The 57,671-nt window shown below is 61.3% G+C and carries 40 protein-coding genes, 2 tRNA genes and 3 pseudogenes (2 of these 45 running past the window's edge); 27 read left to right on the top strand and 18 right to left on the bottom strand.

Features of this window, described 5'->3' with window-relative positions:
* The 3 genes in view from tssM to vasI are tightly spaced (each overlapping or abutting the next) and all read right to left on the bottom strand, a layout consistent with a single transcriptional unit that may run on beyond the window.
* A protein-coding gene (gene tssM, locus DM813_RS22410; RefSeq protein WP_128325590.1) for a type VI secretion system membrane subunit TssM crosses the window boundary here: on the bottom strand, positions 1-1,930 show its 5' portion. 1,679 nt of this gene lie to the left of the window's left edge; 1,930 of the gene's 3,609 nt are visible here — the first part of the coding sequence; the start codon lies at positions 1,928-1,930; its stop codon lies off the left edge, out of view.
* The gene (gene tssA / locus DM813_RS22415; protein WP_128325591.1) at positions 1,927-3,393 is read right to left on the bottom strand and encodes a type VI secretion system protein TssA; all 1,467 of its coding nucleotides are present in this window, start codon (positions 3,391-3,393) and stop codon (positions 1,927-1,929) included. Before tssA ends, tssM begins: the two co-directional genes overlap by 4 nt.
* On the bottom strand, positions 3,381-3,950 hold the full coding sequence (vasI, locus tag DM813_RS22420) for a type VI secretion system-associated protein VasI (RefSeq protein WP_241653236.1): 570 nt from the start codon (positions 3,948-3,950) through the stop codon (positions 3,381-3,383). Before vasI ends, tssA begins: the two co-directional genes overlap by 13 nt.
* A 433-nt stretch (positions 3,951-4,383) precedes the next feature.
* On the opposite strand from vasI, the gene tssB reads away from it, so the two are divergent.
* From tssB to DM813_RS22495, 15 genes and pseudogenes are all read left to right on the top strand, one after another.
* Entirely contained in the window at positions 4,384-4,887 is a 504-nt protein-coding gene (gene tssB, locus DM813_RS22425) for a type VI secretion system contractile sheath small subunit (protein WP_128325593.1), read from the top strand.
* Between the two features lie 17 nt (positions 4,888-4,904).
* Positions 4,905-6,395 (top strand): type VI secretion system contractile sheath large subunit, encoded by a 1,491-nt coding sequence (gene tssC / locus DM813_RS22430; protein WP_128325594.1) that lies wholly within the window; start codon positions 4,905-4,907, stop codon positions 6,393-6,395.
* The gene (tssE, locus tag DM813_RS22435; protein WP_128325595.1) at positions 6,392-6,802 is read left to right on the top strand and encodes a type VI secretion system baseplate subunit TssE; all 411 of its coding nucleotides are present in this window, start codon (positions 6,392-6,394) and stop codon (positions 6,800-6,802) included. The genes tssC and tssE overlap by 4 nt, the downstream gene beginning before the upstream one ends.
* A 2-nt stretch (positions 6,803-6,804) precedes the next feature.
* Positions 6,805-8,571 carry a type VI secretion system baseplate subunit TssF gene (gene tssF, locus DM813_RS22440; protein WP_128325596.1) on the top strand — a complete coding sequence of 589 codons (1,767 nt, stop codon included), beginning with the start codon at positions 6,805-6,807 and terminating at the stop codon, positions 8,569-8,571.
* Complete coding sequence (gene tssG / locus DM813_RS22445; protein WP_128325597.1) at positions 8,535-9,551, top strand: type VI secretion system baseplate subunit TssG; 1,017 nt, start codon at positions 8,535-8,537, stop codon at positions 9,549-9,551. The genes tssF and tssG overlap by 37 nt, the downstream gene beginning before the upstream one ends.
* Positions 9,548-10,123, top strand: a complete 576-nt coding sequence (locus DM813_RS22450) for an FHA domain-containing protein (protein WP_128325598.1) — start codon at positions 9,548-9,550, stop codon at positions 10,121-10,123. Before tssG ends, DM813_RS22450 begins: the two co-directional genes overlap by 4 nt.
* Positions 10,120-10,917, top strand: coding sequence for a type VI secretion system lipoprotein TssJ (gene tssJ / locus DM813_RS22455; protein WP_128325599.1), 798 nt, complete (start codon positions 10,120-10,122; stop codon positions 10,915-10,917). Before DM813_RS22450 ends, tssJ begins: the two co-directional genes overlap by 4 nt.
* A gap of 54 nt (positions 10,918-10,971) precedes the next feature.
* Positions 10,972-12,309, top strand: a complete 1,338-nt coding sequence (gene tssK / locus DM813_RS22460) for a type VI secretion system baseplate subunit TssK (protein WP_128325600.1) — start codon at positions 10,972-10,974, stop codon at positions 12,307-12,309.
* 1 nt (position 12,310) lies between these two features.
* Positions 12,311-13,168: a type IVB secretion system protein IcmH/DotU gene (gene icmH, locus DM813_RS22465; RefSeq protein WP_128325601.1), complete on the top strand. Its 858-nt coding sequence runs from the start codon at positions 12,311-12,313 to the stop codon at positions 13,166-13,168.
* Between the two features lie 133 nt (positions 13,169-13,301).
* A complete protein-coding gene (locus DM813_RS22470) occupies positions 13,302-13,823 on the top strand; it encodes an Hcp family type VI secretion system effector (protein ID WP_128325602.1) in 522 nt (173 codons plus the stop codon).
* A 73-nt stretch (positions 13,824-13,896) separates the two neighbouring features.
* Positions 13,897-16,047: pseudogene (locus DM813_RS22475) on the top strand (type VI secretion system Vgr family protein).
* Complete coding sequence (locus DM813_RS22480) at positions 16,044-16,970, top strand: DUF4123 domain-containing protein (RefSeq protein ID WP_241653224.1); 927 nt, start codon at positions 16,044-16,046, stop codon at positions 16,968-16,970. The pseudogene DM813_RS22475 and the gene DM813_RS22480 overlap by 4 nt, the downstream one beginning before the upstream one ends.
* Entirely contained in the window at positions 16,963-19,953 is a 2,991-nt protein-coding gene (locus tag DM813_RS22485) for a T6SS effector BTH_I2691 family protein (RefSeq protein WP_128325604.1), read from the top strand. The genes DM813_RS22480 and DM813_RS22485 overlap by 8 nt, the downstream gene beginning before the upstream one ends.
* A gap of 2 nt (positions 19,954-19,955) precedes the next feature.
* Complete coding sequence (locus DM813_RS22490) at positions 19,956-20,846, top strand: hypothetical protein (RefSeq protein WP_128325605.1); 891 nt, start codon at positions 19,956-19,958, stop codon at positions 20,844-20,846.
* Positions 20,843-21,100: a PAAR domain-containing protein gene (locus DM813_RS22495; protein WP_128325606.1), complete on the top strand. Its 258-nt coding sequence runs from the start codon at positions 20,843-20,845 to the stop codon at positions 21,098-21,100. The genes DM813_RS22490 and DM813_RS22495 overlap by 4 nt, the downstream gene beginning before the upstream one ends.
* A gap of 118 nt (positions 21,101-21,218) precedes the next feature.
* On the opposite strand, the gene DM813_RS22500 is transcribed toward DM813_RS22495, so the two are convergent.
* From DM813_RS22500 to DM813_RS22540, 10 genes and pseudogenes are all read right to left on the bottom strand, one after another.
* Complete coding sequence (locus DM813_RS22500; protein ID WP_128325607.1) at positions 21,219-26,093, bottom strand: dermonecrotic toxin domain-containing protein; 4,875 nt, start codon at positions 26,091-26,093, stop codon at positions 21,219-21,221.
* A 153-nt stretch (positions 26,094-26,246) separates the two neighbouring features.
* Positions 26,247-26,322, bottom strand: a tRNA-Phe gene (locus tag DM813_RS22505).
* A 177-nt stretch (positions 26,323-26,499) separates the two neighbouring features.
* Entirely contained in the window at positions 26,500-30,939 is a 4,440-nt protein-coding gene (locus DM813_RS22510) for an NEL-type E3 ubiquitin ligase domain-containing protein (protein WP_128325608.1), read from the bottom strand.
* Positions 30,940-31,016: 77 nt separating this feature from the next.
* Positions 31,017-31,139: pseudogene (locus DM813_RS28560) on the bottom strand (hypothetical protein); the annotation flags it as partial.
* A gap of 42 nt (positions 31,140-31,181) precedes the next feature.
* Positions 31,182-31,331 (bottom strand): annotated as a pseudogene (locus DM813_RS22515) (Arm DNA-binding domain-containing protein); the annotation flags it as partial.
* A gap of 81 nt (positions 31,332-31,412) precedes the next feature.
* A tRNA-Gly gene (locus DM813_RS22520) sits at positions 31,413-31,488 on the bottom strand.
* A gap of 62 nt (positions 31,489-31,550) precedes the next feature.
* The gene (gene pgsA / locus DM813_RS22525) at positions 31,551-32,111 is read right to left on the bottom strand and encodes a CDP-diacylglycerol--glycerol-3-phosphate 3-phosphatidyltransferase (RefSeq protein ID WP_128325609.1); all 561 of its coding nucleotides are present in this window, start codon (positions 32,109-32,111) and stop codon (positions 31,551-31,553) included.
* Between the two features lie 32 nt (positions 32,112-32,143).
* Complete coding sequence (gene uvrC / locus DM813_RS22530) at positions 32,144-33,967, bottom strand: excinuclease ABC subunit UvrC (protein ID WP_128325610.1); 1,824 nt, start codon at positions 33,965-33,967, stop codon at positions 32,144-32,146.
* Positions 33,968-33,971: 4 nt separating this feature from the next.
* Positions 33,972-34,610 (bottom strand): response regulator transcription factor GacA, encoded by a 639-nt coding sequence (gacA, locus tag DM813_RS22535; protein ID WP_128325611.1) that lies wholly within the window; start codon positions 34,608-34,610, stop codon positions 33,972-33,974.
* A gap of 81 nt (positions 34,611-34,691) precedes the next feature.
* Complete coding sequence (locus DM813_RS22540) at positions 34,692-35,096, bottom strand: helix-turn-helix domain-containing protein (protein WP_128325612.1); 405 nt, start codon at positions 35,094-35,096, stop codon at positions 34,692-34,694.
* Between the two features lie 625 nt (positions 35,097-35,721).
* On the opposite strand from DM813_RS22540, the gene DM813_RS22545 reads away from it, so the two are divergent.
* The 11 genes from DM813_RS22545 (at position 35,722) to DM813_RS22595 (ending at position 50,056) form a co-directional block, all read left to right on the top strand.
* Complete coding sequence (locus tag DM813_RS22545; RefSeq protein ID WP_128325613.1) at positions 35,722-37,029, top strand: nucleotide sugar dehydrogenase; 1,308 nt, start codon at positions 35,722-35,724, stop codon at positions 37,027-37,029.
* Between the two features lie 156 nt (positions 37,030-37,185).
* Positions 37,186-38,709: a glycosyltransferase gene (locus tag DM813_RS22550; protein ID WP_128325614.1), complete on the top strand. Its 1,524-nt coding sequence runs from the start codon at positions 37,186-37,188 to the stop codon at positions 38,707-38,709.
* Positions 38,710-38,724: 15 nt separating this feature from the next.
* Positions 38,725-39,891 (top strand): PilZ domain-containing protein, encoded by a 1,167-nt coding sequence (locus tag DM813_RS22555; RefSeq protein ID WP_128325615.1) that lies wholly within the window; start codon positions 38,725-38,727, stop codon positions 39,889-39,891.
* 20 nt (positions 39,892-39,911) lie between these two features.
* Entirely contained in the window at positions 39,912-41,363 is a 1,452-nt protein-coding gene (locus DM813_RS22560; RefSeq protein WP_128325616.1) for a tetratricopeptide repeat protein, read from the top strand.
* Entirely contained in the window at positions 41,360-42,817 is a 1,458-nt protein-coding gene (locus DM813_RS22565) for an alginate export family protein (RefSeq protein ID WP_128325617.1), read from the top strand. The genes DM813_RS22560 and DM813_RS22565 overlap by 4 nt, the downstream gene beginning before the upstream one ends.
* Before the next feature lie 14 nt (positions 42,818-42,831).
* Positions 42,832-44,259: an MBOAT family O-acyltransferase gene (locus DM813_RS22570; protein ID WP_128325618.1), complete on the top strand. Its 1,428-nt coding sequence runs from the start codon at positions 42,832-42,834 to the stop codon at positions 44,257-44,259.
* 9 nt (positions 44,260-44,268) lie between these two features.
* Complete coding sequence (locus tag DM813_RS22575) at positions 44,269-45,363, top strand: alginate O-acetyltransferase (RefSeq protein ID WP_128325619.1); 1,095 nt, start codon at positions 44,269-44,271, stop codon at positions 45,361-45,363.
* 19 nt (positions 45,364-45,382) lie between these two features.
* Entirely contained in the window at positions 45,383-46,027 is a 645-nt protein-coding gene (locus DM813_RS22580; RefSeq protein ID WP_128325620.1) for an alginate O-acetyltransferase AlgF, read from the top strand.
* Between the two features lie 8 nt (positions 46,028-46,035).
* Entirely contained in the window at positions 46,036-47,433 is a 1,398-nt protein-coding gene (locus DM813_RS22585; RefSeq protein WP_128325621.1) for an alginate O-acetyltransferase AlgX-related protein, read from the top strand.
* Positions 47,424-48,539 (top strand): polysaccharide lyase, encoded by a 1,116-nt coding sequence (locus DM813_RS22590; protein WP_128325622.1) that lies wholly within the window; start codon positions 47,424-47,426, stop codon positions 48,537-48,539. Before DM813_RS22585 ends, DM813_RS22590 begins: the two co-directional genes overlap by 10 nt.
* Positions 48,540-48,556: 17 nt before the next feature.
* Positions 48,557-50,056 (top strand): right-handed parallel beta-helix repeat-containing protein, encoded by a 1,500-nt coding sequence (locus DM813_RS22595; protein ID WP_241653225.1) that lies wholly within the window; start codon positions 48,557-48,559, stop codon positions 50,054-50,056.
* Here DM813_RS22595 and DM813_RS22600 read toward each other — a convergent pair.
* Together DM813_RS22600 and DM813_RS22605 are read right to left on the bottom strand one after the other, a co-directional pair.
* Positions 49,995-50,471: a GNAT family N-acetyltransferase gene (locus DM813_RS22600; protein ID WP_241653226.1), complete on the bottom strand. Its 477-nt coding sequence runs from the start codon at positions 50,469-50,471 to the stop codon at positions 49,995-49,997. The two genes, DM813_RS22595 and DM813_RS22600, sit on opposite strands and share 62 nt — an antisense overlap.
* Before the next feature lie 39 nt (positions 50,472-50,510).
* Positions 50,511-50,909, bottom strand: coding sequence for a DUF488 domain-containing protein (locus DM813_RS22605; protein ID WP_128325623.1), 399 nt, complete (start codon positions 50,907-50,909; stop codon positions 50,511-50,513).
* A 112-nt stretch (positions 50,910-51,021) separates the two neighbouring features.
* Between DM813_RS22605 and DM813_RS22610 the strand changes: the two genes are divergently transcribed.
* The gene (locus DM813_RS22610; protein ID WP_128325624.1) at positions 51,022-52,638 is read left to right on the top strand and encodes an inorganic phosphate transporter; all 1,617 of its coding nucleotides are present in this window, start codon (positions 51,022-51,024) and stop codon (positions 52,636-52,638) included.
* A gap of 20 nt (positions 52,639-52,658) precedes the next feature.
* On the opposite strand, the gene DM813_RS22615 is transcribed toward DM813_RS22610, so the two are convergent.
* From DM813_RS22615 to bcsZ, 3 genes are all read right to left on the bottom strand, one after another.
* Complete coding sequence (locus DM813_RS22615) at positions 52,659-53,162, bottom strand: GNAT family N-acetyltransferase (protein ID WP_128325625.1); 504 nt, start codon at positions 53,160-53,162, stop codon at positions 52,659-52,661.
* Positions 53,163-53,268: 106 nt separating this feature from the next.
* Complete coding sequence (gene bcsC, locus DM813_RS22620; protein WP_128325626.1) at positions 53,269-56,832, bottom strand: cellulose synthase complex outer membrane protein BcsC; 3,564 nt, start codon at positions 56,830-56,832, stop codon at positions 53,269-53,271.
* Positions 56,820-57,671 carry the 3' portion of a cellulose synthase complex periplasmic endoglucanase BcsZ gene (gene bcsZ, locus DM813_RS22625; protein WP_128325627.1) on the bottom strand. The gene runs 249 nt beyond the window's last position, so the window shows 852 of its 1,101 coding nt (coding positions 250-1,101); its start codon lies off the right edge, out of view — the gene reads right to left on this strand; it ends in the stop codon at positions 56,820-56,822. Before bcsZ ends, bcsC begins: the two co-directional genes overlap by 13 nt.

The following is a 57,671-nucleotide window of genomic DNA, read 5'->3' on the forward strand; positions in this document are numbered from 1 at the left end:
GCATGAGATCACGCTGCAACTGGCTCTGGCCGGGATAGGCCTGTTGCCACTGCTGGGCCATCCAGTCCTCGACCCACTGCGCACGACGGTTCTGGCGATCTTCGAGCATGCGATAAACGCGCAATGCCGCCATCTGCTGCTCACTGCCTTCAGGCGCCGTGTTCATTGCATCGACGACCCCGCTGGCAAGGGCCGGCAGAAACCGTTTTGACAACAGACTCAGGTAGGCCTCATCAACCCTAGGCCCAATGGCACGCCCTTGATAGAGACCAAAATCCGCCACTGCCGGCCATGCCGCGCGATAGTCGCCAAACACTGACACAGCCTCGCGAATCTGCCCCAATGGCCCCAGCAGGTTCCGCCCGGTCGGGTCTAGCCGCTGGTCAACTTCGTGGTGACTGTACTCCTGGCTTTTGGCAAGTACACCGGCGGCCTTGATTTCGTTGATATCGAAGTAGCGATGCCAGGTGGCGAAACCGACGGCGACAGCCAGCACGCCAACCCCTGAACCGACCCACAACAGATGACGTTTGTTGCGCGCCACTTTGACGTTATCACCGGCCAGCCCTGCCTCTTTGTAGATAACCCGCTGGAACACCTGCTGGGCGAAATAGACCAGCGCCTTGCGTTGCGCCTTGCCTTCGCGCAACGGCAGCACTGTTCGGTAAGGCTGGGCCGCCTCGCGGACAAAAGCATTGGTCATATCGCCTTGCTGAAGCACCGAAGACCAGTACAGTCCGCGCACCAGTGCCGGCGTGGTAAAGCGGTCACTCACCAAGGTCTCACGCAGGAAAGCAATCAGCACCGGACGCAAACCAATCAATTGCGCGTGCAACGACACGAGGCGCTCTCGGTGACGAGGGTCACTCAGCACGCGCAGATGTTCCATCATCTGCTCGTACAGCAGCGCTATCAGCTTGTCGTAGTGTTCAGCAAACTCGTCCAGCCAGACGTCGAACGCATTGACGGCATCCAGCTTGAACGTGAACCCCAGCACCTGCTCACGCTGGTCGGCCGAAAGGCGACTGAAGAACGCTTCGAATCCATCCAGCAAATCGAACTTGCTCATCACCACGTAGAGGGGCAAACGCGAGCCCAACTGGTTGCTCAGTTCATACAGGCGGGTACGCAACACATGGGCAAGAGCGCCGCGTGCCTCGGGTGTGGCATGCAGCAAGGCGGGCAGGTCGACAACCAGCAACAAGCCATTCAGGGCCCGTCGGCTACGATTGCGTACCAGCCAGGCCAACAAGTGGTTCCACAGCTTCGCCTGCGCTCCCGCCGGTACTGCCGTCCCCGTAGCAGAGGGTTCGATCTGCAACTCGCTGGTCACCGAGTGCTGGGTGATGAATTCGCCGGGTGGATCGATGATCACGGCATCGTTGCTGATCCACCAGCCCACCGGATGGTCGTGGCCTTGTACCTGGCGACCACGGGCCTGGGCCTTGCTGATGCGGGTCAGGGAAAAGCTTTGGTTCGAACGGTTGATGAAGCTGCTCTTGCCGGCGTGCTCCTGCCCCAGAACCAGGTACCAGGGCAGCCGATACAGCGCTCGCCGTCCACCGGCATTGGCGAGGTAGTTGGCAAGCTCCTGGTTCAATGCCTGCTCCTGGGCGTTTATCCATGACAAGCATGGGTCAGCTGCAACCGCAGCTTCCTGTGCGCGCTCTGATTCAAGCCGCCGGTAGCGACCTCGGAGGACAAGCAGCCAGGCCAGCATTGGCACCAGGACCAACATCAGTGTGGCGACACTGCGATGCGCGACGCTGGCCAGTGGATGTTGCTCACGCCATGTCCACTGCGGGCCAAGCCACCAGATGGCGACCCACGACAGCAACATGCCAACCACCAGCAACACCGGCATTGCCATGCCAACGCGGGTGGCCAACGGCAAGCCCCAACCTTTGAACAGATTCCATAATTGATTCATGAGGGCTCCAAGTCCTTGTTCTGATCCGCCAGCGCCGAGGCGGCAGCAAACTGCTCAAGCCGCTGAAATACTTCTGGCTCCCAGGCATCCGCCGTGGTCTGTCGCATAGTCCGGGCAACGCTGGCGCACAGGTCCTGGGCAAGCCAGGCGACGCCGCGGGACGCCAGCAGATCGGCCGCAATCACCGTGGTGTGGCAGCGCTCGCGGGGTGAGCGGTAGTCCGCCAGCCTGCTCTGCAGTTTCAGCAATACCGGCTCCACTCCCCCCGCCTCCAGCTGGCTGGTCAATTCCTCCCGCAGGCTGCCGAACTCCTGGGCAGCGGCCCCTTGGCCGACCTGACCTTGCGCACCTTTGAGCCAGGCGAGCGTTTGCTCGTCGACGAATGCCGTGCCATTGCTGAAGCACAATTGCTGCAACGCCGGCAAACGCTGAACGAACCGGGCAGTGGTACTGCGAATGGCTTCGGCCACCTCGCCCATCGCCAGCCGTGTGGCGAGGGTGGCTGCCAGGAAGCTGCCACGAATCCAGTAAGGTGAAGCCGTGACGCTCTTCTCGATACGCAATAGCAAAGCCGGGTCAATCGCCGTGCTGGCGACAGCCTCTTCGTAGCCGCCGACGATATCTGCCGGAAAAGCCACCAACTCGGTACGGCGTTCCCGCTTGGCGGTCGGCGGTGCCTGAATGTGGGCCCACAACCCAAAACGGCGCAGTTGGTAGCCGGTGGCGTCGTACAGGTCCTGCTGGTTGATGAACTCGGCCATGCTCAACACCGCACGACGGGTCTCGCGCTCGTTGCCCAGGGCGATACTGGCTTTGGCTGGAACGAAGGCATCGGCCAAGGGCGCCGCTTCAATCCCCGACGAAACTGACCTGTCTGAAGAAGACGCCACCGGCCCATTGGCGCCCTCCACCTGCTTGAGCAGCAAGCGTTCCAGTTCGCTCACCGCAACCGGATCGAGTTGTGCCTGCGCCACCTGCTGTTGCAGGCCTGCCAATGCCGCTTGCGCCGTCAGCGCATGGGCCTGGCTGAAGGTAAAGCGATCAAGACGCGGCAGCGCTTCGGCAAGGCGATTGATGAGCAGGCTGACCAGCTTGCGCTTCCCCAGAAACCCTTTGGCACCTGGCGTGGGGTAGGCCGATTCCCAGTAACGCTCGACCATCCCGGCAACCAGCGCCAGCGTGAGCCCCCAACGCTCCCAGCAACCGCTGCGCAGCCAGGCAACACCCAGGTGCGCAACGATCCGCAAGTGTTTGCAGTGCTGTTGCAAATACTGACCAGACGCCTCTTCGATGTAGGCCCAATCGATCGAGGCTTCCTGAAGGCCGCCCAGCTTGACCATCTCCTGGTCGATCGCCTGGTAGGTCTCGTCTTCGATGTCGAACAAACCGACAGGAGGCCCGCCGGCGATCGGCGCGAGCAACCGGACGACCTCGTGCACCGGCACCTGAGTTACCACCGACATGATTGACGCGCCTGGTCGATCAGCAGGTCCAGGCCCTGCGCGTCAAATGTAAGCCCGTCGACAACCGGATGATCGCTGATCACCTGGATACGGTGGGCACCGATCAGTTTCTTGATCTGCTCGATGGCCGGCAACCCTCTGCCGGCATCAAGCAGTTGCCCGTTCTCCATCACCTGCCAGGGCGTCGCCGATGTCGAGCCCCGCGCCCCTTGCAACTGCACCTTCACCCAGTTGGCATCGATGGGTTGCCCGGTAACCAACTGCAGCCTGGAAATGCTCTGCACACAGCTGATGGCAAGGTACGGCCGGGGCTCGACCGAGGCGATCGCCGGTGCGGTGATGAGCAGTCGCTGCTGCGCCCTCGCCCCTTCGTCCCGGACGCTCAGGTGGAAGGTCAAATCATCCGGCGCCCGTGTGGCCTCGCTCGCCATCACGCTGAACACGCTGGGTATGTCGTACTCCGGCGCTGACCATGCGCGACCGGGCTCTTGCCTTGTCATGCGGGCGGGCGTGCCTGCTGCCTCATCGAAGCAGGCAAGACGTTCGACATTGGACACAATCTGCGGGCAATCCCGAGCAGGCTTCGCTAACGCCAGCTCGGCAACTATCAGCAATGAAAAACCAGCGCCATATACACAACGTGTAATCATCGTAACGCCACTCTCATTAAATACTACAAACTACATACATGGATGCGCACAACATTCGACAATAACGCATCAAAATCCAGCACTACGAAACCCGGAAGGAAATTCACGAACAAGCCTATTACAACAAACCAATTACATACAAATTAATATTTCCTTACACTTCCACTCTCGACCCTAATGCGCTTTTTAATGCATGGTTTTTAAATCTACAACACACACTTAAAAACATTTAGTTCATTACATACAAAGAAACCAAGGAAAGCTCCTACAAATACCCAAGCTCAAGCCTGGCCATCTTGACCTGCACAGTTCAATCAATACACCAGAGGGAGTTACATACATGTCAAAACATAGGGGTTCCGTAGCCCCCAAAGAGCGCATAAATATCAAGTATGTGCCCGCCACAGGTGGCGAACAGGCCGAAATCGAGCTACCTCATAAAATGCTGGTCATGGGGGATTTCGGACTGAATGACAGCCGCGCTCTCGAAGATCGGCCGCTCATGCGCATCGACAAACACAGCTTCAACAGTGTGTTGAAGGACGCTGATGTGAGCCTGAACATATCGGTACCTTCTGCGCTCAGCCCGGTGCCTGACGCCGAACTGGCGGTCAATCTGCAGTTCAAGTCGATCAACGACTTCGGACCGGACCAGATTGCGCGCCAGGTGCCGGAGCTGAACAAGCTGCTGGAACTGCGCGAAGCATTGGTGGCACTGAAGGGGCCGCTGGGCAACGTCCCCGCTTTCCGCAAGCAGTTGCAACAGTTGTTGAATGATGCGCAGGCCCGCAAACAACTCGCGCAAGAACTGAACCTGGTGCTCGAAGCGCCAGTAGCAGATTAAGACAACGGAGCGTCTCCATGCCTAGCCAGAACAGCACCACTCTAACCGCTGACGTGACGACTGACACGCCGGGCAATACTCTATTACTCGACCAGATCATGGCCGAAACAATGTTGGTACCGACCCAGGAAGGCTATCAAGTTGCCAAGCAAGGTGTGGCCGCATTTGTCGGAGAAATCCTCAAAAGTCATGAGCCGGATCAACTAATCAACAAACATCGCGTTGACCAGATGATTGCCGAAGTTGATCGCATACTCAGCAAGCAGATGGATGCCATCCTGCACCAACCTGAGTTCCAGCAACTTGAATCTGCCTGGCGCAGCCTGAGCCTGTTGGTCGACCGTACGGACTTTCGCGAAAACATAAAACTCGAAGTCCTGCATGTCAGCAAAGAAGACTTGCTCGATGATTTCGAAAACGCTGCCGACATCACCTGCAGCGGGCTTTACAAACATGTTTACACCGCAGGCTATGGACAGTTTGGCGGTGAGCCTGTCGCGGCCATGGTCGGTAATTACAGCTTCGGCCCCTCCTCCCCCGACATCAAACTGTTGAGCTACATGGCGTCGGTAGGCGCCATGTCCCATGCCCCGTTTCTTACTGCCCCCGCGCCTGAGTTTTTCAACTTGAGCAGCTTTGAAGGCCTGCCCGACCTGAAAGAAATCAGCGACATCTTCGCCGGCCCACGGCATGCCAAGTGGCGAGCGTTCCGCGAGAGCGAAGATGCCCGCCACACCGCACTGGTAGCCCCGCGTTTCATGCTCCGGTCTGCCTACCATCATCAGGAGCAGCCCATCAGCAGTTTCAACTACGACGAAAACATCGACGGCCAGCACCAGAACTACCTGTGGGGTAACGCTGCCTTCCTCATGGCCAGTTGCATCAACGACAGTTTTGCCCGCTACCGCTGGTGCCCGAACATCATCGGCCCGCAGTCCGGTGGCACCGTCGAAGACCTGCCCGTACACCTTTACGAATCGCTGGGCCAACTGCAGGCAAAGATTCCTACCGAGGTACTGATCTCCGACCGCAAGGAATTCGAGCTGGCCGAAGAAGGGTTCATCGCCCTGACCATGCGCAAGGACAGCGACAACGCTGCATTCTTCTCGGCCAACTCGGTGCAAAAGCCCAAGACCTTCGCCAGAACGCCCGAAGGCTTGCAAGCGCAGACCAACTACAAGCTCGGTACCCAGCTTCCGTACCTGTTCATCGTCAACCGGCTGGCCCACTACATCAAAGTCCTGCAACGCGAACAGATCGGTAGCTGGAAGGAGCGGCACGACCTTGAATCCGAGCTCAACAAGTGGATCAAGCAGTACGTTGCCGACCAGGAAAACCCCTCGGCCGATGTGCGCAGCCGCCGCCCCCTGCGGGCAGCCAAGGTCGAAGTATCGGACGTTGCCGGTGATCCGGGCTGGTATCAGGTTTCGCTCGCAGTTCGTCCGCACTTCAAATACATGGGCGCAAACTTCGAGATCTCGCTGGTTGGCCGGCTCGACACACAATGAGCGGCTTGTTCGACCGCCTGAAAATGGAGCCGACAAGCGCTCGCCCGCTCTCCCGGCGAGAGCGGGCCGGGGAGAAGTTCGACAGCATCAAGCGTCACCTCGAGACCTTGCTCAACACCCGCCAGGGGTGCTCACAGAGCGCCCCCACGCTGGGCCTGCGAGATTTCAACGGGCATGACCTGAGTAGTGGCGACCTGCTCCAGCAGGTCAGCACCGACATCCGTAGCACCGTTGAGCACTTCGAGCCACGAATACGCGTGCACGCCCTGAAGGCCGTGCCGGATACCCATGCGCCATTGGAGCTGCACTTCCATCTGGATTGCCAGGTGCGGGTGAACGACCACACCGAGCAGCTGCAGATCGAACTGCTGGTCAACGGCAACAGCCGTTACACCCGGGTAAGGTAGCCATGTCGTTAAAAGACCGATTCAGCGAAGAACTACGCTACCTGCGCGAACTGGGTAACGACTTCGCCAAGGACAATCCGCAGCTTGCCCACTTTCTCGGCAAGGACAGCAGCGACCCTGATGTCGAGCGCCTGCTGGAAGGCTTTGCATTCCTCACCGCCAAGCTGCGGCACAAGCTCGAAGATGAGCTCCCGGAACTGACCCACGGCATGCTGCAGCTGCTCTGGCCCAACTACCTGCGCCCATTGCCCAGCGCCACGATCATTCAGTTCACCCCGTTGAAGCAGTCGCTCAGCCAGTCGTACAGTGTACCCAAGGGTGCACGGCTGTTTTCCCGCCTGGTGGACGGCATTGCCTGCGAATACCGCACCTGCACCGAGGTGCAGCTTTACCCGTTCGCCATCAGCGAAGTGGAAACGACCCAGACACCCGACAGTTCAATCGTTCGCCTCGACCTTGCAACACTGGTTGAGCGCCCGTTGAATGCGCTGGCCTGCGAACGTCTGGACTTTCACCTGGGTGGTGAAGACCGCTGCGCCCAGACGCTCTACCTGTGGCTGGCGCAATACCTCGAGCACATCACGGTGAGTATCAATGGCGAGGTGCGTCGGCTACCGGCCAGCCATATCGCCTTTCCCGGGTTCAGTCCCGACGAGGCCCTGCTGCCCTACCCACAGAACGTCTTCGACGGTTACCGGATTCTGCAGGAGTATTTTGTTTTTCCGCAGCGCTTCCACTTTTTCAGCCTGACCGGCCTGGACAGGGTTTGGCCCGACCAGAGCAGTGCGACAGTGCGCATCGAGTTCCAGTTCAGCCGACAACTGCCCGATTCGATACGCGTCGGCAAAGACGACTTCGCCCTCTTCTGCACGCCGGCGGTCAACCTGTTCGCGCATGGCGCAGACCCCATCGACCTGTCCGGCCAGGTGCACCAGGTGCAATTGAAACCCAGCGGCCTGCAGCCACACGCCTACGAGATATTCAGCGTCGACAAGGTGATCAGTACACGAACGGCGTCTAGCCGCAGCCCCGATGAGTCGCTACGCGTGTTTCGCCCCTTCGAGTCGTTTGCCCATGAAATCGAACATGTTCAGGGCCGCACCGCGCTGTACTACCGCTGCCGGGTCGAAGAGTCGTTGCGCGGGGATGGCGTCGTTCACCGGATGAGCTTCGTGCGCGCCGATGAAAGTGTCTACATCGGCGAAATGGAGACCGTGTCTGTCGACCTGACCTGCACCAACCGCGACCTGCCACTCGACCTGGGCATCGGTGATATCTGCGTAACGACCGAATTTACCCCGCCGCTGGCCAGCTATCGCAACCTCTGTCGGCCCAGCCGCCCCTGTCGACCGGTACTGGATGGCCAGTTGCAATGGGCGCTGATTTCCAACCTGTCGCTCAACTACCTGTCGCTGTTATCGGCAGAACCCCTCAAGGCCGTCATCGGTGCCTACGACTTCGCCGCATTGCACGACATTCAGCAGGCCCGTGCCACACGCAAGCGCCTCAACGGCATCCGCGAAGCCCATACCGAACCACTGGACTGGTTGATCAAAGGGCTGCCCATCCGTGGGTTGCGCACACAACTGAAACTCGACCAGGGCGCCTTCCTCTGTGAAGGCGACCTGTACCTGTTCAGTTGCGTGCTTTCGCACTTTTTTGCCCTGTACGCCAGCATCAATTCCTTCCATCAGCTGGAAGTGACCAACACCACCAATAACGAGCATTACACATGGCCACTGCTGACCGGCAGACAACCGCTGATCTAGCCGACACGTTGTTCGCCGAAGCGCACCGGCACAACTTCTTCCAGTTGCTGGAGAGGCTATACGGCTTGCACGGTGACAACCTGGAGCCCCGCTGGCCCGACGATGCCACCCGATTACGGGTGCGGCTGACCAGCGATCCACGGCTGACCTTCCCGGTATCGGACGTACTGAGCGCAAAGCGCTTTGGCCATCAGGACGAGCGCTACGGTGTGTGCACCACGTTCCTGGGCCTGCACGGCACCGATTCGCCGCTACCCACTTATTACCTGGAGCAACTTGCCTACGAGCATGCCCAGGGTAGCGGAGTACGCCCGGCATTCTTGGACTTCTTCAACCACTATCTGCATACCTTGCTGCACCGAATCTGGCGCAAATACCGCTATTACGTCCGCTTTCAGGCAGGTGCCAGCGACCACTTCTCCCGATACGTGTTCGCCCTGATCGGCCTCAACAACGAGCAGCTGCGCGGTGACACCGCGCTGCCCTGGAGCCGCCTGCTCAGCTTTGCCGGTGTCATTGCCAGCCGCAGCCGTGCACCGGGTGCAGTGGCCGGAATCATTGCCCATTGCTTTGATCTCAAGCATGTACAAATCCGTGAGTTCGAGACGCGCTCGGTGCCTACGGCGGCCCGGCAGATCGTCAGCCTCGGTCGCGCCAACGGTGTTCTGGGTAGCACCTTCATGGTCGGCAGCCGCACGCGTACCCGTAGCAGCAAGTTCACCCTACTGATCAGCGGCCTGGACCAGACGCAGCTGCGCGAACTGCTACCCAGCGGCGTCAACTTCGGACGGTTACAGGCACTGATCGACTTTTTGCTGCGCGATGGCCAGGCCTACGACCTGGAACTGCGCCTGAAACAGAACGCGCTATCGCCCTTCTGCCTGCACCGCCGCCAGGGCGCTCACCTGGGGTGGACCAGCTTCATCGACGACAAGCACGGCACCGGAAACCCTGTCGTGCGCATCCGGGGGCGCTCATGAACACCTTGACCCTGAACATATGCAACCATGAGCAACTTCAACATGGCCTGATCACTCGCCATCGGTTCGACCGTCGTGGCGGCACCATCGGCAGCCGCGGCGCCGATTGGGTGCTCATCGACCCTGGCCAGGCTATCGAGCCGATTCACTGCGAGATCCGCTGGATCGAAGGCAGTTTCTGCGCCATCGATCGCTGCCACCAGACTTACCTCAACAACACCCTGCACAGCCTTGGCCCGCGCGCGCCCGTACGCCTTCAGGAAGGCGACCAGCTGCGCATCGGCGCGTACCGGTTACGGGTTCACTACCAGAATCATCCCTCCAGCACTGGCTCCCTGGAAACGCTGTTCGTGTCGAATCAACGACTGTTCGATGACTTGCTAGACGATACAGCGACCGGCGCCTGGTCTGAAAATGCCAGTGCGCCCGATGCCCCCACAGCCGGCGACATCTGCGCAGCGTTTGAACCTGGTATCGGCGTTGACCCGCTGGCCGCGCTGGATGCTGCGCCTGATACGGAACATGCGCCAGCAGACGCACTGCACCGCCTCATCACGGGAGCGCCAGCATGAGGCTTCGTACATGGATGACAGCGCCCCTGCTGGTAGCACTGCTCGGCTCGTCCGGGTGCACAAGCCTGAGCAGAATGTACCAGGTGATGATGGACCCTTCGTTGCCGATCGGTGCGCCTGAGGATCACCCCACTGAAATAGCCTTCAGCCTCAACGCCAGCCCCACGCTCAACGGCAACCCCAACAGTCTCGACATTCCGCTGAGGCAGGAAAGTGCCCTGGAGCCCAGCCCTTATGCGGTGAACCTGAGCGCAGGCGATCCCTACACGCTGACGGAAAAGGTCGGGAGCCTGTTCGCATTTCTGCAGGAACAGTTCCCGGCGATGTCGCCGATGGCGCTGGACGAACCCGACGATGAAACCCTGCCGCGCTCGCCCATGGAGGAGAGCACACCCGGCAACTACGACGATCCGACAGTGGTCCTGACCCTGCCATCCCCTGCTCCGGTGGCGGCCGAACAGGTAGCCACCCCCATCGCCATCAAGATTCTGCAACTGCGCGATGACTCCCTGCTGCGCAACAGTGTTTATCAGCTGCTGGAGCAGGACCCGGCCAAGGTGCTGCGCAGCACCTACATCCGTGTCGACGATTACTTGCTGTCCCCTGGCCAATTCAAGTTCGTGCCGTTCGAGCCCATTCACGCCGACACCCGCTTTATTGCGGTGATCGCCGATTACAGCGACCGGGAAAACGCCACCTGGCAGCAGGTGCTGCGCATCTCGCCGCGAGGCCGACACATCGTGCTCTCGGTACTGGTGAACGATTCACAGATCCTGCTCAAGGAGGAAGGCTGATGCTGCTTGCCAGTGCCACCCCTCGCTCAATTCCCGTTCAGACCCGGAGCACCCATGGCCTCACGTAATCCTGTTCTCTGGCCTGAGGGCCTGTTCGTCAAACCGCAGCATTTCCAGCAGTCCGCGCGCGCCGCCGAGGCGGCGCTGCATCAACGCCTGAGCAGCCTGAATGCCGCATTCTACGGTTTCAGCGAATTGCAACTGAACGACGAATACCTGAGCCTCGGCAAAGTCGCCATCACCCGGGCACGAGGCATCATGCCCGATGGCACGGTGTTCGATATCCCCGGTGATCTACCGCCACCGCCACCGCTGGAAATCAACGACGCCGCCGCACACAACAGTGAGGTCTACCTGTGCCTGCCACTGCGCACCGACGGCGGCCGGGAGGTCAGCTGGCCAGACAGTGCCGCCAACTTCCGCTACCTGGCCCAGGCGCAGGAAATCAAGGACACCCACAGTGCCGACGGTGACCTGGTGCAGGTAGACCTGGCGGTACCCAACCTGCAGCTCAGGCGCGACACTGAAGACAGCAGCGCCTACACCCGCCTGGCCCTGGCCCGGATCCTGGAGCGGCGCCCCGACGGCAGCCTGCGCCTGGATGAGGGTTTCTATCCCACCAGCGTTTGCGTCAGGGCGGTGCCAGCACTGCAGCGTTTTCTTGAGGAAATCAGCAATACCCTGCGCGAACGTGCCCGCAACCTGGCAGCGCGCATCGGTTCATCGGGCCAGTCCGGTATCGCCGACATCCGCGATTTCAACCTGCTGCAAGCCATGAACCGCTGGTGGCCGTGCTTCAAACACTTCGCGCGCCAGTCCCAGGCCCATCCCGAGCAGCTGTACCTCGCACTGAGCCAGGCGTGCGGGGAGCTGGTGACATTCACCGATGAAAACAGGTTGCCACAGGAATACCCCGCGTATCACCACACGGCCTTGCGCACCTCCTTCAAACCGCTGGAAGACACGCTACGCCGCGCCCTGAGCACCGTGCTGCAGCCGCGGGCCATTTCACTGCCACTGGAGCCGCAGCAGTATGGCGTGATGACCACGACGCTGGATGACCGGCGCTTGATCGACGAGGCCGAATTCATCCTCGCGGTGCGTGCCAGCCTGCCACCGGACACCTTGCGCCAGCAGTTCCTGCAAAAAGCCAAAGTCACGTCGCTGGCGGCTCTCGATGACCTGGTACTGCTGCAATTGCCCGGTATTCCCATGCTGCCGCTGCCGGTGGCACCACGCGAGCTGCCCTTCCATGCGGGCTTTACCTACTTCGAGCTGGACCGACGCAATCCGGCCTGGGCAGTCATGAAAGACAGCAACGGGTTCGGCTTGCATGTCGCTGGTGAATTCCCGGGCCTTGAACTGCAGTTCTGGGCGATAAGGAGTGAGTGAGATGGGAAACACGCGAAGCCAGGTGAATGAGGCTGTGCAGTCAGCAACAGCGCTACAGAGTGAGCTGATCAAGTCCACCGGTTCAAGCGAGAGGTCCGACGCTGTCTTCACCGAGACGACAGCGAGCAAACAGGAGTATGCAGGCTACCACTCAGACCCGGAGTTTCAATTACGCGGCGGCTACGCCAATCCGATGGTCGATGCGGCAATGCCGTTGTTCGGCCTGGTAATGCGCCTGCGGACACTGGATGCGCTGCCCAACATCAATGACGTGCACATGCAGGTGCGCAACCAGGTCACCACCGTTCTCGACGAAATGCGCCAGCACGCTTATGAACCCGCACAGTTGCTGGCCTACTCCTACGCCCTTTGCCTGTATCTGGATGAAGCGGTGATGAGCCGGCCCTGGGGCAATAATTCCTGTTGGAGCCACGAGCCCCTGCTCAGCGTGTTCCATCACGAAACCTGGGGTGGGGAAAAGTTCTTCACTGTGCTCTCGCGAATGATGCAGGAGCCACAGCGTTACCAGGATGTTCTGGAGTTCATGTACCTGTGCCTGTGCCTCGGCCTGAAAGGCAAGTACGCCATCGCCCCGAAGGGCGACGAAGCGCTGCAGGCCCTGATCGACAGGCTGTACCAGGTCATCCGCGAGCTTCGCGGCCCCGTGCCCGAGCAGATCTGCGACCCCTTGACCAATGTTGCCCCCCGTAACTTCCGCATGAACCGGCAATGGCCCTGGTGGAGCCCGCTGGTAGTTTCTGCGGCGGTCATGGCCACGATTTACGGGGTGTACAGCTACCGCCTGCATCTGGTGACCACTGAGGTTCTGCAGTCGCTCAACGGCATTCTGCAGCAATAGCAGGCAAGCGACCTGACTCGAGCGATTGTGCCGAGTCTGTGAGGCCTATGCCTCAATAAAAAGCCCATCGTTTCCGATGGCCATGCCACCCAGTGGGTGCGCGTGTTTATTTAACTTAACGCAGGAATCTACCATGCCATCACCAGCTTACTTAAAAATCACTGGAGCAAAACAAAAGCTTATCAGCGCGGGTGCAAGTACCGTGGACTCGGTTGGCAATATTTACCAGTCCGAATTCGAAGACGAAATTCTTGTGCAGAAAATTGAGCACGAAATAAATACACCAACAGACCCACAAAGTGGCCAACCCTCGGGAAAGCGGGTTCATGGACCTTATAAAGTTACCTTTACTACAAATAAGTCCAAACCACTGCTGCTCACCGCCATTTGCAAATCCGAGTTACTGGAAGAGGTTGTAATCAAGCAATTTCGTGCAACAAGCGCTCATCCTGCTGAGTTCTACTACAAAACTACGTTAGAGAACGCCACCATCATAAAAATGAGAACTTCACAAACTCATGCACAGGAAGTAGATGAAAGCTTCCGCCAACAAGAAGTAGAGCTTTGGTTTTCTTACAAAAAAATAACTGAAAGCCATGAGATTTGCGGTACTGAAGGTTCCGACGACTGGGAAGAAGGTTGGACTGCCGTTTAACGGGCTTGAATGCCCGGGCAGGTTCCCCGCCTGGGCATTATCAAACCTCTCAGACGACACACAAGGACTTCGCATGCCTAGCCAATCTGATCTGCGATACACCCTCCAGCCCTTGGTCGGCAAGGCCTCGTTCGAGGTGGTGTCGTTCACCCTCACCGAGGCCGTCAGCCAGCCGTTCGCCCTGACCCTGGAACTGGTCAGCTACGACAGCGATATCGACTTCGCCCAGCTGCTCGACCGGCCGGTGCTGTTCACCATCTGGCGCGGCGAGCGGCCGTTACGTTACGTGCACGGCCTGGTCAGCAGCCTCAGCCAGGGCGAAACCGGCTTCCACCGCACCCGCTACAAGGCCCTGGTCGAACCACAACTGGCCCGCGCCAGGCTGCGTTCGAACTGGCGCATCTTCCAGCAGAAAACCGTCCCGCAAATTCTCGAACTGATGCTCAAGCGCCAAGGCATCACGGCATACGAACTGGGCAGCGCTTTCGACCATCAGGTCCGCGAATTCTGCGTGCAGGCCGGCGAAACCGACCTCGATTTCTTCGCCCGCCTCGCCGCAGAAGAAGGTTTCGTCTACAGCTTCGAACACAGTGAAAAGCAGCACAAGCTGCTCATCACCGACCGGTTGCTGTCATTGGGCCTGCTCAGTCGTGGCCACATCAAGGATGAGAACGACGACAACCAGGAAGCATTTCCCGACACCGTGCTGTACCGCGCCAACAGCGGCAGCGATCAAGCCGAGCCGTGCCTGCGCCGCTTCAGCTACCGCGAACAGGTGCGCTCCACGCGCCAGGTGCAGCGCGACTACACCTTCACCCACCCAGCGTACCGCCTGGAGCAGGTCGGCCTGCCGGATCAGGTGGCGGACCAGGCCAATGACTACGAACGCTTCGACTACCCGGGACGCTACAAACGCGAAGCCGTCGCCAAACCCCTTATCCGCACCCGCGCGATGGGCCTGCGCCACGACGCCCGCCTCGCCGAGGTCGAAGGCGACGATGTACGCCTGCAGCCGGGACTGTGCTTTAGCCTCACCGAGCATCCGCGCGAGACCTTCAATGTGCACTGGCGGGTGATCAGCGTTACCCACACCGGCACGCAGTTCACCAGTCTGCAGGAAGAAGCGGCGGGCGCCCAACAGGGTACGCACTACGAGCAGACCGCCGTGGTGGTCCCCGGCCTGACCGAGTGGCGGCCCGAGCCGCTGCCGAAACCGCACGTCGATGGCCCGCACATGGCCACGGTGGTCGGCCCGCCGGGTGAGGAGATCTATTGCGACCAATGGGGTCGGGTCAAGGTCAGCTTCCCCTGGGACCGCGAAAGCCGCGACAACGAATTCAGCTCCTGCTGGGTGCGGGTATCGCAAGGCTGGGCCGGTGGTAGCTGGGGTTCGATGGCCATTCCGCGCATCGGCCAGGACGTGATCATCCAGTACGTCAATGCCGACCCCGACCAGCCGATGATCACCGGGCGCACCTACTGCGGTAACCAGCTGCCGCCGTACGACCTGCCCGAGCATAAGACGCGCATGACCATCAAGAGCCAGACCCACAAGGGCAAGGGCTTCAACGAGCTGCGTTTTGAGGATGAACTGGGGCGGCAGGAGGTGTTCATCCATGCCGAGAAAGACCAGAACAACGTGGTCAAGCACGATGAAACTACGCAAATAGGCCACGACCGCAAGGAAGAGGTCAATAACGACGAGTCAATCCTGATTGGCCACGACCGCAACAAAACGGTTGGCAATGATGAGCGGGTTACTGTTGGGCAAGATACTTATCTGGAAGTTGGTCGAAACCAGACGGTGAAAATTGACAAGGACCAAGTGCAAACCATCGGTAATCATCGCTACGACCAGATCACTGCCAATCACCACGCCCGCATCGGCGGCAACCTGGAACAGCAGGTTGAAGGGCATGCCGAGCTGGAGGCCCGAGCGGAAATCCGCAGGCGGACTCGACGCTATGAGTTACGCGCAACTGACGCGGTGATTATTCAAGGCCCTGGGGGCTCTATCCGGATTGATGAATGAGGCATCACCCTGGACGCTCCGACCCTACGCATCAATGGCGAAATTCTGAAATCGGCAGGAGGCGCTACCCATCCCTTTTCCATCAGCAATGCGCCCGTTGCGGGCAAACCTCTCGAACGCGTATGTGCACGCCGCCCCGATGGGACCTGTCCCTTACCGGATTGCCGCTGCCGCAGAGGGCCGGGCCAATGAATGCACCGTCTACGCATGCCCTTCCCGGCAAAGACTTCGCAGCCGACTGTCGCTTTCTGCTGCTCATGACCAGCGTGCTCGAATACTGGGCATATCGGCCCATACCGCAAGAGGGCGAACTCGTACCTGCTTATGCGCCGTCGGTCCTCGACCTAGTCAACCAAATCAGCCGTAACACTCAACACGCTTGGCTATGGAAGCGCAGCGCTCTGGATGACCGTCATGACTTTGGCCCTTTGTTGGTCGACGTTTCAGACGCGCCCGAACTCCTTGCCCATGCAATCACCGACTGGATGCCCATCGGGGGGGCCATCGCGCTGGATGCGGAGGTTGACCTCGGTGTGCTGGCGGAGCACTTCACCAGCCTTGTGCAAATAACCCTCCCGGATCAGGGAGCAGCCACTTTTCAGTTCAAACCGGACCACCTTACAGCCTGGCTGGAGGCACTGGATGATGACCATCGTGCCACCTGGCTTGGGCCTGTGTCGTCGCTGGCATGGCGAGTGAACTGGGGGCCAGCCTATGAATGGAGGACATTTGCCAACAGCCCGAGCACTGCGCGCTCGCTTTCAGAAGCACCTTTGCCGCTAACCCAAGTTGAACTTGATCGCCTGCACGCAGGCACGCATGAGCATTTCGTCCTTTCCTTGGCCCACGAGGTATTGGCCATGCCACCCCACGCCAACCAGACGTTGGCCGACATCCGCCAGTGGATTGAAGCCCTGTTACCACAACTCAGAGCCCTCAACTTCCGTAGCGAGGAGGTCGCAGGTCAGTTCATTCGGCTGATTGCCGGGCACATGTGGCTGATGAGCGACCACAGGGCCGGAAAAATATACACCGACCTCAACGAGTCGCCAGAAGCTCGCCTTCGTGAACTGCAAGTACTCATCAGCCAAGGCAAGGAGCCCCGCCATGACTAACGCCACCTTCGGCAGCGCCACCGCCGGCCCTGCCTGCAGCCCGCGCGTGCCCATCCTCCCGGTGCGCTACGCCATCGTCCCACGCAGCGCCGGCTCTGCCGTCTGCCGCTACACCGACGCCGGCTTCAACCTCGAGCAAGGCTTCACTCCGCTGCAACACTCAGCCTACACCTTGCGCGCCCTGCGCCCCGGTTACATCTACGTGTTCATGAAAGGCCCGCTGGGTGAAAAACTGGTCATCCATGAGTACCTTGGCGAAGGCCGTTACCGCGAACTGCGCTACCAAGGGCTGGAGCACTACCACCGGCGTGACCGCTACCTGTCCGGCCAGACCATGGGCTGGGTCTGGGCCGAGACCTGCCAGGACACCGCCAAGGAGGTGTGGATCGGCTACAGCCCGCACCTGTGGAGCAACGCCGTTACGGCGCGTATTACCACTTCAGCCACCCAGCGCCAACGGCATATGCGCTTGCTCGACATGGCTGAACTGGTTGCCGGTAACCCGGCGCCCTCAACCCAACCCCACGTACTGCCGGTCAGCGCACTGCAAACCTGGGTCGAAGACTACAAGCCGCTCGAGCGCCGCATGCCCCTGGCCTGGAGCAGCCATGCGCCCAACGACAGCTTGCCCATCGGCAACCTCACCGCCATGGCCAGGCACTACCCCGGTGCCCAGCCGAAAGTGCCGGTGGTGGTGGCCCTCGCCGACGCCGAAGGCATGGCCCTGGACCTGAGCCTGTCCGTGTCGGCCTATCAGCATCAGCTGCGCGACCTGATGCCAAGCGAGCAGTTGCAACACACTCAACCCGCGCAAGGCCCCGAGCACGAACGCGTGCCGGCCTGCTACCGGCTGGATGCCGAACAGCTGAGCCCGCAGAGCCGCGACTTCCACCATCGCAACCTGGTCGCCATGCTGCTGCACAGAACCTTGGAGAGCCTGTACCCGGCGGATGCACCCGCGCCGGGACTGGCAGAATTGAGGCTCAGGGAAACCCACTCCGGCCCCGCCCTCTCGCCCGCCGCCGCACGTTACCAGGCCCTCACCCACGACGACTACTCACCCGGCGGCGCCCGCCTGGGGCTGCGCATCGATACCGACAAGTACCTGCAGTTCCTCGCCGAACGCGATCAGCTGGAACAGCGCATCACGGCCCTGCGCGACCTGGCGCTGCACGCCAGCCATGATCACGACGCCTGGCTGGCCAGCGCAGAAGAACGGCATATCGATAACCCTTACAGCCTGGCCGCCGCCCTCGCCTGTTATGACCGCAACGAACGCTGCTCGGCCCGCGGCCTGGAAATCACCCTGGCCCTGTTGATTCATCCGATGGGCCAACCGACACCGGGCACGGAAGAACACGACCGCCGCTTCAAGCGCCTCGAACAGTGGCTGGATCAGCATGACAGCCCGCTGTACACCGCCCTGGCGCCGTTCAACCCGTTCAGGGACAAGGCTGATGCGATCGGCAATTTGCTGGGCGCTAGCGACAACGTGATCGAAGGCCTGGTCGGCCGCTTTCCCGCCATTGCCGACATCACCGACCTCACCGCCCAATCGGTGCACGCCGTGGTCCTCAAGCGCCTGCGCGGCCAGACCCGCTGGGACGCTAGCCATGGTCTGCGTCAACAGGTACTGCTGGCGGCACGCGAGGCCAACGCCGAGAAAGCGCTGGGGCTGTTGGCCGCGCGCTACCAGATCACTGATCAGGCCATCCGCCAGAACCCGTTCAGCCAGGAAGTCGAGAAGTACCTGAAGAGCGGCATGGCGCAGGTCGAAGAAATGAAGGCGCTGCGCCTCTCGGGCAGTCGCACCGTGTCGATTGAACTGACCACCACCTTGCGGGTGAAACCCAACTTTCTCGGTTTGCTCACCTCGGGCGGTGGCAGTGGTATGAACGCGGGGATGCTGTGGTTCAACGTGATCGCCCTGAAGACGGCTTACAACAGCCTGCAGAAGAGTGAGGCGCCGGAATACACCACCGGTTTTGCTGCGTCGATTTTCGGCGTAATGGGGGCGGCGGCGGCAACATTGGTCAGCGTGCGAGCAACCCAGAAGGCAGTGATGTTGAGGTTGAGTTCGACGGCGCCGGGGATGGCCTTTGGTAACGGAGTTATCAAGTTCTTAAGCAGTAACCTTTTCGCGCGTTTAGCAGGATACCCAGCGATAATATTCGGCCTACTCTCCGACGGCTTCAAAGCGTGGCGCCAGCTCGATAACGGTAATTTAACTGCAGCCAGATATACAATAGCCGGCGGAGTAACCACCGCTGTAGGTTCTGTCATCGTCCTTGAGGCCGGGCTTGCAGTGGCTGGAGTTACGTCGGTTGTGCCGTTTGCCGGATGGGCTGCCGCGGCGCTCGTGCTTGCCGGAGCAGCAGTCGTTTCTGGAGGCCTCTACCTTCATGCCAAGTCACATGAGCGCGTTCACACCCCGATTGAGCTTTGGGCCGCGCGCAGCATTTTCGGCAATCGCATCAACGATGGTGAGGTCCGCTCTAGCATTGCTTTGGACCACGAAAAGAAACTTCCTAAATTTTCTACTCTGCATGCAGAAATCAGAGCCTGGAATAATGAGCATTATGGAGCAAGGCTATTATCAGCTGAGCAAGCCCTATCGCTGGGCGTAAGCAGAGTCGATACCAAGTGGCATCAAAACAATCACTGGGCGCCGCCTAACTGGACATTTATCACACACAACGAAGTAGCCACAGCTCAACCAACCGTAGAGTTCGCAGTACTTCTGCCTGGATTCGCAATAGGGACGAGTGAATGGACAGGTAGTTTGAGCAGCCTTCGTGATGATCGAGGAATTGATGTATTTTCAATTGCCCCCGCCTGCCATGTCGTAAGTGCTGGGCTAATCCTGCACTTCAAGAATGACATACCCAACCAAAGTCACGCGTCACTGCATCTAACCTACAGCCCAAACCTAGGTCTGGACGAAAAAAACGAAGTTAATTCAATCTTCCGTCTCGAGAGCTGAATATGTCAACTATCTGGATATTTAACCTGACATCACGACCCGGGTGTAAACCTGCAATTAGAGGACAGGTCGCGATGTTATCCGAAAATACTTTATGCCTAAGAAACCCATGGGTAACAGACTCTGTTTTCATGGCAAAGCTGTACTGCGCAGCGATTGTCACATTGATGATTGGCTTCTACCCTTTTCTGTTATCCAAACCCTGGACCCCTTTTACGTTTGACCCCATATTAATTACCGGAACGGCACTTGCGCCATTTATTTTCCTTCCATTTCTAATTTATCGAATAATTTTCATAAAAAAACTATCATATTTTTGCTTCAACCGAACAACCAAAAAAATTTTTTACCGCCGCTTGAGTAAAACTATAGTTTTTGAATGGCTTAATACAGGAGGCGGCATTTTCAAACGCACCGAATTCGGTGGCTCATCCTTCAGTACCAGCTACGCACTCGCATTCGCCCCTCGCCGGGAGGACGGCAGTCTTCACCAAAAAGACTGCCTATGGGTCGACAGCAACGAACCCACCGAGTCCGACATCAAGCACGTCGCCGAAGTCTGGGAATACCTCCGTCACTTCATGGACCACGGCCCGGACAAACTGCCCCCTCCCGGCGAACCCAACTGGTGGCATAAGCCTCTCCACGCCATCTGCCTGACCCCGGCAGAAGCCTGGCGCCATTACGCCCCGTGGCGAACCGGCGAGCCCGGTGAAATGCAAGGCAAAAAGAACTGGCAACTGCCGTTCTGGGCCGTGCTGTTCCCCTACAACTTCACCCTCGCCCTCTGCTGGTACGTCGTCTGCCGACTGTTCAATGTCCGAGCCGCCCCTGCGCCGCCCGAGGCGTTCGAGGTAGCACCTGTTCAACCCGGCAAAAGGAAGCGTAAATGAAACCCATCGTACTCGTAGGCCATCGCCACAGCTGCCCGATTCATGGGGAAGGAACAGTAGAGTCCGGCGCAAGCGCAACATTCGTGGACGGCAGGGCTGTCGCCCGCGTGGGCGACCGGATCAGTTGCGGTGCGCTCATCGAAACCGGCGCACCCTGTACCCTCATCGAGGGCCAACCGGCAGCAAGGGAAGGAGACACAACCAGCCATGGGGGTACCTTGATCGAGGGTGACCCGGGCTGGCTAATTGATTGACCGCGGGCACAAGTAACCTGGCCAATGCCAACCGTGGCCTCCACAAAAACAAGGTGACGGCCCGCACGTGAATGGCCGGCAGGCCTTCTTCCAAGACCTGCGCAGCCAGTAGCGTTCCTCAGTTGTTGTAGTCCTGCTCCCCTGTAAGCTTCTCGAACAGCGCCTGCCGTGCCTGATCTCGCCCAGTGTTCAGGGCGCGAACGGCCCGGTCATACGCACCATCGCTGAGTTCCATTCTGCCCACCCGGCCGCCTTCGCCCTGCGGCACGTCGGGTAATACCTCCCTGATTACCCGCAGGACTGCATCATCAAGCGAGTCCACCGCTTCGCTCTCAGGGTTCAAACAGTAGTCCAGATACTCCATACCCTGGTACCAGCGTTCATCCAGTGCTTTGAACTGGCTTGCAAAGTGCTGCGTGAGGTAACGCTGCCAACTGGATTGTCGTGCGACCCAGGCCCTGCGTTCGGCAGCCGTTTGATCGAGCGCGAGCACGGCCTGTTCGACGTTGTTTGCCACACGTGACGAAATCATCGCAGCATCGCGGTAGAGCATGCCTTGGCTGGCTTCTGGGTATTCCAGCGGCACTGCCAGCAATTGGCGCAAGGCCAGGCGTATTTCAATCAGGTCTGTTCCGCCTCGTTGCAGCCGTTCATCATCGAGTATGTCGAGGCTGTCCAGTGCAGGAAGGGCCAGGCTTTCAGGTTGTGTTTCGGCGGGTAATCGCTCCAGCTCGAGCAGCCGTGCCTGCCGTGCCAGGCGGGCGAGCTGGATTCGCTCGCCCAGTGCGTTGACCATTTCACGGCGATAAAGGCCTCTGAAGAAGTTGAACAAGAACGCGGGGCGCTCTGCTTCCTCACTCATTGTCTGGAATGCCAGCGCCTCAAGTTCCAGCGCACTGAAACCATCGGCACCGGCATCACCGCAGGTCGGCGGGTAATCTTGGGCAACAGTGTCCAGGTGCGTGCGCAGTTCCTGATCCTGTCCGGCCTGTTCGAGCAATTGCCAGACCTGACTGGCCAGCCCGTCCGGATTGTTCTCGGCCTGCCGCGAACGCGCCACACGCTCGACGACATCGCGTAAGTAGCGATTGGCATCCCCGTCGAACAGTTCTTGCCAAAGCCGCTGCTGGGCCTCACCTGCGTCCTGCAGCCAGTAGTCATCATCAGCACCAGCAAGTTCGTTGTCTGTCTGAGCTTCCACACCCGCGGCACGCAAGCGACGATTGCTTTGGGTGTTCAAGTCGTTGACGTTGAAGTCCCAGGAGACGTTGTCGCGGCCTGTACGCAGGCTCTCTACAAATGGGCTTGCCAGGATCCGGTCCAGGTCGGGGACCTCGTCAATGGGGTTGTAACTCAGGCTAAGGTGACGCAACTGCCGGTCAGCTTGCTCCATCAATTCAGTCAGGCTACGCGGCCATGCCTGCAGGTTACAGTTTCGCAGCTGCAGGTTCTCCAGGTTGCTCAAGCCGGTCAAATCGGGTGCCAGCCCCAGCGGGTTGTTGGTCAGACGCAGGTCGCGCAAGCTGCGCAGGCCGGTAAAACGCGCTGCCAGGGTGGCATCAAGAACGATTTCGTTGTTTTCCATGCCAAGGCTTTCGAGAGGTAGCTGTGCAAAAGTCTGCAAGTCCGCTTCAGCAAGCCGCAGCCTGTTGCGGCGCAGGCTCAACCTACGTAGATGATTGAGGCCGACGAGGCGCTGACGCATCCCACCGGTGAGTGCGCCAAGCCGATTGTTACCCAACTCCAGTACTTCCAGCTGGGGTGTGAACTCCAGTGCGCGGAACATACCCTCGAAATCAAGTTCCGGGCATTGCTCCAGGCGCAGGGTGCGCAACGAAGGGAAGCTCTGGAAAAAGTCCGCAGGGATCTGGCGGATGCCGATGTCGTGAATGTTCAGGGTAGTGATGTGATCGAAGCGCGCCGGCAGCGACGGCAGCGCGTCGATGTCCACGAACTCAAGCGTCAACGTGTCAGGGTTGTCACGGCGCCAGGCGGAATTCAACTGATCACTTATTACGGAACGCCCGCCCTGCTGATCTTGCGCGACACCTTGTTCTACCCACTCTTGCAGCGTGTCGTTAAGGGTACTTTGTTCAATTTCCAGCGCCCTGAGTTGTGCCGCAACACTCCCGCGCTGGCGCAACCGGCCCAGCACGGCATTTCGCTCTCTCGTACCCAGGCTTGGATACAGTGCACGTAATCGTCGATCCGCCGTACGGGTCCAAAACCGCCTTCCACTGAGCGGATATCCAAGGCGCCCGTCCGCCAGGCGCATGGGTGACCGATAGCCCGGCCTGATCGGTTGTTGACCGATCAGCTTGGCTGCATGGTCTCGGTCGCCGACGGCAAGCTTGTACCGTTGCGGAGCATCCGCTTCGGGGTGCTCGGCTTTAAGTGCAGTATCCAGCAGCGTGCTGTCGGCAGTAGCCAGCTCGGGGCGATAAAGGCCCAGCAGGGCCTTGTTCAGTCGGGCCTGGGCCTGCAGCGTGCGGGCCTCCTCGGCAACGCGGAGCGGCACCCGGCCGCTGGCCAAGCGCAGACGTTCGCGAGCACTGATCCTGGCCATGATCTGTTCGACCGCACGGCGCGGCAGGCCCGGAAACTGCCTGGACAGGGTTTCGGCCTCGGGTGAAAGCGCGACCTGGTTGCGGCTGTACAGCCTTTCGAACAGGGCGTCACGATGCTGCTCAAGGTGCTGTGCAAGTTTGTCGTTCAACGCGCTGGCCTGATCGGCCAGTTCGGTGTCTTCGGGTAACAGGCCGTTGAGTGCGTTGTCGTCCAGTTGCGCAACGACCCGCTCGCTGAGTTGGCCGTTCTCCAGCTCGGTTCGATTGATCTCGATCTGCACCGGGTAGGGTTGGTCCGCCGTCCCGTACAGCGTGCTCTCACCCCAGTTTTCCGGCCCGGTGTAGGCCTTGATTACATGCTGTTCCGGCCAGCCATCGAGCGTGGTCAGGCTAGGCAGCGCGAAGTTCCTGTACGCCGCGAGCCCCTTGCCATGACGCACTCGGTCGATGATGTCATCCACCTGGCGGGTACACCTCAGGCGGTCAATTACATCGGCCAGCAGAGCGGGCGGCCGCTGTGCGGCAACCTGAGTCTGGCGCAGCACATCACCTTGCTCCCCTGAGCATTGCATTGCTGCCTCCAGCTCGGCGTCCTCCAGGCCTTCGCTGATAGGCCCCAGGCGTCGCAGCAGTTGGCGCTTGTCCCATTCCAGCGGACGTTCATGCGCACCACGCCAGGCGCCTTCACCATTGTCCAGCACCGTAGGGCGGTAGGCCTGCGGATCTTGCGGGTGGGCTATCCGCCAGCGACCGTTTTCTTGCACCTGCTCATACAGTTCGCCATCGATGCGCACAAAGTAACGCCCCTCCAGCGTGTAGCGGCCCAGGCCATCGGCTTCCAGGTGCTCTGGCAGCGATATCGGACTCGAGTAGTCCTTCATTGCGCCGCTCCAGAGATAGTCCTTGCCATCCTTGATGATGCTTTGCATGCCGTCGACGAACCCGGAAGCTTTGAACACTGCGCCCCCTGCGACAACTGCGCCAACCACCACGACGTTGAGCAAAACCGATTCGAGCTGCGCCAGGGCCCCCGCGTTGTCGCCTTCTTCCCAGGCTGAGATGCCCTCAAACACATTGCCCATGATTTGCGCGGCACCGATGGTCAGCATGATCGGGTTCAGGCAAGGCACAACCATGGCGGCGACGTTAAGCACCGTCATGCCCAGGTCGAACCAGTGTTCCAGGTTGCGCAGGCGTACCTTGGCGTCGACGTCGACCGTGGGGACAGCGATGGTGCGCGCATCTGCCCGGAGCCTGACCAGGTGGCTAGATTCCAGCGACGCCCACGGGCGGACTGGCAGGGCCTTCTCCTTGACCTCAAGATGAATCGAGCCACGCGGTATCAACAACTTTTGCGAGACTTCGTCGGGGTTGCTGAACAGTTCGCGCATCAGTCGCACTTTCAGGTCGGCTTGCTGATCCTGCAAGGCCAGTGCAACGAAGCGCTTGCGGTAGGCGGAGTCCAGCAGCTGCGTGCGAAGGTGCGTGTAGGCATCGGCCAGCGAAGCGAACCCTCTGATCGCGTCTTCATCCGCCGGGTTGTAGAGAAATACCGGGTCATGTCTGCCGTTTTCTTCTGGCGCAATGAACAGCATTTCATGAATAGGCACGCCGAGCAGCAACAGCTGCCAACAGCGCAAGGAACGGCCCTCATAAACCGGCGGTGAGCTGGTATCGTCTGCACAGAGGCCATGCAGTACGAGCGACTCAGGGGCATTGACCTGCCCTTTGCAGGCGGCGATGCGGACCTGCACACCGAACGCGTCGCGCCGGACCTGGCTGGCCAGGCGTTGAAGCCTGTCCTTGCTTTCGCCACCGTAGACCTGGTCAAGGTGCTCCTGATAGCGCTGGCCAAGGTCCAGCGCCCGGCAATGCTCGATGAAGTCAGCCACTGTCAGGCCGGGGATCTGCCTGATGTCCTGGCGGTTGCGTTGCAGGCGGCTAAGCCGTGTAGTGTCGGCAGCGCCTTCGAAATTATGCAGGGCCGCTTCCAGCAAACTGCGGTATTGCGGGGCGCCATCGGCCACGATATCCCCCGGCTCTGTCGGCACCGCAGGCCCCCCTGGCGAACCCTTCGGTTTCTCGACCTTGGTCGCCTGGTGGACGTATTGCGCCTGGTCGACCGGGATGTCGAGCCCCAGGCGCCGTTGCAGCAATGGCGCGCAAAACTCAGTCACGCCTTGCAAAGCACTCAACGCTGTCTGCAATGCCCTGCGGCTGTTATCGCGCCGGGCGATGGCCCGCTGCAGGGCTTCGCGGGTTGGGGTGTCGGCCTTGCTGTACCAGGGGTAGGCGACACCGTCGGCATCCAGGTAGTCCTTGCGCAGGCTCTGCACGATACGGCTAGCGTGATCAGGGTGCAGCGCCTTGCTCCAAGCAGGCAGGGTACGCACCATCTGAGCATGGTGGAAAGGGGTGTGGGTCATCGTCGGTCTCCGGTGAAAGGAGCCGATATGGGGCCGGAGCGGCTAAGGCCATGTGCGGTAAATAGCTATTCGTTGCGGCCGAGCATGCATGGAGTACAGGCTGGACTGAACAAAAAAACCCCTGAAGCTATGGCTTCAGGGGTTTTGGGAGAGTGGTGCCCAGAGACGGAATCGAACCGCCGACACGGGGATTTTCAATCCCCTGCTCTACCGACTGAGCTATCTGGGCCGCGCCGGAATTAAACGTTTTTTGGGCTGTGACGTCAAGTGTGAGCCATCTAAAATTTAATAAATTCCGATAGTTACGCTGCTTAGCTGTCTGAAAAGTCCAGTATCGACATCTGTGCATCGCAAGCAGCGAATCCCATCGCAACCCAGTTAGAACATAGTTCAAAGCTGCCAGGGGTCAGCTATCGCCAAGCGTGATAGTACGTGCCCGCCCCATGGCCTCGCGGGTCAACTGCACCATCACCTCGTGCTCCCTTTGTTGGGTATGGATATGCAGGCGTTCGATTTCATCCTCAAGGCCGCCCAGTTCGATGAGTCGCTCCAGCTCGTCATGGATATCCTGCGGCACTTGCAGGCGCGCAGCGAAGTTGGCTTTCAGGTAATTCTGCCAGAACGGTTGCCGCGCCAGGAATTGCGCCAACGCCTCCACCGATTGCGCCGCAATGACACCTCGATGGGCACGGCGAATGTCACGTGTAGTGAGATTGGGGATGCCGCCGTAGAGCATGTCATCCTGCGCGATTGGCAAGTCAAGCTTGACACGCAAGGCGATGCGATAAGCCAAGGCGAACTCGATCGACTCATTGCTCGCCCCTGCCCTCAGGGCATGTACCGCGGCAAGCTGGTCCAGTACATCCATGCGCCACAGCTGCCCGCCAAGATGCAGGAGCGCACGCTCGGGATGGCGCGCCAACTCACCGTGCAGTGCGCGCCACACCTTTACCCGCAATTCCAGGTCGGAGAAACGAATGGTCGCGTTGTCCTGGCAATCGGTCACGGCCGCATGCTCGAAGAGTTCTCGCTTGAGCGCTTCGTCCCTGGTCATGGTTTCGAACATGTCCAGCAGGCGTATGGCGAAGTCTCTTGCAAGCGTAAAGGATTTGAAGTTACCCGATGTCGTCAGCGCCGCAAGGGTACCGAACAGATCATCGGCACCTTGTTGCGCTTCCAGTTGCGTCCACAGCGAGGCCATCTTGTCGCGACTATAGGTCGGCAGCACATCCAGCCAACGCAAACGATAAGGAACCCGACTTTCGCCTAGCCAGTGCCAGACGTTCATCTGCTCGGAAGGCGTGGCGAACAGGTTGCCAAACAGGCTGACCCTGCCCACGCGCCATAGCTCCGATTGATGGAAGCCCTGGGGCAATTCGTAGAGGGCGTTGTTCCTGAGATCGAGGGTATGCAGCTCAGGGCTGTCAATGACGCCATAGGGGAATGTGTCCAGCCGTGTGCCGCGCAGGTACAGGGCATTGAGCCTGGGCATGCCGAAGATCGAGAAGCTCATGGCCAGCGGATTGTCGGAAAGATTGAGGTACACCAGTGAACTGCAACTGGCCAGGACCAATGCCTGCCCTTCATCCAGCGCGATCTCGTTGCCCGACAGATCAAGCACCTCCAGTTGCTGGGCGAGTGCCTCGGGCAACGGCAACTGTCTGAGCCGACAATTGGTGATTTCGAGGCTGCGCAGGTTGGGGAATGCGCGCAGGAATTCGTCCGGCACCTTCCCCAGGCGCATAGCCCGCAAGACAAGAATCGACACATGAGGAAACCTTACGGACTCAGGTAGGCTCGGCAGCTCGCGAATACGCCTGCGGACGTGGCTGAACATATAGCGCGGGCTTTCCGCTGGGATGCCCTCAAGCACCGGAACCTGCTTGCGCCAGCACTCGATCAGGCCTTTGCGCAGCTCGCGACGGGCAAACAGTTCCAACGTCGGGAAAGCCCCGCGCACCCATTGATTCAGATGGCTGCTCAGCGCGCTGTACTCCTGCTCCAGCGCTTCCAGCCGTGCCATCGCGTCTGCCCTTTCGAGCCATTGACCGATCTGCTCGTCGCTGAAGGCCGGGTAGAGGTCGCGCAACCTGGCCTGCAGGGCCCTGGGGCTGCGGCCACCCAAGGTGGCCCAGAACCGGCCGCCGCTCAAGGGGTAGCCGATTCTGCCGTCATCAAATCGTTGCGGGGCAAGGAACGTCCGGTTCGGTCGAGGCAGGCCAAGCCAGCCCATTACCCTCTCGCGCTGCTCGCTGGCATCCGTCGCCAGACGCTCGCGTAGTGCCACAGCAAAGGGCTCGCCAATGCCCAGTGAGGCACGCTGCGCGGGACTGTACGCCTGAGCCAACACGTCGAAAAGTTCACCCGGTGCGGTCAACGGTTCGTTGTCGGCAACGCGCAGGCTGAACAGCCCTGATCGGTGGATCAGTTGCAAAGGCGGGCCGCTGCCCTCTGTCGCCAGCAATGGCTCGCTGGCGTCGCCATCGAACAAGCTCCAGCCAGGTTGCGCCGCAGCCCCGGGCAAGCGCGCAAGCAGTCGTAGCGCAACCCTTCCAAGGTCGAGGTTCTGTGGCGTGTCGAATGCCAGTGATTCATACACGCGCGCAACGCGGATGCCCGTGACCTGCGCCCTGGCAGCCTGGGCCATGAACAGCGGAACCCTCAATGTCTCAAGCAGGGTTTCACGGTCATCTGCACTGGCTGTACGCAGCAATTCATCCACAGCCAGCCGGTGCAGGCTGGCGAAGTCCCGGCGCAGGATCACGCTTGCCTCGGTGTCGGGAAACTGTTCATCGTAGGCCTGTTGCAGCACTGCACGGCGCTGTAGCCATACGCCATCCGCCAGTTCACTGTCGTTTGCCGATGTTGCGAGCACGTCCTTGGCACTTTCCAATAATCCCGTGTCGGTGACTGCCAAGCCGTCGCGCAGTTCGCCGACCAGGCGCTGAATGCGTCTTGCCAGCAGCAGACGACTGACCGTATCGGCGAGTCCGGCTTCTGCAGGCCGACCATAGACGTGCAAGGCCCGCAGGTGCTCGTCGTTCAGGTCATGAATGGTCATTGCCTGGTCGATCTGCTGGTCATCCAGCTCGCTGTAGGGCCTGCCCAGGCGTCGGAACATCATCGCCCTGTGGTTCCACTCGGCCGGTTGTTCATGCCAGAGCCGCCAGGCACCGGCGTCGTTGTGGCGTAGCTGCGGGCCATGGCCCTGGTAGGGAATCAATCCCCATTGCTCATCGATGCTGCGCTGGGAAACCTGATACCAGTTACCTTGCATCTCGACCCAGTGGTTGTCGCCAGCGCTGTAGATGCCTTGCTCGTCCATCACCGCGTCGGCGGGTGGGCCTTCGCCACGGTAGGGCCGCACGTCGCCATTCCAGAGCTTTTCGCTGCCATCCTCCAGTCTTGCCGAAATCCACGTATCCACCTGGCTCCAGGCGCGGCGAGCGACGCCGACGGTAACGGCAGTCGCGCCGACCAACGCCACGCCTTTGCCAACGTGCAGCAGGTGCTCAAGTGCGGCGTCGCGCTCATCGTCACGCCAGTCGGATACCGCCTGGAATGCCTCTTCCAGCAGCTCGTAGACCATCACCAGCGCCAGCAGGGCGCCAATCGCCGGCACATACAGCCCGGCAATGGCCAGCAGGCTCCAGCCTTCGGCGCGCAGGCGTTTGTCGTGCTGTTCCTGAGCCTGGCGGTCTAGCTGTGCCACAGGCGGCGCAATCATCGCGGCATCGTCCTTGATCTGGGCGATCCAGGTAGCGGCCAGATGATCGAACAACGGCAACGGGTAGCCGGCGGTCTGCTCATCGAGGTCGCGCGTGGCCCAGTCGGCGACATCATCAAGGCGCTCGCTGACGGCTGAAAACAGCCACTGGGCGTCGCGGCGGCGTACGAAGCGGCTGAAAAAGCGTCGGTAGTCCTTGTCGCGCAGACGCATGCCGAGCACCCGGCGGGCATAATCGTCCAGGTCGTCGCGGGCGCTCCACGCGCCGTGCGGGTCCCCTGGGACATACACCAATACGCGCTTGACGCTGTTGTAGATCACACCTGTATCGATGACTTCCAGCACTACGATCCGCTGCAGCGGGCACCCAAACACCTTGAGTTGCCGGGCTTGAACCGGTGCGCCTTCGAGCCAGCCCGGGCGGTTGTCGCGGCACAGGGCAATCACCAGTTGCAACTCGGCCTCGTTCAGCCTCCCCTGCGCTTTGGCTTGCAGGGCATCGGCCAGCATGCTGTTGCGCTGGAAGTCGGCCAGTAACGCCTTGACGCTCTGATGACCAGCCTGCTGAAGCAAGATGGCGTCCAGGTGGTCCTGATACTGCTGACCCAGGTCCAGGTCGCGGCACAGTCCGGCAAAGGCCACCGCGGACAGTCCCGCCTGACTGCTCCCCTGAATGTCCACCACTGCGTTGCGCCGGGGCTGCTCGTTGCGCTCATCCTCGGTGAAGTTGTAAAGCGCCGCTTCAAGCAAAGGCAGGTCGTAGTAGTCGCTGTCCTGAACGGGAACACGGCCTGCCAGGTAGCTGACGGTGTTGGAAGTGAAGGTGTACCAACGGCGCATGTATAGTTGGTCGACCCTGAAGCTCCCCAGGCGGTCGAGCGCCTGTTGCAACACAGGCTTGGTGAAGTCGTCAATGCCACGCACCTGCGCGAATTCGAGCGTCAGCTTTTGCCGGCAGGCCAAAAGCTTGCGCAACGCATCGCCCAATACGTCATGTTCAGATTCGCTGAGCGCGGCCATCCAGCCGGGCAGACGCTTTGCGATCAGGCTGTCCTGATAGGCTTGCCCTACGGCAAGGGCATCGACTTCAGCCGACGGCTGCGGGGTGTTGTCTTGCATGGTTGCCTCCTGATTGCGTATCGGCACGAGGCTAGGCAATGCAGGACAATGACAGGTGCTAGCTATCTAGCACCCGCTCAGAACAACAGCAGCTGGCGGCCGGTGAGACGGCTGAAGTCGTCGTTGTCGAAAGGCAGGATCGCATCCGCCACGGGCTGCAACTGGCGGCTCAAGTAATGCTGGCAATCGATCTGCGCGTGCAGGTCGTGGCGCTTGATGGTGTAGATCGACAATTTACCCAGTGGATAGGTGCAGAGGGACATGTGCTTCTGCTTACCAGCCCATGAGTAGCGAAAGTGCCAGGACTTACCGCCAGCCGCTGTCACGCCGAGAGACAGGCCATCGCTATCACCGAGCGTGTAGTCCTCGCCGGCCCATGGATTCTGATGGATCTGGCTGAAACGAAAAAAGACGCCTAAGCGTCTATTTTTCTATGATTTACAGACCTCAATGGAACTCTGTAGATCGATATCTGGAGCGGGAAACGAGACTCGAACTCGCGACCCCGACCTTGGCAAGGTCGTGCTCTACCAACTGAGCTATTCCCGCATTTGGTGACGGCCATTCTATAGATTCATAAAGCGCCGTCAAGCCCTTGATTCAAAAAAGCTTTATTTTTGTTCCGAGCCTTCGCGCAGGTGCGGCCAGGCGGCACGCAGGTACTGCACCATCGACCACAGGGTCAGGCCGGCAGAAATCATCAGCAAGGCATAACCGAGGATGACCCAGAAGGTCAGCGCCGGCGGGTTGGCCAGCAGGATCACCAGCGCGAGCATTTGCGCAGCGGTTTTCCATTTGCCCAGGTTCGAAACGGCCACATGCGCCCGCGCGCCCAACTCGGCCATCCACTCACGCAATGCCGACACCACGATTTCGCGGCCGATGATCACCGCCGCCGGCAGGGTCAGCCAGAAATTCGCGTGCACCTGTACCAGCAGTACCAGGGCCACCGCGACCATCAGCTTGTCGGCCACCGGGTCCAGGAAGGCCCCGAACGGTGTGCTCTGCTGCAGCCGACGGGCCAGGTAGCCATCAAGCCAGTCGGTGGCCGCAGCAATGGCGAAGACACTGCTCGCTGCCACATAGCTCCAGTGATACGGAACATAGAACAGCAAAATGAAGATCGGGATGAGCAGGACGCGAAGAACTGTGAGTAGATTTGGAATATTCATCGGCACAACTGGCTGCAAAGTGAGGGGGCATTCTACTCGCTATGTAAGGTCGCATAAATCGACTCGGCAAGCTTTTTACTGATTCCTGGTGCTTTTGCAATTTCCTCGACACTGGCACGGCCCAACTCCTGCAAGCCACCGAAGTGCTTGAGCAGGTCGCGCCGACGCTTTGGCCCTACCCCGGCTACATCTTCCAGACTGGAGGTACGCCGCGCCTTGCCACGCCGGGCACGGTGACCGGTGATGGCAAAACGGTGCGCTTCGTCGCGAATCTGCTGGATCAGGTGCAATGCCGGCGAGTCACCCTTGAGGGTGAACTCATGGGCCGCATCGTTGAGATACAGGGTTTCGAAGCCTGCCTTGCGCGTTACACCCTTGGCCACACCGAGCAGGATCAGGTCGGTAATCGCCAGTTCCTGCAAGACATCCCGGGCCATGTTCAACTGGCCCTTGCCGCCGTCCACCAGGAGCACGTCGGGCATTTTGCCCTCACCGTCCTTGAGCCGGCCGAAGCGCCGGGTCAGGGCCTGGTGCATGGCGGCATAGTCGTCGCCTGGCGTCACGCCCTCGATGTTGAAGCGCCGGTAATCCGACTTCAGCGGGCCTTCGGGGCCGAACACCACGCAGGAGGCCACCGTCGCCTCACCGCTGGAGTGGCTGATGTCATAGCATTCCAGGCGTTGTGGCGGCTCGTCGAGGTCGAGCACTTGCGCCAGCGCCTCGAAGCGCGACGCCATGTGCTGACGGTTGGCCAGGCGCGCCATCAGCGCCTGCTCGGCGTTGGTCACCGCCAGTTGCTGCCAGCGCGCCCGCGTACCGCGCACCCGATGGCTGATGGTCAGTTCACGGCCACGCAAGGATTCGATCGCGGCGGTGATGGCGGCAAAGTCTTCGTGCACCACGTTGACGATCAGTTCGCTCGGCAGATCGCGCTCGGCATTGCCGATGTAGTACTGGGACAGGAACGCGGCCATGACTTCGGCCACCTCTTCCTCAATCCCGACCTGGGGAAAGAAGTTCTTGCTGCCCAGCACCCGCCCGCCGCGCACACTGATCAAGTGAACGCAGGCGCCACCGGGGTTGGTGAACGCGGCGACGACATCAACGTCACCCGTGCCGCCCTCCATGCTCTGCTGGTCCTGCACCCGGCGCAGCAGGGCGATCTGGTCGCGCAGCTCGGCAGCCTTCTCGAATGCCAGGGCCTGGGCGGCCTGCTCCATCTCGGCGTTCAGCTCGTTGGTCAGTTGATGGCTGCGCCCTTCCAGGAACATCACCGAGTGACGCACGTCCACGGCATATTCTTCCGGCTCGACCAAGCCCACGCACGGCGCCTTGCAACGTTTGATCTGGTATTGCAGGCACGGACGGGTGCGGTTGTTGTAGTAGCTGTCTTCGCACTGGCGGACAAAAAAGGTCTTTTGCAGCAGGCTCAGGCTTTCGCGTATGGCGCCCGCACTGGGATAAGGCCCGAAGTACTTGCCCTTCTGCTTTTTCGCCCCGCGATGAATCCCCAGCCGTGGGAACGGACCATCGGAAAGAAACACATAAGGGTATGACTTATCGTCACGCAGCAGGATGTTGTAGGGCGGTCGCCATTCCTTGATCAGCGTCTGCTCTAGTAGCAGCGCTTCGGTCTCGTTGGCGGTGATCGTGGTCTCGACCTGGGCGATGCGTGCCACCAGGGCAGCCGTCTTCGGCGCCAGGCCGGTTTTGCGAAAATAGCTGGCGAGACGCTTCTTCAGGTTCTTCGCTTTGCCGACATACAGCAGCCGGGCGTCACCGTCGAACATCCGGTAGACGCCAGGGCGACCGCTGCAGGTCGCCAGGAAGGCACTTGGATCGAACACTGGGGTCATGATTTCAGAGACTGGCGTCAACCATGCCGTGGCGGACAGCCAGCAGCGTCAGTTCGACGTCGCTGGTAACCGAGAGTTTTTCGAATATCCGATACCGGTAAGTATTGACCGTTTTCGGCGACAGGCACAGCTTGTCAGAAATGATCTGCACTTTCTGGCAACCGACAATCATCAGGGCGATCTGGATTTCCCGCTCCGACAGCGCATCGAACGGCGAGCCTTGCGGCTGGAAAGGCTTGAGGGCCAGTTGTTGAGCGATCTGCGGGCTGATGTAACGCTGCCCGGCAAACACCAGGCGAATGGCCTGGACCATTTCATCCAGGCCAGCGCCCTTGGTCAGGTAGCCCGCCGCACCGGCCTGCAGCAAGCGGGTGGGGAACGGGTCTTCTTCACAGACGGTCACCGCCACCACTTTCACGTCGGGATGGCTGCGCAACAGCTTGCGCGTGGCCTCAAGGCCACCGATACCGGGCATTTTCACGTCCATCAGGACTACGTCGGGCTTGAGCTCCCGCGCCACCTTCAAGGAAGCCTCGCCAGAGTCGGCCTCGCCCACTACCTGCAAACCGTCGATATCGGCCAGCATGCGGGTGATGCCCGTACGCACCAGATCGTGGTCATCGACCACCAGTACCCTAATCAAGCAGACACCTCGCACCACGGCGACAATTGGATCCCGCCACCTTAGCAAAAAACCACACGCCAGAGCTAACGGAACACGCCATCACAACGACGCCGACTTGTGCTTGCCCGCCACACTGCCGAAAACCATCGCTGGCGTGCCGGGCATCTTCGTACACGCCCGTGGTAGAGCCGCGGCGAGGCTGGCGAGCAATTGCCGGACCGCAGCCTGATCCTGCGCCGCCAACTGGCGAAAGCAATCCAGCAAGCCATCTTCCTCCGGGCTAACGCTGCCAGGGTGTACCGGAGTACGAATTCCGTTCAATACATACAGCGCATCCACCCCACGGGCGGCGACTGCGGCCAGATAATCCGCCTTGGGCGTGCGCTCGCCGCTTTCGTACTTGCCCTGGGCATTAGGCTCGACACCGCCAATGTCACCAAACACGCGCTGGGTCAGGCCCAGTCGCTCTCGCTCTTCCCGTAGCCGGGCGCCGATTCCGTTCATTGCTGTGCAAATTCCTTGAGACATCATCCATCTGCGTCAACCACCCGAGCTCGCAGCCCGGGCCCCTGCCCGGTCACTATGCACAAGAACGGGAAGGCTGCACAAGCCGCTACGTGGCATGACGTGTCTGTAGTTGTCCGCACAAGAAGCTGGCCTGCACCCTCCAGGCCCCAGGCAAAAAGATGGCATTTCAACATCACTGAATATTCTTAATTGCGGCGGCAAAAACACCATCTAACATAATTAAAGAAAATTCCAGGCCAAGTAGAGAACAAATCAGAAATCATTCAGCGCGCCTGCAAAAACAGCCAAAATCCAAATTTTTGGCGCCATAATGATGGCGTCAAGCGGTCGACTGTTTTTTGACATAGAACTTATTGACAACTTTATCTAATTGATTTTTAAGGGTTTTTTAAACTTAACAAGCAATTATCAAGTTAATTTTAATCAACTACACAAGAGTGCTTGCCGAACTAAAAACAACTCCCTTAGGATAAAAACAAGACAACGAACAACACGACCATCGCCTGATCAAAGCGCGATTAGTTTATGCGTGCTCGTCGCGTCGACATCACCGATAAATGGAGTAGCCGGCTCAGTAATGCTGTGTCCGGCAGAGGGAACTATGAATATCAGTATTTTTGGACTGGGCTATGTGGGCGCCGTGTGCGCCGGTTGCTTGTCTGCACGTGGCCACCAGGTGCTGGGGGTCGATATCTCTCAAGCCAAGATCGACATGATCAACCAGGGCAAGTCGCCCATCGTCGAACCGGGGCTTGAACAACTGCTGCTCGACGGCGTCAATCATGGTCGCCTGCGCGGCACCACCGATGTCCAGGCGGCAGTACTGGCCACCGAGATGTCCTTGCTGTGCGTAGGCACCCCGAGCAAGAAGAACGGCGACCTCGACCTGGTCTACATGGAAGCGGTGTGCCAGCAAATCGGTGAAGCCCTGCGTGACAAGGGCAGCCGTCACACCATCGTGGTGCGCAGCACCGTGCTGCCAGGCACAGCCAAGAATGTGGTCATCCCGCTGCTGGAGCAAGCTTCCGGCAAGCGTGCCGGGATCGACTTCGGCGTGGCGGTGAACCCTGAGTTCCTGCGTGAAAGCACTGCCATCCAGGACTACGACTTCCCGGCCATGACCGTGATCGGCGAGCTTGACCAACAGTCCGGCGACCTGCTCGAGTCGCTGTACAAAGGCCTTGATGCCCCGGTGATCCGCAAGTCGATCGAAGTCGCCGAAATGATCAAGTACACCTGCAACGTCTGGCACGCGACCAAGGTCAGCTTCGCCAACGAGATCGGCAACATCGCCAAGGCCTCCGGCGTCGATGGCCGCGAAGTCATGGATGTGGTCTGCCAGGACTACAAACTCAACCTGTCGCGCTACTACCTGCGCCCGGGCTTCGCCTTTGGCGGCTCGTGCCTGCCCAAGGATGTGCGCGCCCTCACCTACCGCGCCGGTCAGCTGGACGTCGAGCATCCGTTGCTGGCCTCGATCATGGACAGCAACCGTAACCAGGTGCGCAATGCCTTCGACCTGATCGCACGCCAGGACAAACGCCGTATCGCCTTGCTGGGCCTGAGCTTCAAGGCCGGCACCGACGATCTGCGCGAAAGCCCGTTGGTGGAGCTGGCCGAGATGCTGATCGGCAAAGGCTTCGAGTTGAGCATCTACGACAGCAACGTCGAATACGCCCGCGTTTTCGGTGCCAACCGCGACTACATCGAATCGAAGATCCCGCACGTGTCGTCCTTGCTGTGCAGCGACCTTGAGCAAGTGATCCGTGACGCCGACGTGATTGTCCTGGGCAACAGCGACGAGCGTTTCGCCCAGGCGCTGGAAGCCTCAGGCGACAAACAGGTCATTGACCTGGTCGGCTTCATGCCGCACGGCAGCACCACCCACCAACAGGGTATCTGCTGGTAACGCCAACGGTTGCACAGAGCACAACCAGCACGCATCCCAAGCCTGCGCCTGAGCGAATAGACCACTTGCCATCGCCTGCCTGCCGCCCTGCGGCCGGGCTCGGTGAGTGCGCTTTTCGCTCAGGCGCGGGTGCCTGGTCAACGGAGCACGCGTTAGATGGAACGTCAGCAACAACCGCCTTCAGGCGCACGACGGGCAGCCGCCAGTTTCTGCGCCTGGGCCTGCCTGTTCGGCCTGATTGCCCTGGCCTCGGAAATGATCGCCCCGGCGTATCTGGACCCGAGCCACCACAGCTTCATCTTCATCATCGGCACTTTGGGCATGTGGCGCTATGGCAATGCCATCGTCCACTTCACGCGCGGCATGTACTTTCTGCACTGGAAGTTCCCGCGCATGCGCAAGGCCGTCGAACGCATGGGCGATGCCGCCTTGCCGTCGCACATGTTCATGGTGGTGACCAGCTTTCGCATCCCCACCCACACCACCTTCAAGGTCTACCAGTCGGTTTTCCAGGAGGTGCAGCGGCTCAAGGTGCCGTGCACGGTGATTGCCTCGATCGTGGAAAAGGGCGACGAGCAGTTCATCAAAGAGATCATGCGCAACGAAGTCAGCGGTCGCGATGACATCAAGCTGGTCATCGTACGTGCCCGGGGTACCGGCAAGCGTGACGGCCTGGCCCATGCCTTTCGTGCCCTGTCGCGGCAGATGCCGATGGACAACGCCGTGGTCGGCGTTGTCGACGGCGACACCATGATGCTGCCTGGCTGCGTCGAGCGCGCGGTCAAGCTGTTTGCCTACCTGCCCAAGGTCGGCGGCCTGACCACCAACGAGTTCTGCGAAGTCGAAGGCAGCAGCCTGATGCGCCAGTGGCACTCGATGCGCTTCGTGCAGCGGCACATCAACATGTGTTCGATGGCGTTGTCGCACCGGGTATTGACCCTGACCGGGCGGCTGTCGTTCTTTCGCGCCAGTGTCATGACCGACCCGGACTTTATCCGCGACGTCGAAGCCGACTTTCTCGAGCACTGGCGCCTGGGCCGCTTCCAGTTCCTTACCGGCGACGACAAATCATCCTGGCTAAGCCTGATGCGCGCCGGCTGGGACACCTTCTACGTGCCCGACAGCAACACCCTGACCGTCGAGCATCCGCCAGACAACAGCTTCTGGCGCGCCACCCGCCAGTTGATGTTTCGCTGGTACGGCAACTCCCTGCGCCAGAACTTTCGGGCCACTGCCCTGCTCGGCCGTGCGCGCCTGGGCCTGTTCACCCTGTATGTGCTGCTCGACCAGCGCGTGTCGATGTGGACCTGCCTGATGGGCCTGACCGCCTCGGTGGTGGCCGGCCTGGTGTTCGGCATCCAGTACCTGCTGGTGTACCTGTTCTGGGTGCTGCTGTCGCGCAGCATTGTCACCGTGCTGTTTCTGTTCGCCGGCCACCCGGTGAGCCCGGTGTACCCGTTCGTTCTTTATTACAACCAGATAGTCGGTTCGGTGATGAAAATCTATGCGCTGTTCCACATGGACCAACAGCGCTGGACCCGACAAAAAACAACGTTAAGCAACGGTAGCGTCGACTTCGATGCCGCCCTGAACCGCTGGTCCTCCAAAGCGATGCTGTTTTCGTCCATCGCGATCTTCTTCGGGGTCATCTCGGTTCTTCTCGAACTCACGCAACGTTAAGGAAAGGCGCCTGCCATGAGTAGCTCAAGTACACCCGTAATCCCCGGCAAAAAAGCCGCAGCCAACGTCGTCCATGAAGCGATCGACGAGCGCCAGTATGTACGCACCCGGATCAACGCCCACGTGACCCTGACCGCAGCAGGTCAGCCCACGGTCGAAACCAGCCTGCAAGACATCTCCCTGGGCGGCATCGGCCTGCGCCACGACAAGCCGTTGACCATTGGCAGCCTGTACAACGCCTCGATCCGCCTGCGCCTGAACCAGGTCGACCTGAGCCTGGAAGGCAAGGTGCGGATCGTGTCGCAGCGTGGTGAAGAAGTCGGCGCGCAGTTCATCGACCTGGATGCGCAAAAGCGGGACATTTTGCGCTACATCATCAGTGCCTACCTGTCGGGCGAAATTGCCGACATCAATGGCCTGTTCAACGTGATGCAGCGCGAAAACTACATCAAGGAGCGCAAGCAGCAGCACGCCAGCGCACGCAGCAGTGGCGACCGCTTCAAGGCCGTGGCCGGCACACTGCTGTACACCGCGGCAGGTCTGGCCGCCCTCGGCTTTGTCGCCTACAAGAGCTACCAGCTGTTCTTCCGCATTCCGGCCGTACAAGCCCAGGTCTCGGCCAATGCCCAGATCATCAGCATGCCCGACAACGGCTACGTGAAGTACCTGCTGCAACCGGGTCAGAACGAGGTGAAAGCCGGCCAACCACTGGCCAGCATCTCCACCCAACTGGCCACCAGCTTCACCAGCCCGGCAGACATCAAAGCCGTGGCCGACCTGTCGCCCGGCGATCTGCAGACCCTGCTCGGACGCGCAACCATCGAGACGGTGATCAACAGCCCGTGCGACTGCGAAGTCTACTTCCCCGGCAAGCCACTGGACGGCTATGGCTACAAACAAGCGCCACTGATGCATTTGCTGCCGCGCGACGAGGGTCTGTTCGTCACCGCCAATGTCCCCTTCGACAAACTGGCGGACATTTCCCGGGTGACCTCGGTCGACCTCAAGGTGTTCGGCCTGGACGAGCACTTCACCGGCAAAGTCGTCGACTCCCACGTCGATGAGGCCAACAAGAACCTGGCCCTGACCATTGCCCCGGACACCCCGCTGCCACGTCAGGCCTACCAGAAGCCGGTCGCGGTTGACCTGTTCCTGGGCTTGCCGTTCACGGCATCGCGCTGAGCACCAAGGAAGGAATGGCTATGAACGCGATGATCCCCTCCCGTCTGCTGCTGGCCGGCCTGTGTGTCGCCTGTGCCGGTGCCGCTTCGGCCGGCCAGAGCCTGGAGCAGGTGCGCTATGCGCTGTACAAGGACCCCAGCGCCAATGTCAGTGGCGACCTGCGTGCGCTGTCCGAGCGCGGCGACCTGGCGTCGAAGTTGCTGCTCGGCGATGTCCTGGCCAACACCGATGGCGCCAACCGCCAGGAGGTGATCACGCTGTACAAGGACGCGTTCGCAGACGGCCGTGGGCAGATTCCGGCACTGGCCTCCCTGGCGCGCCTGCTCGACCGCACCCCGAGCCTGCAAGCGGGCCAGCGCGAGTGGATGGCCCAGGCGTTGACGCGCTACCCGGCCAACCTCGACCCGCGCAACGCCAGCACCACCCTTGAGGTGTTCCTGGTTTACCCGCAACTGGTCTCCACCGACCAGGCCCGGCAGCTGCTCGCGCTGTATCAGCAAGCGTGCCTGCTTAACTGCCGGCCGGAGCTGTACCAAGCGGTGCTGGCTGAACGCGAGGGTGATCGGCAGCGCGCCGAGCAGGCGTATCAACAGGCGGTGGCCGTGGATGTCCGGGCGATAGACCGCTACTACCGCTTTCTCGGCGACGACCAGGACCGCGCTTTCCCGGCGTTTGCCCGCAGCCTCGAAGCCCGGCGGCCAACCCTGCCGGTCGACATCGTGCACCGCATCGGTTCGCTGCTCGACAGCATCAACAGCGTGCAGCGCGCCGATTTCGAAGCTGATCGTTACGAACGCCAGACCCGAGCCATGGGCCCGGCCCGGGTACCGCCCGACGCCGCCCAGCTGGCCGTGGAAAAAGCCCGCGGCGAGACCCTCGACTCCGCCCGGGCCGAAGCCCACCGCTGGCGTGACAACGCCGCTGAGCGGGGCTTTGTGCCAGCCATGGTGTCCAGGGCCAACTTCATGATCTCCAACCCCACCGAGCACAACGCCGAAGAAACCCAGGCCCTGATCGACCAGGTGCAACGCCGTGAACCGACCCGCGCCAAAGCACTGCAGGCGTCGTTCTACATGGTCAACAACTGGCTGACCCTCGACCCGCAAAAAGCCCGCGCGCTGATCGATGAACTGATCGCCGGCAACTACCCGGACGCCCAGCTGCTGCTGGCCGAGTACTACAGCAAGGGCGTGGAAGACGAGCCGGACCAGGACAAGGCCCTGCAGATTTTCCAGGCCCAGGCCCAGGCCGGCTCCACCGCCGCCTGGTACCGCATGGCCACCTTGCACGCTTACGGCCGCGCCGTCTGTCACGACCCGGTCAAGGCCTACACCTATGCCCAGGTAGCCCTGGCGCTCGGTGAAAACGGTGCACGCGGCCTGATCAAGCGCCTGCAAAAGACCCTTAAAAAGGATGACATCGAACGTGCCCTGGCGGCACGTGCCGATCTGTTGAAGGAAGCAACCCTGTGAAAGCGCATCACTCCCTGTTCGGCGCCCTGCTGGCACTGGCACCGCTGTGCCCGGCCCTGGCCGCCGAAGAAATCACCGGCCCCGAGGCCGATAGCAACGAACCTGTACGGGTGGCCAGCAACGACGGCAGTGCGCCGGTGATCACGTCGGAGTTTTTCAACAAACTGACCGTGCAGACCGGCTACGGCCCGGAAAACTCCGAGGTCGGTCGCAGCCGCGAAATGTTCTATAGCCTGCGCTACGAGCCTTCGTTTGCCTGGTATTCGCCGGAAAAGCGCTGGGCCAAATGGATGGTCTATGGCCGCCTGTGGCTGAACTATGACTCCAGCCAGTCGATCAGCACCCAGAACGAGAACAGCAACAGTTTTGACCGCGAACAACCCGAAGGCTGGTACGCCGAGCTGCGCGAGCTGTACGTCAAACGCAACCTGCTCGGGGATGACCCGCGCTTCTCGCTGTCGGTTGGCCGTCAACGCTACTTCGATGACTATGGCATCTGGTGGGACGACAGCCTGGAGTCGCTGCGCTTCAACTACAACGACACTTTTTCCCGTGGCTTTTTTGCCGTGGGGCAGAAGTTCTACAACTACAACAGCGACGTCAACAGCCTGGCCGACAGCGAAGAGCGCACCACCTACCTGATGGGTGAGTACGCCTACCGCTGGAGCGAAAACAACTGGGCCGGCGCGCGCCTGATGCACGAGAACGACCACAGCGGCCACGACCCGGAAGACCGCTACGACTTCAAGGGCATGCGCTATGGTGTGTTCTTCAAGGGCGATAACCTGGATGTCAGCCCGCTGTTCAGCGACTACCACCTGGAGCTGGCCGCCCTCGACGGCAAGGTCGACAACACCGATGGCAACGGCGTCACCAGCACCGGTCACTCGGCCAGCGGCTGGGCGGCCCTGGGCGAAATCGGCAAACGTTTTCACGACCTGCCCTGGACACCACGGGTGGCCCTGCGCGGCGGTCTCACCGACAAGCCGAGCAACGAAAACGACGGCTTCCGCCTCAATGCCATCCAGTCCGACCGCATCACCCGCCAGGGCAGCTACAGCACGCGCCTGACCAGCTCGTTCATCAGCCTCGACCTGCGCAACCTGAGCTACTACGGCGTCAGCCTGGAAACCAACCCGACGCCGCGCAGCGCCCTGGACCTGCGCGTAACCGACCTGACCTTGCGTGATGCCGACGGCACCCTGCCGGTGCGCATCGATGGCGATCAGCGCAGTGAACGCAACCGCGCCATCGACCAGGGCAACCATGGCGGCGGCAAGGATGTCGGGCAGATGTTCGACCTCAATTACTACTGGAAGATGTTTCCGGTGGCCATCGACGGCAAGCACCTGGACGTCAACGCGCTGGTCAGCGCCAGCTACCTCAAGGCCGGCAACGCCCTGGACAGCGGTGACGACTACCAGCTGAGCGTCGGCGTCGTGATCAGCTACTAAGGACGGTCCTTCCGATGATCTTTGCCTCCAACGTCTTCCTGTTTCTTTACTTGCCGCTGTTCCTCGCCGTGTACTTTTTGTCGCGGCCACAGTGGCGCTCGACCGTGATCGTCGCCGCCAGCTACATTTTCTATGCCTGGTGGCGGCCGGACTTCCTGTTGCTGTTCGTCGCCATCACCTACTGGAACTACTGGTTCGGCCTGCGCATCAAGGGTCGTCTGGATGCGGGCGACAAACGCTGGGCCCTGCGCCTGTTGTGGATCGGCATCGTCGGTAACCTGTCGACCCTGGGCTACTTCAAATACGCCAACTTCGGCGCTGAAGTGCTGGCCGCCCTGCTCGCCCCGCTGGGCATCAACACCTGGAGCCTGGAGACCATCTTCCTGCCGCTGGGCATCTCCTTCTATGTGTTCCACGCCCTGAGCTACATCGTCGACATCTACCGCAAAGATGCAACGCCGACGAACAACTTCATCGACTTTGCCGCCTTCGTCGCGCTGTTCCCGCACCTGGTCGCCGGCCCGATCCTGCGCTACAGCCAGCTCGCACCGCAGTTGCGCCAGCGTACCCACTCCCTGGAGCTGTTCTCCCTGGGGGTGTGCCGCTTCATGCTCGGCTTCATCATGAAGGTGCTGATCGCCGACCAGCTGGCACCGATCAACGTGCTGTTCATCAGCGAAGGCACCTTGCAGTTCAGCGATGCCTGGTTTGGCCTGGTGGTGTCGACCCTGCAGCTGTACTTCGACTTTGCCGGCTACAGCCATATGGCCCTGGGCCTGGCGTTGATGATGGGCTTCCGCTTTCCGGAAAACTTCAACCAGCCTTATGTGTCGCAGAGCATCACCGAGTTCTGGGCGCGCTGGCACATGACCCTGGCGCATTTCCTGCGTGACTACGTGTACATGCCGCTGGTACGCAAACGCGTGGCCGGTGCCCTGCCGGCGCTGGTCTACACCATGCTGCTGTCGGGCCTGTGGCACGGCGCAAGCTTCGCCTTCATTTGCTGGGGGCTGTTCTTTGGCCTGGGCATGGTCATCGAGCGCAAGTTCAACCTGGCCACCAAGGTCACCACGCCCTACAACCTGGGCCGCAACGTGCGCACCTTCCTGCTGATCATCCTGAGCATGCCGCTGTTCTTCACCAACGACCTGCGCCACAGCCTGGACATCTACCAGGCGCTGTTCGGCCTCAATGGCTTCGGTTCGCTGGACGTGTACGTGCTCGGCGCGTCGAAGATGGCCATGTCGTTTGCCGCCGTCGCCCTGTGCTGGCTGGTGCTGGCCGGCAGCAACAACGTGCGCTTCTACGCCGGCAACAAAGAGCAGTACTTCATGCAGCATGTCGGCGGCCTCAAGGCCGTGCTGCTGTGGGCCGGTTTCGGCCTGGCCCTGAGCAGCCTGGCGGCGAACTCCTTCTCACCCTTTCTGTATTTTCAGTTCTAGGAGATGGCCATGTACCCGGTCATGAATTCGGCGAGCAAGGTCAACGGCATTCTGTTTGCCGTGGTGCTGGCGGGAATGTTCGTCTACTCGCTGCCGCCGGTGTTCAGCTTCGCCAAAAACCAGAGCGATGCCTGGAACCTGTTTGTCGATGGCAAGTTGCTGCGCAAGTTCGAGCAGGTCTATGACAAGCGCTTCTTCCTGCGTGAGCCTTCGGTTGAGCTCTGGGCCAACGCCCAGTACCGACTGTTTGGCGAAGGCACCAAAGGCGTGGTGCTGGGCAAGGACGGCTGGTTGTTCACCAACCAGGAATACCGTGTGCCGAACAACCTGCAGGCGAATCTGGACGGCCAGCTGGCACAGATCGCCGAGGTCGAGCAGAAACTCAAGGCGCACAACAAGCGCCTGATCCTGCTGCCGTTACCGATGAAAGTGGATGTTTACGCAGCCCACGCCGCGCGTGCCGTCGACCCGCGGGCCATCAGCCTCTACGACCGGTTTGTCGCCGGCTTGCAGGCACGCTCGATCGAGGTCACGCCATTGCGTTCAGCGTTCCTCGGCAACCTCGCCGGCCCGTCGCTGTTTCTCAAGTCCGACACCCACTGGAGCCCGGAAGGCGCGCGTCTGACGGCCTACGAGCTGGCGCGCCAGCGCCCGGAGCTGCTCGGTGATGTGCGCTACGTGTCGCACAAGGTCGCGGACAAAACCGTCAAGGGTGACCTGATGAACTACATCCAGTTCAACCACGCGCAGATGGCGCCGCAGTACGGCCCCAGCCAGATCGCCCTGTACGAAACCCTCAAGGCCGAACAGAGCAGCGACGCGCTGTTCGCCGACGAACAGCAGAGCCTGCTGCTGGTCGGCACCAGCTACAGCAAGATCGATGACTGGAACTTCACCGGCTTCCTCAAGGAGGCGCTCAACCGCGACCTGCTCAGCGTCGCGGTGGAGGCGCGCGGCCCGTTCGAGGCCATGCAGCAGTTCCTCGCCAGCGACGACCTGAACAACCCGCAGATCGATACCGTGGTCTGGGAATTCCCCCTGCGCACCCTGCTTGCCCATCGCCTGGGCTCGCTGAGCCGGCCAGGCCAGACCCAGCACTTCTGACAATTTCAAGGAGATCACCATGCACCGTTCGCTCAAGCACCTGCTCACCGCCAGTACCCTGTTGCTGGTCAGCACCCAAGGCATGGCCGCCGAAGGCAATGCCGACCTGTACGACGCCGTGGCACCCGCCGACTCCGCCTTTGTGCGGGTGCTCAACCTGTCCGACAGCAACATCGACGTGACCCTGAGCGGCAAGGTCAACCCGCAGCGCGTCGCTGCCGGCCAGCTGAGTGGCTACCGCTTCACCCCGGCCGGCGCCCACAAGATCGCCGTCGGCGCCAAGGCCATTGAGCCCCGGCTCACCGCCAACGCCGCCAGCACCGTGGTCTACGACGGCACCAAGCTGACGCTGATCGCCGACAAGTACATCAACGAGCCGAAAAAGGCCCAGGTCGCGTTCTACAACCTGACGCCGGCCAAGGTCGCGCTGAAAACCGTCGACGGCAAGAGCGTGGTGGTCGACACCCTCGGCAAGGACCAGACCGGCAGCCGCCTGGTCAATGAAATCAAGATCGGCTTTGCCGCCTATGACGATCAGCAGAAAGTCGCCCAGTTCGACGAGCTATTCCTCAAGAAAGGCCGTTCCTACAGCTACGTGCTGCTGCCCCAGGGCACCGGCTATCGCAGCATGAGCCTGGCCAACAGCATCGACCCGAGCGAGTGAGTGGCACCATGAAGAGCCTTTTCGCCCTTGGCCTTGCCGCCGCCAGCACGCTGTTCAGCGTGCACGGCGCGGCAGCCGACACTACCCCGCCCGCCACGTGCAAGGGGCTGGAGTGCCTGACCTGTACCGCCCTGAGCGACCCTCAGCAGTACACCGAAGGCCGCATGAAACTGATGCGCGAGATCGTCCCGGGCAAGGACCGCTGGCTGTTCCGCTCGGCCGTCGACCTGACCAACGATTTCGGTATCCCGGCGCCCATGCGTCCGGAGTTCAAGCGCCTGATGGATACCTTCCATCGCCAGGGCATCCAAGTGGCCATGGCCATTCAGCCGACCCGTGGCCTGATGCACCGCGACAAACTCTATGCCGACAAACTGCACGGCTTCGACTTTGCCCGCGCCAGCGGCAACCTCGACGCCTACCTGAAGCAACTGCGTAGCGGCGGCGCCGTGGTGGCGCCGATGATGCAGCTGGTGCACACACCGCCCAAGGGCGAGTTCTTCTTCCGCCGCGATCACCACTGGACGCCAACCGGTGCCGAAGCCACCGCCCGTCTGCTGGCTGACGAAGTGCGCCGCCAGCCGTTCTATGCCGCGCTGGATAAAAAGCAGTACCGCACCGAACCCGGCGTGATGGTACCCAAGGACGGCACGCTGAACCTGGCGCTGAGTTACATCTGCGGCAACAACTACGGTTTCCAGTACGTACGCGGCTTCCAGACCATCCCGCAGGACCAGGGCGCCGATGCCCTGTTCGACGAGGCGCCGGACCCGCAGGTGATCCTGGTCGGCGACAGTAACGCCGCTGCCCGTGAAGACGAGAGCAAGCAGTTCAACTTCGACGGCTACCTCAAGCAGTACCTGGACGTCGACATCCTCAACTACGCCCTGCCCGGCGTCGGCCAGGACGGCTCGCTGCTCGAGTACCTGCTTTCGGAGAACTACAAGCCCAAGGCACCGCCCAAGCTGATCATCTGGGAACTGCCGGCCAACTACCAGCTGGATTCGGACCTGATGTACCGCCAGCTGATTCCGGCGGTCAAAGGTGGCTGCCCGGTGTCCACCGAGGTCATGGCCAACCGTTTGCAGCGCCCGGCACTGAAAGTCAACGAGCGCATCGAGCTGCTCAGCAATGCCGGTGACGCGCGCAAGAACGTCAACGGCGGCTTCCTCGACATCCGCATCAGCGACAAGAACGTCAAGGACTTCTACGTGATCGTCTATTACGACAACGGTGCCCGTGACAAGGTGTGGTTCCGCCGTGAAGCGGTGGTTACCGGTGGGCAGTATTACCTGGAGCTCAGTCGCGCCAAGGAATTTGCCGGGGCCAACCTGCTGTCGGTGTTCATGGAACCGACCCAGCCCGGCAGCGCTGCCACCCAGGTGGAAACCCGACTATGCCTGTAAAGACCTGGAGCGCACTGGCCCTGGGCCTGTGCGCCAGCCTGCAGCTGAGTCACAGCCTGGCCGCCAGTTCGATCTGGCCGCCACGGGCCACTGCGCAGTCGGCGATGATCGCCGACTACCGCACCCTGCAGTGCACCCAGCAAGCACCTGAGCCCTACACTGGCAGCCTGCAGATGCAGAGCAAGTACGACCAGCGTGACGCGAGCAAATCGACGTTGCGCAGCCAGCCCGATGCCGACAGCGAAAAAATCGGCAAGCAGGTCAAACAGTTCATCGGTGGCCTGATCTATGCCAGCAAGCGCTTTCAGCGGGCCAAGTCGCCCCAGCAAGCCAATATGGCGCTGGCCTGCCAGGACCAGTGGCTGCAGCAGTGGGCGCAAGCCGGCGCCCTGCTCAACCCCGATGCCAGTAGCACCGGCATGGCCGCGCGCAAGTGGGCGGTGGCCGCCATGGCCTCGACCTTGCTGATGACCCAGGCCGCCAGCGACGGCAAGCTGCAACTGTCGGCGCAGCAACAGGACTGGTTCAGACAGTTGGGCGAACGCATCATCGCCGAGTATCAACCGCGCCGGGCCCAAGGCTTTGCCTGGTTCAACAACCATGACTACTGGGCCGCCTGGGCGGTAGCCGCCACCGGCATGCTGATCCAGCGCGACGACTTCATCCAGTGGGCCGACGGCAACCTGCGCCTTGGCCTGCAACAAGCGGTCAAGGGCAGCGATGGCAGCTATGCCTACCTGCCGCTGGAAGTGGCTCGCGGCAAGTTGGCGGCGACCTACAGCCAGTACGCGCTGGTGCCGCTGGTGCTGCTGGCCGAGTCGGCGCGTGCCAACGGCCTGCCATGGAGCGACGACGACCAGCACACCCTGGAACTGCTCGGTAACTTCGCCGCACGCAGCATTCTCGACCCCGACAACCTGCCCGAGCTCAAGGGCCAGTCGCAGATTGCCGTGGCCCCGTACAAGCTGGCCTGGCTGATCCCCTTCCTGCAGCGTGCCCCGGACAACCGCCTGGCGCGCCAGCTGTATGACAGCGAAGACGGCGACGTCGATAACTACAGCCAGATTGGCGGCCCGATCAAGCCGCTGTATCCCCCATTGCCGTAACCCAAGGACGAACCGCCATGGCCATGCGCCCCTTTTCCCTTTGTGGCCTCGCAGCCCTGTTCATCGCTGGCGCGGCCCACGCTGCCAGCGCGGGCCTGCCGTTGCAGCCGTCGATGACGGCCATCAGCTACAGCGAGCATCAGCTGCAACTGCAACAGCTGCAGCATCAGGTTGACCAGGCCGTGCAGCTGCAACTCCCGGAACGCCCACGCCCGGCAGGCCGTGCCAGCGTCTCCCTGCAACCGATGTTTTCATCGCAAGCCGGCAGCTGGCCGTTCGAACCGTTCGTCAACAACGGCCTGTTCCGCGCCATTGCCGGCTACCAGGCGCACCACCCGCAGGCGGTACTGATTCGTGGCGGCAGCATTACCTTGGCACAGTTGCACGATGCCCTTGGCAACCCGCGGATCCTCAAGCCTTATAAAGACGGCTACCTGCTCAGTTACCCTCTGGTGATTGGCACTGATGGCGGGCTCGTACTTGAAGGCACCAGCCTCTATCTGTACAGCTACTCGGGCACTGCGCTGATCAACCAGGGCTGGCTGGGCCTGAATCAGTCGCGTCTGGAGAGCGTGGCCGGTGACAAGCCCGGCAGCACTGACCGTGCCTGGCGCCCCTTCGTAGTGGCCTGGGCGGGCAGCCACACGCAAGTGATCGGCTCAACCCTGGAACGCCTCGGCTACAACGCCAACCTGTCCCGTGGCCTGAGCACCGCCCTGAGCAGCCAGCAGGCACCCGCCACCCCCAAGGCCACCCTGATTGTGCGCGACAGCCAGTTCACCGACCTGTCCAGCGCGGTAGAGCTGCAACACAGCCAGGCGCAAATCAACGACAGCCGCTTCGACCAGTCCCAGCAATACGCCATCGATGTGCGCGACAGCCAGGTCAACCTGGTGAACAACCAACTGCGCGGCATCGACAATAACAGCGGTATTCGCCTGCGCGGGCAGACGGTAGCGCGGGTCGAACGCAACCTGATCCTCGGGGCCAACAAGGCTGCCATCGAAATCAGTGACCAGCGCGGCGCCCTGCTGCTCAAGGGCAACCTGATCGGCGACAGCCGTGGCAACGGCCTGCAACTGCGCAACCTGCCGGCTACCGCCCAAGCGCCGCTGCTGATCGAAGACAACCTGATCGGCAACAGTCAGGGCAGCGCCGTGGATGCCAGCGAGGTCAGCAGCGCCATATTGATCAACAATCGCATCGGCAACACCCCGGAGTACGCCGTCAGCCTGCGCAATGCGACGCCGCTGGCCGGGCCATTGACCCTCAGCGGCAACACCCTGGGCAAGGCCGGCAAGGCCGTGGTGCGGGTCGAAGGGATGCAACAGGCGGTCATCGGCCCGAATCAGTTCGAAGGCAAAGCGCTGCTGCAGAGCCTGTTGATCGGCGACTGGCTGGCCCTGCAGGGGCCACTGCTCGATGCGACCCAGCGCCAGGGCTGCGTGGTCCGGGTCAATCAGGCGAGCCGGGCGGCACCGGCACCGCTGCTGTGCCAGCAGCGCGCCAGTCAATAACGCGCTGCATCCGTACAAAGCACTCATCCTCACCCACGGCATCGAACCCCTGGCGCTGGTAAAGGGCCTGCGCCGGGTTGCTTTTGAACACGGTCAGGCGCATCAGCGGCAGGCGGCGCTCGGCGGCCCAGCCGGCCAACAGCCCCAGCACCCGGGTGCCGACACCCTGGCCGCGCGCGCTCTCGATCAGGTGCAGTTCACGGATATACAGGGCCTGGCGGTCCTGGCTGAGGCTACAGAAGCCAAGCAGCCGGTCATCCTCGACAATCAACCACTGCTCACGCCAGGTCCAGGCCTGGTCGAAAGCTTCTTCGATCCAGAGCAGGTCGAACTCGTGGTAATAGCGCAGCATGGCGCGACGGGTCAGGTCTCGGGCAAAGGCGCAGTGCTGGTCAGTGGCGGGGGTCAGTTGCACGGTATCGTTCTTCTCTGGCAAGCAATCAAGAGCTCCCACTCAGGTTTTGACTTCCCCGGCATAACACACCGGTGAACTCATCGGCCCCTGCCGGTCCTGTTCATCTTCAAGCCACTGGGCCAACACCCGGGCATTGTTGTGGGTGGTGTCCTTGCCGGCATACAGCAAGGTCAGGTCACCCTGCCCGGCCATGCCCAGTAGCCCCCACCAATGTGCAGGCTGTGCCGCAAGCTCCTGGCGGTAACGCTCGGCGAAGCCTTCAAAGTCCACTTCACCCGCATGAAAAGCGCGGCGCAACAGCGTCGAAGGCGCGACTTCCGGCAGCCACAGTGCCTGCAATTGCTCCTTGCGCACGTTACGCGGCCACAGCCGATCAACCAGCACGCGCTGGCCGTCTTCGGCTGCAAAAGGATCGTAGACGCGTTTGCAATAAATCATCGGCACCTCGTCACCTTGTCTCCTAGACTAGATCTTTCATTGATCGAGGTCACGATCGTGCCACTCGATTTTTCTATCCTGAGCGCCTGAGGTAACGCAACCCGGAGTCATCATGACTACCCAGCCGTTGGCCAGCGGCACCCCGCTGGCCACACCCGATGCAAGGCCGCGCTTGAACCACAAGCCCAGCCGCACCACCTTGATCCTGTTCTTCGGCCTGTTGCTGGCCGGTCTGCTTTTCACGGCATGGAGCCTCGCCCACGACATCGATGCCAGTGGCACCGTGGTCACCACCTGGACGCCGTTCCTGTTATTGGGGGTGGCGTTGGTGATCGCCCTCGGGTTCGAGTTCGTCAATGGCTTTCACGACACGGCCAACGCCGTGGCGACGGTAATCTATACCCACTCCCTGCCCGCCTCAGTGGCAGTGGTCTGGTCCGGCTTTTTCAATTTCCTCGGTGTGCTGCTGTCCAGCGGCGCCGTCGCCTTCGGCATCATCGCCCTGCTACCGGTAGAGCTGATGCTCAAAGTCGGCTCCTCGGCCGGCTTTGCCATGGTATTCGCCCTGCTGCTGTCGGCGATCATCTGGAACCTCGGTACCTGGTGGCTGGGCTTGCCGGCCTCCTCTTCCCACACCCTGATTGGCTCGATCATTGGCGTCGGCGTTGCCAACGCGTTAATGCATGGCCGCGATGGCACCAGCGGTGTGGACTGGACCCAGGCCAGCAAAGTCGGCTATTCGTTGCTGCTGTCGCCGCTGGTCGGGTTTGCCTGCGCAGCGTTGCTGCTGCTGGCCTTGCGCCATTTGGTCAAGCGTCGCGATCTGTACCAGGCACCGGTCGGCAACACCCCGCCACCCTGGTGGATTCGCGGTGTGCTGATCCTGACTTGCACCGGGGTGTCGTTTGCCCACGGCTCCAACGACGGTCAAAAAGGCATGGGCCTGATCATGCTGATCCTGGTCGGCACCCTGCCCATGGCCTATGCCCTGAATCGCACCATGCCGGCTGAACAGTCGCTGCAGTTTGCCGCCGTGGCCGAAGTCACCCAGCAGGCCCTGCAACGCGGCGCCCCGGAGCTGGTCAGCGCCGACCCCAGGCAGACCCTGACCGAATTCATTCGTCAACCGGCTGCCACCCCGCAGCTGGTACCGGCCCTGGCCGCCCTGACCGGCGCCATCGGCAGTGAAGTCAAAGGTTACGGTTCGCTGAACAAAGTCCCTGCCGAAGCCATGGCCAACGTGCGCAACGACATGTACCTGACCAGCGAGACCATTCGCCTGATCGACAAGCATCACCTGGTGGTGTTCGATACTGACACCCAGGCCAAGGTGCAGCTGTTCAAGCATCAGCTTGACGACGCCACGCGCTACATTCCGCTGTGGGTCAAGATCTCCGTGGCCATCGCCCTCGGGCTGGGCACCATGGTCGGCTGGCGGCGCATCGTGGTCACGGTCGGTGAGAAAATCGGCAAAACCCACCTGACCTACGCCCAGGGTGCTTCGGCCGAGGTGGTAGCAATGTGCACTATCGGTGTTGCAGACATGTATGGACTGCCGGTTTCAACCACCCACGTGTTGTCTTCCGGAGTGGCCGGGACCATGGTTGCCAATGGTTCGGGCCTGCAGATGCGCACTATCGCCAACCTGGCCATGGCCTGGGTGTTGACGCTGCCTGCAGCGATTCTGATGTCTGGCAGCCTGTACTGGCTGTTACGCCACGTGTTCTGACGGGGGATGGGGCAAGCGCCTCATTCCCTGACCATCACCCAGTCTCGATGCAGTTCCGGGCCGCACACGAACAACGCCTCCCCCACCTTGCAAAAACCATTGCGCTGGTAAAACCGGATGGCCCGGGCATTCTGCTCGTTGACGGTTAGCCGTACGGCGCCTTGCACCTGTGCGAGCGTGTCGTCGAGCAGGCGTTGGGCGGCGCCCGCTCCATGTTGCGCGGGCAAAACATAGCAGCGGCTGAGCTCCGGCAGATTTTCGGCCTGGGCGATATCCAGCGGGTCCGGTGCGCTGTCGAGCAGGCTGTAGCCAACAATCTGCCCCTCGCATTGCAGCACCCGCAGGCGCTTGGTCAGGCTGTTCAGGTGATGTCGGAAATGCGCCGGCTGCAATTGCGTTTCGATGTAGGTAGTCAGCGCCAGCACTGAGGCGTCGGGTGGGCTGGCCAGGGCAAAGGTCTGCTCGGCGACGGCGCTCAGTGCGTCGGCATCGGAAAGCTGGGCGATACGGGTACTGAAGGGCATGGAGCAAGTTCCTGTCGGCCTGGCGAGGTTGCATGGTAGCCCGGGGGTTCCGTTCACTGACAGTCCCTTGCTGGGTTGGGGGCGATGTGCGCCCCCAGCCAAAAGCTCAGCGATACTCCGCATAAGGCTTGAGCGGATTCACCGGCAACGGCAGATTACCCTGCCACGGATCAAAGCTATACCGCAGGTACAACAACGCCCGGTTCGGCGAATAGTCCTCGCTGCGCTGCAAGGTAAACCCGCCGCCCAACACCCAGTGATCATCCAGCCGCCGCTCAACCAGCGCCTGCGCCAGATACCCCACACCATTGTTATTGTCGCCGGTGCGCAACTCATCGATGTTGCTGCTTTGCAGCGGCCCGTACTGATCGAGGATATCGTCATTCACCGATGACACCGGGAAGGCCCGCTCATCATCACTGCGCGCCCAGGAATAGCTCAGCGACCCTTCCAGATAGACCGACCAGCTGGCGTTGCGCCAGGCATAGTTGACCGGCACACCGAACGACAGGTAACGCTGCGGGCTGTAATAGCCGCCCTGCCCCAAGGTGTAGCCACCCAGATTCTTGTCGTAGTGCCAGGCCATCGCACTGGCGCCGATGCGCAGCTCTTCATCGACGCGGTTGATCAGCCGGTAGTAGTACCCGCCCATGGCACGCCAGCGCGTGTTGTCCTCGACGTTCTTGCCCTGCAGCCAGTGGTAACCCAGGCTGGCCCAGACACCATCGTCCAACCCGCGATCGCGGCTCAGACCCAGGGTCAGGCCGGTTGCCGTCACCCCGCCCCAGCTGATGCCGGTACGTGGATCCTTGGCCCCCGCGTAAGACAGCAACGAGTTGTTCATCGGCCGCCGTGACGCGGTGAGGTTCCAGCCGATGCCGTGGGACTTGCCGTCAACCGTGACGCCGCCCAGCAGGTTCTGCACTTCAAAGCCCATGGGCGAGGTGCCGATGTCGGCGCTGATGCCTTCGCCCTGCCAACCCGCCGCCAGGGTCAGGCCATCGGCGGTTTCCCGGTCACCGGGGCAACCGGTAGGAATCGCACCGGAAGCATTGCGGCCACGGAACGAGCAGCTGCCGAACGCTTCGCGGTGCAAACCGTCGGCGTCGGTGTCGAAGCTGGCTGCACGCAGTGCCACCTGTTCAACCCGGGCAAAACCCACGCCTTCGCCCACCGGCATCTGCGCATGGACCATGGTGGTCGAGGTGGTGAGGTCGGAAATGCCTTCGGCCCCATCGTTGTCGCGCCAGCCGTAATCCTGCTGGACGGTGACGGTCGGGCTCTGCTGCTGATACAGCTGGTCAACGTCACGGCGCAGGCTTTGGCGCAGCCAGTCGTCATCATCTTTGGCACGGCTGGCACGGGTCAGGGCGATATCATCGCGCGGGCTGGCCTGCCCGGCCGTGAGCAACTCGGCATCGCGCATGGCCAGGGCGTAGTAATCCAGCGCCTGGTCGGCCTGTTCACGCGGCACCATGCGCGCCAGGTCGCGGTAGAGCAAGGCATCAGGGGTGGTCTTGCGCTGGGCTACTTCGGTCAGCAGCACCCGCGCCTTGTCGCGCTCACCCACTGCGGCCCAGGCGTTGCCCAGGCGCCGGCGGGCGTCGACGCGCTCGGCCGGTATCTGCGGTTCCTGCTGTTCCAGTAACTGGTGCGCCAGTATGGTGTCGCCCCGCTCGATCAAGACTTCGATGTGGCCCAGACGTGCCTCGGCGTTGTCCGGTTGCAAGGCGAGGATGCGCGTGTAGTAACCATCGGCAGCGCTCAGGTCGGACGACTGCCGGGCCCAACCGGCCAGTTGCTGCAGGTCGCCGACCTGCTGGGCAACCGGTTGAGCGCCACCCAGCTGACCTTCCAGCAAAGCCATGGCGCCGGCAGTGTCGCCGCTGTCGTTCAAGGCCCGGGCGCGGTCGACAACGACCTGGCGTTGCAGGCGCTTGTGCAAGTCCTGCATGCCACTGTTCCACTGGCTGGCCGGTACCTGCTCAAGGGAAGCCAGGCCGGCCTGGCTACGGCCATCGGCCTCCAGGTACAAGCCATGGGCGAAGCGCGCCGTCGGTTCTTTGCCCTGGCGCGACAGCAGGTCGGCGAACACGCCATCGGCCTGTGCGCCCTTGCCCTGCATGCGCAAGGCACGGGCAAGGTCCGCTGCCAGCCACGGGTCGTTGGGTGCCAGTTGCCGGGCCTGGCTCAATTGCCGCTCGGCCGCTGCCCAGTCTTCGCGCTCCAGCGACTGCCGGGCCTGGCCGCGCAGTTGCTCGACCTGCGCTCCCAAGCCCGGTTGACCACCGCCGCTGCGGGGTTGCGCCGCCCACTGACGCTGCTTGGCCGGCAGGCTGGCGACATAACGCGCATAGCGCGCCGGCGATTGCGCCTGGTACAGCCGCGACAAGGCGCGCACGGTGTTTTCGTTGCCCGGTTGCAGTTGTTGCGCCTGCAAAAAGTACTGTTCAGCCTGCGGCAGCTGCTTGCGCGCCAAGGCCACGTTACCGAGGCCGAGCAGCGCCAGGGGTTCTTTGGGGTCGCGCTTGTTCGCTTCCTCATAGGCTTGCTGGGCTGCGTTGTAGTTGCCCGCGGCCAGCGCCTGGCGGCCACGCTGCATCACCAGCCAGTACTCGGTGGAAGCCAGCAATTCGTGCCATTTGCTGAGGATGTAGGTGTCCTGTTCTTCGGCCACCGCCTGCTTAAGCCAGTCGACGGCCTCCTGGCGACGTCCCTGTCGGGCCAGCGCCAGCCCAAGGTACCCCTTGAGGGTGGCATCCTTGGGATAGGCCTTCAGCGCTTTGCGCAGGTTGGCCTCGGCGACCGACGCCGAGCGGCGCTCGACCAACATGCGAATGCCCAGCTGACCGGCACGCCAGGCCGGGTCACCGGTGAGTTTGAGTTGTCCGGCGAGCAGCTCCTGTACTTGCGCTTCGTGCGAGTCGCCCGGGTAGCGCTCAAGAAAGGCCTGCCAGTTGCGTACGCTGGCATCACTGATCGGTTGTTTGGCGAGGTAAGCGTACTCCAGGCCCGCCGCAAGGTTGCGCGATTGCGCTTGCCCGGCCATGCGCGTGACCACGGCCAGCGCTTCGTCATTGCGCTTGGCACGGAACAGCTGCTCGGCGAGGAACTGCTGCAGCTCCGGGCTGCCCGGGTAGGTTTTGTCCAGGGCGTAGAGGTGGTCGATGGTGGTCGGCAGCTGGTTGGGCAGGCGACTGCGAATACGCCAGTACTCCATCGCCAGTTCCAGGCTCGGCGGCTCGCCTTTGCCAAAGGCCCCTTCGTAGCGCGACAGCGCTTCTTCAAAGCGCCCGGCGGTGGCCAACAGGCGAATCTGCTGCAGGGTTTGCGCACCCTCGCCTTCGCTCATTTCCAGCAGTTGCGCCATCTGCCGATCCTGCCGGCTGTTCGGTGCCAGGCGATGCAGGTCGCTGTACAGTTGCCGGGCACGGTCAAGCTCACGCGTGCGCACGGCCTGGCGAATCGAGGCGCTGAGCGCATCGAGGTTGTCCGGTTCAAGCAGGCGCAAGCGCGCCAGCGAGTCTTCTACCAGGCTCTCGCGGTGGGTCGCCTCCCCGAGGCGAATCTGTTGCATCAGCCACTCACGCTGCTCGTTGCGGTCAGCGGGCTGAGCCATCAGCGTCAAGGGCATCACGCCCAGGCACAGCAAGGTTGTCAGTTTACGCATTGCTCATTTTCCCAGCCCGGTATCAGCCATCCTTTGGCGTCGAAGCGATAACGACGCTCATCCCATCCCTGGCCATACAGGCTCAGCACCCGGTTGTAATAACCACTGGCCGGTGACTCGATCAGGCGTTGGCGCTGCTGATGCAGGCCATCCTTTTCGTTCAGTGCGCTCAACAGCGGCAACAACGCCGCGGAAAAACCCACCGGCCCTTTGCCGTCGGCCTTGGCGCTGTCGACATCGACGCTTTCGGGCGGTACGCCGCGCTCAAGGGTCAGGTCGACCATCGGCCGATAGTGCTCCAGCAATGCCTTGCGCCCACTGGCCGCCGGGTCAAGCATCCCCAGCCACAGGTAAACACGAATGGCGTCGTAGCTGCCTTTGGCGCCATGCACCGGGTCAGCGGCCGGCTTGCCGTTGTCACGCCAGGCCAGCCAGTCGGGTGCCAGGCCCTTGGGAGCGCTCTGCAGGAGCAATTTGCGGCTGTTGTCGGCCAGTTCCTGCCACAGCGGTGCCAGCTCGGTAAAACGGTCGAGCACCTGCAGCGGCAAATAGCTGGTATTTAGCCGTGTGCCCTGAGCGCTGACAAAGCCCTGGTCGCCGGGCAACAGCATTACCCCAAGTCCCGGCAGCGGGCGCAGGGTTTGCGCCGCCACCCGCCAGAGGATTTCAATCGCCAGCTCACGGTATTCGGCGATGGCCCACAAACGCCCCGCTTCCAGCAAGCTATAAGCCATCCACAGATCGGCATCACTGGCGTTGTTGCTGTCGAGCACGCGCCAGGCGCCCTGCTTGTCCTGACCCCACTTCCAGGCCGGCAAGCGTTTGGCGATGTTACCGCC

The sequence above is a fragment of the Pseudomonas alkylphenolica genome, from assembly GCF_004025535.1.
Classification (GTDB): domain Bacteria; phylum Pseudomonadota; class Gammaproteobacteria; order Pseudomonadales; family Pseudomonadaceae; genus Aquipseudomonas; species Aquipseudomonas alkylphenolica_A.

What these genes read in the sequence shown, in the direction of transcription:
- tssA (WP_128325591.1), bottom strand. Translation starts at nt 3,393, where the DNA reads ATGTCGGTGGTAACTCAGGTGCCGGTGCACGAGGTCGTCCGGTTGCTC.
- tssB (WP_128325593.1), top strand. Translation starts at nt 4,384, where the DNA reads ATGTCAAAACATAGGGGTTCCGTAGCCCCCAAAGAGCGCATAAATATC.
- tssC (WP_128325594.1), top strand. Translation starts at nt 4,905, where the DNA reads ATGCCTAGCCAGAACAGCACCACTCTAACCGCTGACGTGACGACTGAC.
- tssE (WP_128325595.1), top strand. Translation starts at nt 6,392, where the DNA reads ATGAGCGGCTTGTTCGACCGCCTGAAAATGGAGCCGACAAGCGCTCGC.
- tssF (WP_128325596.1), top strand. Translation starts at nt 6,805, where the DNA reads ATGTCGTTAAAAGACCGATTCAGCGAAGAACTACGCTACCTGCGCGAA.
- tssG (WP_128325597.1), top strand. Translation starts at nt 8,535, where the DNA reads ATGGCCACTGCTGACCGGCAGACAACCGCTGATCTAGCCGACACGTTG.
- DM813_RS22450 (WP_128325598.1), top strand. Translation starts at nt 9,548, where the DNA reads ATGAACACCTTGACCCTGAACATATGCAACCATGAGCAACTTCAACAT.
- tssJ (WP_128325599.1), top strand. Translation starts at nt 10,120, where the DNA reads ATGAGGCTTCGTACATGGATGACAGCGCCCCTGCTGGTAGCACTGCTC.
- tssK (WP_128325600.1), top strand. Translation starts at nt 10,972, where the DNA reads ATGGCCTCACGTAATCCTGTTCTCTGGCCTGAGGGCCTGTTCGTCAAA.
- icmH (WP_128325601.1), top strand. Translation starts at nt 12,311, where the DNA reads ATGGGAAACACGCGAAGCCAGGTGAATGAGGCTGTGCAGTCAGCAACA.
- DM813_RS22470 (WP_128325602.1), top strand. Translation starts at nt 13,302, where the DNA reads ATGCCATCACCAGCTTACTTAAAAATCACTGGAGCAAAACAAAAGCTT.
- DM813_RS22480 (WP_241653224.1), top strand. Translation starts at nt 16,044, where the DNA reads ATGAATGCACCGTCTACGCATGCCCTTCCCGGCAAAGACTTCGCAGCC.
- DM813_RS22485 (WP_128325604.1), top strand. Translation starts at nt 16,963, where the DNA reads ATGACTAACGCCACCTTCGGCAGCGCCACCGCCGGCCCTGCCTGCAGC.
- DM813_RS22490 (WP_128325605.1), top strand. Translation starts at nt 19,956, where the DNA reads ATGTCAACTATCTGGATATTTAACCTGACATCACGACCCGGGTGTAAA.
- DM813_RS22495 (WP_128325606.1), top strand. Translation starts at nt 20,843, where the DNA reads ATGAAACCCATCGTACTCGTAGGCCATCGCCACAGCTGCCCGATTCAT.
- DM813_RS22500 (WP_128325607.1), bottom strand. Translation starts at nt 26,093, where the DNA reads ATGACCCACACCCCTTTCCACCATGCTCAGATGGTGCGTACCCTGCCT.
- DM813_RS22510 (WP_128325608.1), bottom strand. Translation starts at nt 30,939, where the DNA reads ATGCAAGACAACACCCCGCAGCCGTCGGCTGAAGTCGATGCCCTTGCC.
- pgsA (WP_128325609.1), bottom strand. Translation starts at nt 32,111, where the DNA reads ATGAATATTCCAAATCTACTCACAGTTCTTCGCGTCCTGCTCATCCCG.
- uvrC (WP_128325610.1), bottom strand. Translation starts at nt 33,967, where the DNA reads ATGACCCCAGTGTTCGATCCAAGTGCCTTCCTGGCGACCTGCAGCGGT.
- DM813_RS22540 (WP_128325612.1), bottom strand. Translation starts at nt 35,096, where the DNA reads ATGAACGGAATCGGCGCCCGGCTACGGGAAGAGCGAGAGCGACTGGGC.
- DM813_RS22545 (WP_128325613.1), top strand. Translation starts at nt 35,722, where the DNA reads ATGAATATCAGTATTTTTGGACTGGGCTATGTGGGCGCCGTGTGCGCC.
- DM813_RS22550 (WP_128325614.1), top strand. Translation starts at nt 37,186, where the DNA reads ATGGAACGTCAGCAACAACCGCCTTCAGGCGCACGACGGGCAGCCGCC.
- DM813_RS22555 (WP_128325615.1), top strand. Translation starts at nt 38,725, where the DNA reads ATGAGTAGCTCAAGTACACCCGTAATCCCCGGCAAAAAAGCCGCAGCC.
- DM813_RS22560 (WP_128325616.1), top strand. Translation starts at nt 39,912, where the DNA reads ATGAACGCGATGATCCCCTCCCGTCTGCTGCTGGCCGGCCTGTGTGTC.
- DM813_RS22570 (WP_128325618.1), top strand. Translation starts at nt 42,832, where the DNA reads ATGATCTTTGCCTCCAACGTCTTCCTGTTTCTTTACTTGCCGCTGTTC.
- DM813_RS22575 (WP_128325619.1), top strand. Translation starts at nt 44,269, where the DNA reads ATGTACCCGGTCATGAATTCGGCGAGCAAGGTCAACGGCATTCTGTTT.
- DM813_RS22580 (WP_128325620.1), top strand. Translation starts at nt 45,383, where the DNA reads ATGCACCGTTCGCTCAAGCACCTGCTCACCGCCAGTACCCTGTTGCTG.
- DM813_RS22585 (WP_128325621.1), top strand. Translation starts at nt 46,036, where the DNA reads ATGAAGAGCCTTTTCGCCCTTGGCCTTGCCGCCGCCAGCACGCTGTTC.
- DM813_RS22590 (WP_128325622.1), top strand. Translation starts at nt 47,424, where the DNA reads ATGCCTGTAAAGACCTGGAGCGCACTGGCCCTGGGCCTGTGCGCCAGC.
- DM813_RS22595 (WP_241653225.1), top strand. Translation starts at nt 48,557, where the DNA reads ATGGCCATGCGCCCCTTTTCCCTTTGTGGCCTCGCAGCCCTGTTCATC.
- DM813_RS22605 (WP_128325623.1), bottom strand. Translation starts at nt 50,909, where the DNA reads ATGATTTATTGCAAACGCGTCTACGATCCTTTTGCAGCCGAAGACGGC.
- DM813_RS22610 (WP_128325624.1), top strand. Translation starts at nt 51,022, where the DNA reads ATGACTACCCAGCCGTTGGCCAGCGGCACCCCGCTGGCCACACCCGAT.
- DM813_RS22615 (WP_128325625.1), bottom strand. Translation starts at nt 53,162, where the DNA reads ATGCCCTTCAGTACCCGTATCGCCCAGCTTTCCGATGCCGACGCACTG.
- bcsC (WP_128325626.1), bottom strand. Translation starts at nt 56,832, where the DNA reads ATGCGTAAACTGACAACCTTGCTGTGCCTGGGCGTGATGCCCTTGACG.